41 protein-coding genes and 1 pseudogene (2 of these 42 only partly in view) are annotated in these 57,671 nt (G+C 48.9%); 7 read left to right on the forward strand and 35 right to left on the reverse strand.

All coding sequences use genetic code 11. The annotated features are described in order from the left end of the window. From DVH26_RS22885 to DVH26_RS22895, 3 genes are all read right to left on the reverse strand, one after another. On the reverse strand, positions 1-456 hold the 5' portion of the coding sequence (locus DVH26_RS22885; protein ID WP_239625782.1) for a vWA domain-containing protein. It extends 642 nt beyond the left edge of the window; 456 of the gene's 1,098 nt are visible here — the first part of the coding sequence; it begins with the start codon at positions 454-456; its stop codon lies off the left edge, out of view. An 11-nt stretch (positions 457-467) separates the two neighbouring features. Then, positions 468-1,571 carry an AAA family ATPase gene (locus DVH26_RS22890; protein WP_239625784.1) on the reverse strand — a complete coding sequence of 368 codons (1,104 nt, stop codon included), beginning with the start codon at positions 1,569-1,571 and terminating at the stop codon, positions 468-470. Positions 1,572-1,773: 202 nt separating this feature from the next. Then, on the reverse strand, positions 1,774-2,253 hold the full coding sequence (locus tag DVH26_RS22895) for a DUF6530 family protein (protein ID WP_239625786.1): 480 nt from the start codon (positions 2,251-2,253) through the stop codon (positions 1,774-1,776). A gap of 248 nt (positions 2,254-2,501) precedes the next feature. On the opposite strand from DVH26_RS22895, the gene cuyB reads away from it, so the two are divergent. Next, positions 2,502-3,218 (forward strand): cysteate racemase, encoded by a 717-nt coding sequence (gene cuyB / locus DVH26_RS22900; RefSeq protein ID WP_239625789.1) that lies wholly within the window; start codon positions 2,502-2,504, stop codon positions 3,216-3,218. Positions 3,219-3,264: 46 nt separating this feature from the next. On the opposite strand, the gene DVH26_RS37380 is transcribed toward cuyB, so the two are convergent. From DVH26_RS37380 to DVH26_RS22935, 8 genes are all read right to left on the reverse strand, one after another. Continuing rightward, positions 3,265-4,020: a YheC/YheD family protein gene (locus DVH26_RS37380; protein ID WP_481857539.1), complete on the reverse strand. Its 756-nt coding sequence runs from the start codon at positions 4,018-4,020 to the stop codon at positions 3,265-3,267. A gap of 227 nt (positions 4,021-4,247) precedes the next feature. Further along, positions 4,248-6,110, reverse strand: a complete 1,863-nt coding sequence (locus tag DVH26_RS22905; RefSeq protein ID WP_239625791.1) for a chondroitinase-B domain-containing protein — start codon at positions 6,108-6,110, stop codon at positions 4,248-4,250. A gap of 230 nt (positions 6,111-6,340) precedes the next feature. Continuing rightward, positions 6,341-7,219 carry a carbohydrate ABC transporter permease gene (locus DVH26_RS22910; protein ID WP_239625793.1) on the reverse strand — a complete coding sequence of 293 codons (879 nt, stop codon included), beginning with the start codon at positions 7,217-7,219 and terminating at the stop codon, positions 6,341-6,343. A 13-nt stretch (positions 7,220-7,232) separates the two neighbouring features. After that, the gene (locus DVH26_RS22915) at positions 7,233-8,189 is read right to left on the reverse strand and encodes an ABC transporter permease (RefSeq protein WP_379455862.1); all 957 of its coding nucleotides are present in this window, start codon (positions 8,187-8,189) and stop codon (positions 7,233-7,235) included. 84 nt (positions 8,190-8,273) lie between these two features. Then, complete coding sequence (locus DVH26_RS22920) at positions 8,274-9,896, reverse strand: extracellular solute-binding protein (RefSeq protein WP_239625795.1); 1,623 nt, start codon at positions 9,894-9,896, stop codon at positions 8,274-8,276. A 245-nt stretch (positions 9,897-10,141) separates the two neighbouring features. Next, positions 10,142-12,457 carry a helix-turn-helix domain-containing protein gene (locus DVH26_RS22925; protein WP_239625798.1) on the reverse strand — a complete coding sequence of 772 codons (2,316 nt, stop codon included), beginning with the start codon at positions 12,455-12,457 and terminating at the stop codon, positions 10,142-10,144. Positions 12,458-12,641: 184 nt separating this feature from the next. Continuing rightward, the gene (locus DVH26_RS22930) at positions 12,642-18,305 is read right to left on the reverse strand and encodes an S-layer homology domain-containing protein (RefSeq protein ID WP_239625800.1); all 5,664 of its coding nucleotides are present in this window, start codon (positions 18,303-18,305) and stop codon (positions 12,642-12,644) included. Positions 18,306-18,628: 323 nt separating this feature from the next. Next, complete coding sequence (locus tag DVH26_RS22935; protein WP_239625802.1) at positions 18,629-20,035, reverse strand: family 4 glycosyl hydrolase; 1,407 nt, start codon at positions 20,033-20,035, stop codon at positions 18,629-18,631. A 151-nt stretch (positions 20,036-20,186) separates the two neighbouring features. Here DVH26_RS22935 and DVH26_RS22940 point away from each other — a divergent pair, with 151 nt between their 5' ends. Next, complete coding sequence (locus DVH26_RS22940) at positions 20,187-21,023, forward strand: helix-turn-helix domain-containing protein (RefSeq protein WP_239625804.1); 837 nt, start codon at positions 20,187-20,189, stop codon at positions 21,021-21,023. 40 nt (positions 21,024-21,063) lie between these two features. Here DVH26_RS22940 and DVH26_RS22945 read toward each other — a convergent pair whose 3' ends face one another. The 7 genes from DVH26_RS22945 to DVH26_RS22975 form a co-directional block, all read right to left on the reverse strand. Continuing rightward, a complete protein-coding gene (locus tag DVH26_RS22945; protein ID WP_239625806.1) occupies positions 21,064-22,359 on the reverse strand; it encodes an ABC transporter substrate-binding protein in 1,296 nt (431 codons plus the stop codon). A 208-nt stretch (positions 22,360-22,567) separates the two neighbouring features. Next, positions 22,568-23,077, reverse strand: coding sequence for an ABC transporter substrate-binding protein (locus DVH26_RS22950; protein ID WP_481857616.1), 510 nt, complete (start codon positions 23,075-23,077; stop codon positions 22,568-22,570). Next, positions 23,059-25,380, reverse strand: a complete 2,322-nt coding sequence (locus DVH26_RS22955; protein WP_239625810.1) for a helix-turn-helix domain-containing protein — start codon at positions 25,378-25,380, stop codon at positions 23,059-23,061. Before DVH26_RS22955 ends, DVH26_RS22950 begins: the two co-directional genes overlap by 19 nt. A gap of 76 nt (positions 25,381-25,456) precedes the next feature. Then, a complete protein-coding gene (locus DVH26_RS22960; protein WP_239625812.1) occupies positions 25,457-26,335 on the reverse strand; it encodes a carbohydrate ABC transporter permease in 879 nt (292 codons plus the stop codon). 15 nt (positions 26,336-26,350) lie between these two features. Next, positions 26,351-27,316 (reverse strand): ABC transporter permease, encoded by a 966-nt coding sequence (locus DVH26_RS22965; RefSeq protein ID WP_239625815.1) that lies wholly within the window; start codon positions 27,314-27,316, stop codon positions 26,351-26,353. 82 nt (positions 27,317-27,398) lie between these two features. Next, positions 27,399-29,009 (reverse strand): extracellular solute-binding protein, encoded by a 1,611-nt coding sequence (locus DVH26_RS22970; RefSeq protein ID WP_239625818.1) that lies wholly within the window; start codon positions 29,007-29,009, stop codon positions 27,399-27,401. A gap of 283 nt (positions 29,010-29,292) precedes the next feature. Continuing rightward, complete coding sequence (locus DVH26_RS22975) at positions 29,293-30,084, reverse strand: helix-turn-helix domain-containing protein (RefSeq protein ID WP_239625820.1); 792 nt, start codon at positions 30,082-30,084, stop codon at positions 29,293-29,295. 289 nt (positions 30,085-30,373) lie between these two features. Here DVH26_RS22975 and DVH26_RS22980 point away from each other — a divergent pair, with 289 nt between their 5' ends. Together DVH26_RS22980 and DVH26_RS22985 are read left to right on the forward strand one after the other, a co-directional pair. Beyond that, positions 30,374-31,849 carry a sulfatase family protein gene (locus DVH26_RS22980; protein WP_239625822.1) on the forward strand — a complete coding sequence of 492 codons (1,476 nt, stop codon included), beginning with the start codon at positions 30,374-30,376 and terminating at the stop codon, positions 31,847-31,849. 356 nt (positions 31,850-32,205) lie between these two features. After that, positions 32,206-33,636, forward strand: a complete 1,431-nt coding sequence (locus DVH26_RS22985) for a serine hydrolase domain-containing protein (RefSeq protein ID WP_239625824.1) — start codon at positions 32,206-32,208, stop codon at positions 33,634-33,636. Between the two features lie 117 nt (positions 33,637-33,753). Here DVH26_RS22985 and DVH26_RS22990 read toward each other — a convergent pair whose 3' ends face one another. The 6 genes and pseudogenes from DVH26_RS22990 to DVH26_RS23015 form a co-directional block, all read right to left on the reverse strand. Then, on the reverse strand, positions 33,754-35,385 hold the full coding sequence (locus tag DVH26_RS22990) for a sensor domain-containing diguanylate cyclase (RefSeq protein ID WP_239625826.1): 1,632 nt from the start codon (positions 35,383-35,385) through the stop codon (positions 33,754-33,756). Between the two features lie 280 nt (positions 35,386-35,665). Beyond that, complete coding sequence (locus DVH26_RS22995) at positions 35,666-36,154, reverse strand: hypothetical protein (protein ID WP_239625828.1); 489 nt, start codon at positions 36,152-36,154, stop codon at positions 35,666-35,668. A 185-nt stretch (positions 36,155-36,339) separates the two neighbouring features. Beyond that, positions 36,340-36,711, reverse strand: a complete 372-nt coding sequence (locus DVH26_RS23000) for a type 2 periplasmic-binding domain-containing protein (RefSeq protein ID WP_239625830.1) — start codon at positions 36,709-36,711, stop codon at positions 36,340-36,342. Positions 36,712-36,897: 186 nt separating this feature from the next. After that, a pseudogene (locus tag DVH26_RS23005) lies at positions 36,898-37,113 on the reverse strand (carboxymuconolactone decarboxylase family protein); the annotation flags it as partial. 117 nt (positions 37,114-37,230) lie between these two features. Then, complete coding sequence (locus DVH26_RS23010) at positions 37,231-38,538, reverse strand: ABC transporter substrate-binding protein (RefSeq protein ID WP_239625832.1); 1,308 nt, start codon at positions 38,536-38,538, stop codon at positions 37,231-37,233. 64 nt (positions 38,539-38,602) lie between these two features. Continuing rightward, entirely contained in the window at positions 38,603-44,266 is a 5,664-nt protein-coding gene (locus tag DVH26_RS23015) for a pectinesterase family protein (RefSeq protein WP_239625834.1), read from the reverse strand. A 202-nt stretch (positions 44,267-44,468) separates the two neighbouring features. Here DVH26_RS23015 and DVH26_RS23020 point away from each other — a divergent pair, with 202 nt between their 5' ends. Further along, positions 44,469-45,281, forward strand: coding sequence for an AraC family transcriptional regulator (locus DVH26_RS23020; protein ID WP_239625837.1), 813 nt, complete (start codon positions 44,469-44,471; stop codon positions 45,279-45,281). Positions 45,282-45,479: 198 nt separating this feature from the next. Here the strand turns inward: DVH26_RS23020 and DVH26_RS23025 are convergent, their stop codons facing one another. Together DVH26_RS23025 and DVH26_RS23030 are read right to left on the reverse strand one after the other, a co-directional pair. Further along, the gene (locus DVH26_RS23025; RefSeq protein WP_345774011.1) at positions 45,480-45,695 is read right to left on the reverse strand and encodes a hypothetical protein; all 216 of its coding nucleotides are present in this window, start codon (positions 45,693-45,695) and stop codon (positions 45,480-45,482) included. Next, entirely contained in the window at positions 45,692-46,459 is a 768-nt protein-coding gene (locus tag DVH26_RS23030; protein WP_239625839.1) for a cyclase family protein, read from the reverse strand. The genes DVH26_RS23025 and DVH26_RS23030 overlap by 4 nt, the downstream gene beginning before the upstream one ends. Positions 46,460-46,613: 154 nt before the next feature. Here DVH26_RS23030 and DVH26_RS23035 point away from each other — a divergent pair, with 154 nt between their 5' ends. Next, positions 46,614-46,940 (forward strand): hypothetical protein, encoded by a 327-nt coding sequence (locus tag DVH26_RS23035; RefSeq protein ID WP_239625841.1) that lies wholly within the window; start codon positions 46,614-46,616, stop codon positions 46,938-46,940. Between the two features lie 400 nt (positions 46,941-47,340). Here DVH26_RS23035 and DVH26_RS23040 read toward each other — a convergent pair whose 3' ends face one another. The 7 genes from DVH26_RS23040 to DVH26_RS23070 all read right to left on the reverse strand — a co-directional run bounded on the left by DVH26_RS23040 (position 47,341) and on the right by DVH26_RS23070 (position 54,596). Then, positions 47,341-49,080: an ABC transporter ATP-binding protein gene (locus DVH26_RS23040; protein ID WP_239625843.1), complete on the reverse strand. Its 1,740-nt coding sequence runs from the start codon at positions 49,078-49,080 to the stop codon at positions 47,341-47,343. 310 nt (positions 49,081-49,390) lie between these two features. Further along, entirely contained in the window at positions 49,391-50,197 is an 807-nt protein-coding gene (locus tag DVH26_RS23045) for a LysM peptidoglycan-binding domain-containing protein (protein WP_239625845.1), read from the reverse strand. Between the two features lie 77 nt (positions 50,198-50,274). Further along, positions 50,275-51,252, reverse strand: a complete 978-nt coding sequence (locus tag DVH26_RS23050) for an aldo/keto reductase (protein ID WP_239625847.1) — start codon at positions 51,250-51,252, stop codon at positions 50,275-50,277. Between the two features lie 50 nt (positions 51,253-51,302). Next, a complete protein-coding gene (locus DVH26_RS23055; RefSeq protein WP_239625849.1) occupies positions 51,303-52,247 on the reverse strand; it encodes an aldo/keto reductase in 945 nt (314 codons plus the stop codon). A gap of 256 nt (positions 52,248-52,503) precedes the next feature. Continuing rightward, positions 52,504-52,977 carry a DeoR/GlpR family DNA-binding transcription regulator gene (locus DVH26_RS23060; protein WP_239625851.1) on the reverse strand — a complete coding sequence of 158 codons (474 nt, stop codon included), beginning with the start codon at positions 52,975-52,977 and terminating at the stop codon, positions 52,504-52,506. Between the two features lie 128 nt (positions 52,978-53,105). Beyond that, the gene (locus DVH26_RS23065; RefSeq protein ID WP_239625853.1) at positions 53,106-53,924 is read right to left on the reverse strand and encodes an aminoglycoside 3'-phosphotransferase; all 819 of its coding nucleotides are present in this window, start codon (positions 53,922-53,924) and stop codon (positions 53,106-53,108) included. Positions 53,925-53,930: 6 nt separating this feature from the next. Beyond that, positions 53,931-54,596 carry a VOC family protein gene (locus DVH26_RS23070; protein WP_239625855.1) on the reverse strand — a complete coding sequence of 222 codons (666 nt, stop codon included), beginning with the start codon at positions 54,594-54,596 and terminating at the stop codon, positions 53,931-53,933. Positions 54,597-54,628: 32 nt separating this feature from the next. On the opposite strand from DVH26_RS23070, the gene DVH26_RS23075 reads away from it, so the two are divergent. Next, positions 54,629-56,071, forward strand: coding sequence for a YobA family protein (locus DVH26_RS23075; RefSeq protein WP_239625857.1), 1,443 nt, complete (start codon positions 54,629-54,631; stop codon positions 56,069-56,071). A 74-nt stretch (positions 56,072-56,145) separates the two neighbouring features. Here DVH26_RS23075 and DVH26_RS23080 read toward each other — a convergent pair whose 3' ends face one another. Together DVH26_RS23080 and DVH26_RS23085 are read right to left on the reverse strand one after the other, a co-directional pair. Continuing rightward, positions 56,146-57,042, reverse strand: a complete 897-nt coding sequence (locus DVH26_RS23080) for a DUF4261 domain-containing protein (protein ID WP_239625859.1) — start codon at positions 57,040-57,042, stop codon at positions 56,146-56,148. Positions 57,043-57,091: 49 nt separating this feature from the next. Further along, positions 57,092-57,671: the 3' portion of a YwqG family protein gene (locus DVH26_RS23085; protein ID WP_239625861.1), read on the reverse strand. It continues 308 nt past the right edge of the window; the window shows 580 of its 888 coding nt (coding positions 309-888); the start codon falls outside the window, past its right edge — the gene reads right to left on this strand; its stop codon occupies positions 57,092-57,094.

Genomic DNA, 57,671 nt, shown 5'->3' on the forward strand with positions numbered 1-57,671 from the left:
ATAGTAATGACTTCCGGCAAACTCGGAGGAAATCTCATGCTCCAGCAGCGGCAGCGTTTTTCTAGCAATCTCCTGAACAACTGGCAGCAGCTCCTTGCTCAGGGCGATATATTCCTGCTGATGATCCGGAGTGTACTCCGGACGGTGAACGATGAGCTTCACATTCTTATGAATCGAATCGGCTGCAATATCCCGCGCTTCCCGATTAAGGCTTTTCCGGAACTCCCGTTCTTGCCGCTTCACATCCTCCGGCATAGGCTCGGGATTGGCTTGATGAACCTTCGGCAGACCCTTCTCCCCCTGCTCCGAGCTTTCCATTACATCGGAATCTTCGGGGCTGCGGTCACTGGAGCTCTCCTCACTATCCGCCGACTTCGTAAATGCGATGCCCATCTCGTCTTCATCATGATCAGAAGCATCCTCGTTCGATTCATCGATAGTTCCCCATATTTTCATTTCCGCCGTATCTAAAACTCGTTTTTTTTTACCCCGGCCTCCATCTCATCGATCTTATCCAACAAACCATGAGCTTTCAGCGCACCTTCGAGGATCTGGACTTCCTCTGAATCGGTCGTAATCTTGTAGATGACCTTGTAATATAGAGCTTCTGCAGCTGGAGCACCTCCTTCGAACGCATCCACCCAATAGAAGTAGGAACGCATGCCCGCCACGCCTTTGATTGCATGAGCCCGAGCTGTTTTGTCCAGAATGATAATAGCTTCTGCAAAAAGGTTCAAAACCAGCTCGTTTGTGCAGCCGGTCTTCGCCATTGCCCGTTCGATCCTGACCTCTTTGGCAGGAAGGTCCATCTTCTCCGAATGCTGAACCCTGTCACGCAGCGCTTCGTTCAGCGGCCTTGCCCCTGCATAGCTCCGGTTAGTCGTAATGACGGCTATGAAGTCCGGATGTCTGCGGATGATTTCTGTAGGAAGGTTGATGCTGCCGTCCAGCTCCATGGCCGAGTTCAGCGCCATTAACACCGCGGCATCGCGAATCACGTTAGGCTCCTGGATTTCCAGAAGATAACCGTTTTGAAAGGCTCTCACGATTTCGGACGGATAGAACCGGTACTCCACCGCATCACCTTCAGTAAGCTCCGCAGCCTTCTCCAGCAGCTGCTTCATCTTGAGAGCTGCAGCCTCCTGAGTGAGCCCAAGCACATCCATCAGGACTTCCCTTGCGCTCTGAAAGCCGTCGCTTTCATACAACGCTTGCAAAACGCTTCGGTCCGCTGAATCCAGCTTCTCTAATCTCTCGGTGGAAATAACCGGCAGAATAGCGCCGATAATATCCGATTTATCCATATCGGCAAAACAAGTCACTTTCGTATACGGAAGCCCGAAATTGGCGGACAACGCTTTGGCAAGCTGGGTTTTCCCGGATCCGGCGTCACCCTCCAGCAAAATGTTGGCGATTTTCATCTCACCGCGGTTCCAGTTTCTCTTTACTTCCTTGCTTATGCGTTGTTCTTCTTCACTAACCTTATGTGAGGCAGGCTTCTTCCAAATCTGGTCTTTTTCTGTATCCGTCCACTGCCTCGAAGGCGACAGTATATATTCCTTGGTATTCATGGTGTTCCTCCTTACAATATTCGATTGACCGAAATATCCCATTAGATCGCGTAATCGATTCAAAACTTGATAATTAGTAGTTTAGTAAATTAGTAATTTACTACGATCATAATATCTCATATCTCTTGAATAGTCAAACCATGCTTCTGTATAAAAGAAAAAAGAGACAGGAACTATCCCCGTCTCTTTTCGATTTTATAGCCTAATATCCCATTTCCTTTAAAATTCTTGATAACGTCCGCAGCCGCTCGCCGATCATCTCTCCATCATCGCTTAACGCCTGGCTGAACAGCTTGATATCTTCATTGATTTTGTCATTATCCGTACAAACGGCAACGGTCATGGCGTCCCCTTGCAATCCTATCCGGTCGATAACCGGCTTTTCCGTATCATATAAATGGTCGTATCGATAGGCTTCACGAAAATGCTCCATCGTCCTGCAGATTAGTATCGACAAATCGAGAACGCGATGCAGAGGCAGCTCCTCCGACTGTCTCGACCATTTCTCCCCTGTATATCTCCATACTTTGGCGGAAATATCCACCTTGCCTCTATCGTTCCATTGGGCTAACCCCAGCGACAGCCCTTTCGCATCCGAATTATTGGAAAACCTGCCGTCTACCTGCTCATAGTTTTCCGTGACGATAACAGGTTTATGTTTCAAGGTAGTAGGTATTTTCATGGGATCTCCTTCCTTATACTAATTTAGTCAACTACTAAATTAATTATTTGATGATATCTTATATTTTATCATTAGTCAAACCGTTGGACTCAGGTCATCCTTTACTGTCTTACGATGTCTTTGTAAGGAGCATCCGAGGCAAAAATGGACTAATTTCCCTCATAAAAATGCCGTCGAGAAACCACTCATTATTTAATATGTATATTATAAATGGGTTAATAACTCCAAAGCGAGAGCGAGTGTAACGGATGAATGAGATTTTAGGCATTGTTGGGGGTATGGGTTCACATGCAACGGCATCCATGTTTCAACAATTAATAAATAAATCCTCCGTCAAAAAAGATCAAGAGTATATAGAGATTCTAATTCATAATAATACTCGTATTCCCGATCGGACAGAAGCCATATTAAATCAAGGCGAAGATCCGCTTCCCGAATTGGCACGATCCGTAAAATTACTTGAACGTTGTGGAGCTGCCGTAATTGTCCTTGCTTGCGTAACCGCGCATCATTTTTACGATAAACTTGGAGAAACGCTGCAGCACGCCCAATTATTTAACATCATTAAAGAAACGGCGGACTTTACATGTTCTATGTATCCGAATACTAGAACTATCGGGATTCTGGCCACCGAAGGTACCTGTAAATCAGGTCTTTGGCAAAAAGAATTCAATAAAAGGAAAATGAGCACGGTTATCCTTTCCGATCCACATCAGGAAACGTATTTTAACAGCGTCGTTTATGGACCGAAAGGAATTAAAGCTGGGTACACGAATGAAGAGCTGAAATTGAAGTTGTTAGAGGGCTGCAATAAACTTAGGGATATGGGGGCTGAAGCAATCATCGGCGCATGCTCAGAGCTGCCTATACTGATTTCGAAAGAAGATTTGCAACTGCCGTATATTGATTCCCTAGAAGTGACTGTAGAGAAGTTGATTGGCCGATATTACGGCAAATCTGTATAAAGAAACCGGCTATCCCTATTGAAGGAGGGATCAGCCGGTTCTTTTTTTACTTTCTGCCATAATTCAGGCGAATCAACTGCCTTATCCTCTTGAGCATCTGTCGGTTACCTAGATTGATGAAAGGAGTAACGGCCGGGTTGGTATTAACCTCTAGAATCCATGGTTTCAATTGTCGGCTCACTGCGATGTCAATGCCGAGATTCAGAACTCCCGGATACACGGAATGAAGCTGCTCCCCGATATTCCTGCTCAAACGATATAAAGAATTCAAGTATGGCTTGACTTTGGAGCGGTTCATATTTGCCATTAGCAATCTCTTTGCCGATAGGCACTTTCCTCCCTGACTGCGATTCGTCACAATCTTCTTTGGCGGTGCTACCCGACCGACTATTCCGGAAACTTCCCATTTGCTACTCTCATTCTTCTGTAGCATGATGCGAAAATCAAACGATCGGCCTTGAAATAAAAGAGTCCGAATCCCTCGCTGGACCAGATAAGGCTTCCGAGCCATTCTGCGAACGGATTTATATAGGGCTTTAGCATTCTTGAACACAATGGACGAAGTGCCCTTCCTGAGCTTGTATCTCCTCTTCTTTTTTTCCACCCGCATAATGCCTCTGCCTTTGGATCCGTTTACGGGTTTTAGATAGACCATCTTATGGCGCCTTAGCATCTTGATCAAGGTCTTCTTGTTCAAGCGCTTAGTACGGGGTATATGAGAAGCAAGCCGTTTGTTCTTTTGTAGTGCTTTGGTTTTTTTGAGCTTGCTGCCGACTAGGTGTCGCTTGGATGATATTCTCAAGCATTATCACTTCCGTTTTCATTGTAGGTTAGTTCATATCATTATACGAAAAGCAGGCGAGTATCGATTGGTTCATTTGCCCATATGGCCGTTAGATTGATGAATGGTTATTATAATGTTCTTATTCCGATAAAATTAAAAAACCGTAATTTACGCTGGTATAATTTAGCCAGCGTAAATTACGGAAAATGCAGAAAATGCCTGAAGCTTTAGCTGCTTCTTTTCATTTATGGTATATTCGATCCGACATCAGCAGCGGTGAGCGGACGATTCGTAAAAGTCGTCGCATTGGAGCGTTCGTCCGCTCCCGTATCGTTCACGGAACGAGATTCCCCGTCCATGTCCGTAGTTACGAAGGAATAAGTGCCTTTGGAATAATTGATCGCCGGACTTGTAGCCGACAGCTTTTGCAGCCCTCCTACCGTCGTAAACAACGGATTCGTATTCCAAATTTCTGCGGTTGTCCGCGATTTGTTGTTCACGGTGCTGCCAAACCCGATATTGCCTTCGAACAACGTGTTAGTAGCAGCCGCTTCATTATATAACGTCCCCGTCGTATTTCGCACGATATTGTTAGCGACTATGCTGTCCTGAGGCGCATACGTTTTGCCCGAGCCTACAATAATGCCCGTTGCGCTGTCCACAATCGTATTGTTGACCACCTGCGCACGATAAATTTTCCATTGAGCCGTCAAATCGCTAGGTGAAGGGTTAGGCGGGTATCCGCTCGTTCCGCCGTCAAAGTCCCCGCTGTCCAGCAGGATCGCCTTGCCGGTCAGCTTCTCCATGTAGTTATTATAAATCTTATGGTCATTACCATAAATGCGGATACCGTCCTGAGCCGATTCTACGCCATCGCCCAGGAAGAAGTTTCCATAGAAGCTGTTAGAGTGGCCATGTCTCGAGGTCAGCGCTCCCTTGGACGTTTTGAACGTATTGTACCTTACCGTGTTATTGCTGCTCTTGACGGAGACGATCTCCGGCTCGCCATCGGTATTTTCGAACAGGTTGTACTGAATCGTATTAAATCCGTCGGACAAGGAAACGCCGGACAACCCTAGACGTATCGTCTCTTTGCCGTTCGCTACCCAAGGCCCCACATCGTGGAAATAGTTGTACTCGATGACATCGTGCTGCGAAATATTTCCGTTCCCATCCCCTTGGTAGGCGATTAACGGGCCGGTGTCAGTCTTGTTGCCGAAGTCATTGCGGTCGATCGTGTTATGGTGGCTGTTGACCCCGCTGACCTGAAGCCAGAAGAGCTCGGTCCCGGTAGCCCCGAGTGCAAATTGATTTCTCGTTACCCGGACATTATTAGAGCCGTTTAATAAAACCGCAGTTTTACCGGTATTCGTAAACTTCAGCCCTTCAATGGTAATATACGCACCATTATTGACATTTAAGGCAGCGCCTCCGGAGATGATCGCTTGGCCCCGATTCGCCGCTTTAATAGTAATAGGGCTGCCGGAGGTTCCCTGCTTGCCGTTGATTTCGAAAGCATTGCTTTGTGAGTACGTGCCATTGGCAAGTACGATATTGGTGCCAGCTGCGATATCGCTGCTCAGCACGGACTGAAGCTGATCCGACGTTGCGACAGGAATGACGCCGCTCGGGCTGCTGCCGTACAGTTCAATTTCCGTATAGCTGTTCCAGGCAGTAGCTGAATTGCCGTGTCCGACGAGACGAATGTAACGCACTGCGTTGACGTCGGGGAAATCGAACGTCTGCAGGCTGTTGTTCAAGCTGCTTACTACATTACTTTGTACCGTTGTAAAATTAACGTTGTCCGTTGAAGTCTGAATATCGAAACGGAACGTTCTCGCCACTCCATTCTGGAAGGCCACCTTAATATAGCCTAAGGAATGATAGCTCCCCAGATCAAGCTTGATCCACTGTCCGTCGCCGCTAGCCGACCAGCGTGTAGCCAAATCTCCATCAACAGTGTTCGCCGGCACATTGCCGTCATCGGTGCTTGCCGTTACCCCGGACGGAAGTACCGTCAATTTGGTATCGGCCGCCAAGCCCTTAACCGGTATCAGAGCTACGAGCATTGCAAAGCATACCATCAACAAAAAGCTTGTTTTTTTCATGAACGCCGCACATCCTTTACAGAAATGAAATTGCTGTCGAGCCAATTTACCCTTTTCTGCATAACACCTTGTTTTAAAGCGTTTTCATAAAATAGAGTGCGCACTCCGATTTATTTATAGCCCATCTGCGACAGAATTGAAATCATCAAAATCACGAAACGGTCTTCAAAAATAGAAAAACAAGCCATTCCGTCCATGTTTGATTAGAAGGAATGGCCTTTTTCTGTTGACTAACCCTTGATTGCACCGATCAAGGCGCCTTTGACGAAGTATTTTTGCAGGAATGGGTACACCAGCAAAATCGGCACCGTCGCTACGATAATCGTCGCATACTTCAACGTAACGGACAGCATGGCCACATCCGAATCGGAAGCTCCGACAGCCATCGCGCTCGCCTCCCCTTGCAGCAGGATTTCACGTAAAATTAGCTGAAGCGGATACATAGAGCGATCCTGCAGGAAGATCAGGGCGTGGAACCAGGAATTCCAATGGCTTACGCCGTAATAGAGCAGCATAACCGCTATAACGGGCATCGACAACGGAAGAATTATCCGGAACAGAATGACGAAATCGTTCGCCCCGTCCATCTTGGCCGATTCCTCCAGCGCGTCCGGGATGGATTCGAATGCCGTTTTCATAAGGATAAGGTTAAACGTATTAATCGCCTGCGGAATAATGAGCGCCCACAGCGTGTTGGCCAATCCGACGCCTTTTACAGTCAAATAGAACGGGATCAGCCCTCCGCTGAAGAACATGGTGAACACGATGAACAGCATGATGGGCTTTCGGTAGCCCAAGCTTTTGCGGGACAGCGAATAGGCGCCGAGCGACGTCAGCAGGATGTTGAACATTAGCCCGACAACGACGACAAAAAACGTATTGAAATATCCTTTTAAAATGTTCGGGTTCGCAAACACGCTCGAATAAGCATCGAACGACAAGCCGAGAGGCTTCCACAAAATGCCGTTGAACGCCATCAGTTGTCCGGCATCGCTCACGGAGGCAAAGGCTACATAGATGATCGGATAAATGGTTAATAGCATCAATGCGGTCAAAAACAACCCGTTGACCATATCAAAGCAGCGTTCCGGAAATGTCGGCCGGTTCATCTGCATCTCCTCCTTACCACAAGCTCGTGTCGTTCAATCTCCGGCTAAGCCAGTTGGAGAAGACGAGCAGCGTGAAATTGACGGCGGAATTGAACAAGCCAACCGCCGAGCTGAAGCTGTAATTGAAATCCTGCAGGCCCACGCGGTACACGTAAGAAGAAACGACGTCAGCAGTTTCATAAGTGCTTGGGTTATACAGCAAAATGATTTTCTCAAAACCTACATTCATCATCCGTCCCATTTCAAGAATAAGCAGAATGACGATGGTCGGCATGATGCCGGGAATCGTAACATGAAGCATCTGCTTCCAACGTCCTGCCCCGTCCATCCGCGCCGCCTCATACTGCTCCGGATCGATACCGGTCAAGGCCGCCAGGTAGATGATGGTTCCCCATCCGATGTGCTGCCATATCCCAGACGACACATATACGGAACGGAATAGCTCCGGCTCCAAAAGGAAGGTAGAGCGCTCGCCGCCGAACCAGGCAATCACGTCGTTGATAAGCCCTTCACTGGATGTAAAATCCTTGACAATCCCGCAGATGACGACAAGCGAGATGAAATGCGGCATATAGGTTACGGTTTGAACCGTACGCTTGAATATGGAATTTTTTATTTCATTTAGCAGTAAAGCAAGAATGATCGGAGCCGGGAAGCCGAAGATCAATTCATACAAGCTGATGAGCACTGTGTTCTTTATCGTCCGCCAAAAGTACGGTCCGGTAAAAAAGTCTTTAAAATGGGCAAAGCCTACCCAATCGCTCCCCCAAATTCCGAGCCGGGGAGAAAAATCCTTGAAGGCAATCATCGCCCCATACATAGGCGCATAATGAAATACAACGTAATACAGCAATACCGGAAGCAGCATGACGTACAGCAGCTTATTCTTCCGGATATCCAGCAGCAGGCCCGCTTTCATCCGCTTTTTCTCTATAAAGGCCGGTGTCGTTTCCTGATTGACGGCGGTCATTCTTGTCCACTCCATTCTTCCGCTGCTTTTTATGGAGAACGTGCCAGCCATTGGCGGACACGTCCCATACAAGCATCCATTGTTTTACCGTTTGTTGTAACGATCGTATGCATCCTGGTAAATTTTGGTAACTTTATCACTGCCCATTTCTTTAATCCGTTTCACGTACTCATCGAATTTCTCGATCGGCTCCTTGCCCATGACGAATTTCACGAACATTTCTTCTTTGTAGCTGGCAATAGCGGTGCTGATTTTGGCCACTTCCTTGCTTTCTTCCACCGTCGGAGTAATAAACAGCGGCATCACATGCTTGGCCGCGTCCGTTTCACTCCAGATGCCGACTGCCTCATCCTGCTCCTTGAACGTATTGAAGCTTTTGCGGGAATCGCCCGGGAACGGACCGTTCGGCTTCGTATATTGGGAGACCATTTGCTGCAAGTTGTATTTCGGATCCTTAGTAATTTTGTCGGTAAATGTCGGAACGCCGTTCTTCATCGTATAGCTTTCCCCTTCGATCCCGAAGTTGAACAGCAGGCTTCCTTTCTCGCTGTAGGCGTAATCGAGCCATTTTACGGCCAATTCAGGATTTTTGGCGGCATCGGTCACCGCTTTGCTGGCGGCAGGGTTGTACTTGAAATCGCGCTGGCCTATAAAAGCCCGCTCGCCTTTCTTCAAGGTCGGATAGGGTGCCGCTACCAATTGGAATTTCGGGTCCTGCTTCTTCCCTGTCTCCATCCAGCGACCCATACCGCCGCTCAACAAGCCTACGGTTGCGCCCGAAGCGTTGCCCAATATTTTGTTATCCAGCGCCTTCGAATCGGTATTGAGCGCGAAATCCTTGTCGATCAGCCCTTCCGAGTACCATTTGCGCAGCAGCTGTAAAGCATCTTTAAATTGCGGATCGATTGGCCCGTACTTCACTTTGCCTTGATCGTCGATGTAATAACGGTTCGCCGTTCGGAATGCGCCAATGAAGGCATCCTGCACATTGAATTCGTTACTGTACTGGGCGGTAAACGGAGCGGTAGCACCTTTCTTTTCCTTAAACGCTTTCAACACCGTATACCATTCGTCGATAGTGGTCGGGACTTGCAAATTCAACTCGTCCAGCCAGTCCTTACGGATCATCGGTCCGCGGAATACGAGCCCGTTATCAGGACGAATCATAGGGAAGACATAATATTTCCCGCTGTCGGTCTTCAGCATTTTATCCAGCTCTTTATCCTGCTGCAGCATTTTCTTCAAGTTCGGAGCATGCTTGTCGATTAGTTCGTTTAACGGGAGAATCACCTTGTCTCCTATCGCTTTTTCCGGTCCGCCCGGATAGGCGTTGTTCCAGTCGTACTCAATTACATCCGGTAAATTGTTGGACGCAATGAGAAGGTTAAATTGTTCCTTCGACTGGCCATCCGCCGGATGGGAATATTTGACCTTAATGCCGGTATCCTTCTCCAGCTGCTTGCCGAACGGCGAATCGGCCAGGTTAGGAACGAACGTGGTCAAATTGCCGTTGATTTGCTCCCAGGATGTTATGGTCTCTCCTGTTGTGACCGGATACTTGCCTGCATCCGCTGCCGGCGCTGCCGGAGGCTTGGCTGCGTCCGTGCCTCCTTGTTTGGTGTCCGAGCAGGCTGCGAGCATACTGGTGGACGCCAATACGATAGAAACGGCGACACCTATCGACTTTTTCTTGGAATGCTTATTCATGTCAATCCCCCTCATCAATATGTGGTTCATCGTTGTGAGCCCTAGCGTTATTATCGAATGGAACAGGCCTGTTGAACATCATCAAAATACGAAAACCGTCTGTAAAATCGAGAATCCATGTAGGGCAAAAGCCGTACCGGACCTGTAAAATCGGGAAAAGCCGCACAAAGCGGCTTCGGAGGCAACACTATAACTCCACATAGTGGAATTTTCTTCTGCATCAGCTGAGCATTAACAAATGATTACTACATCAGACCCTTATACTTGCCTGGGGTAATTCCCTCGTACTTTTTAAAAATGCGGTTGAACGTATTGATATCCGTGTAGCCTACCTTTCTTGCAATTTCTCCGATAGCGTAGGATGATTCCGATAACAGCCTCTTGGCCTCCTCGAGACGCGTCTTGTTAATAAACTCCAGCAGCGCTTCACCCGTTTGGGCTTTAAATTGCTTGGACAAGTAAGACGGCGTCAGCTTGAACACTTCCCCGATCATCGTAATATTCAAATTCTCCGAGCTGTAATTGTCCTGGACATAGGCGATGACCTGCTGGCTGAGCTGATTTTGGTCCTGCTTGCGATCTTCCTCGATCGATTGGCACGCCTCATTCAGCACTTCGCCGATCTGCGTTCTCATTTCCTTGATCGTTTCACATGCGGTCAGCCGTTCCACCGGATTGACATGATCCATAAATTCCCGCTTGCCGGCGGCGCCGATTTCATCCATCGTTTTGAGCATCGTACTGATGAGATCGAACATTAGGCATTTGGCGAGAGGCACGGACGGCGAAGCGCCGGACACGTTAATTTCTATAATCTCATCAACTAGTGCTTTCGATTTCTCATAATCGCCTGTCTTTACAAAATTGATCAGCTGCTGCTCTATATGCAGCGGATAATAATAACCTGTCGATGCCCGGCCTGATCCGGCCGAAGGCAATTCCCGATAACGGATGACCTCCCCGCTGCCCATCACGAGCCGGTATTCCAGAGCAGCCAGAGATTCCTGGTAAGCGCGAGAGATTCCTTCTACCTCCTGATGAATGGAGCTGACGGCAACGGTCAGATGGACATGGAAATGATCCAGCACAAAGGCTTTGACCTGCTCTGCGATTCGGCCTAATGCTTCCTCCTCAGGCTTGTCGTCCAAGAAATGGATGATGCAAACCTGCATGTCGTCAAGCTCCGTCGTAAGCGCCTGATAACGGCTTCCCGCGATCTCTTCCGCGACGTTCATGAGGATGAATTGGACCAGCTTCACCTTCTGCGGATCGACGAAGCCGTTAACCTCGAATTTGCCGTAATGTTCGACATGGAACAACAGGACGGCGAAATGCGGAGTGGAGAGCCGGATATTGTGGGCTGCGAGCGATTCGTGAACCGGTACATCGGTATCCGGGCGTCCTTTCAGCAGTCCTTGCAAAAAATGAGAACGGATCGCATCGCGATGCTGCTCGAGCCGTTGTCCGATTTTCTCTTTTTCAGCAAAGGTATCGTTCAGTGCTGTCTGCAAGTACCCGTATTCATTAGAGCCCTCCTCGAACGAGATGCCGGATCTCGAGGATAGATTGCGAATGAGCGAGCTGATAGGGTTGTAGTTTCTTTTCATAAACCATACCGTAACGACGCCCCCGATCAATAAACTCAGACCCAGGCTAAGATAGATCAGTTTTTTGACATATTGCATCTTCTCATCGAATAGCTCGGCGGGCATCATCGATACGTATTTCCATCCCGTATTTTCGGATGTAGTATACGACACCGCCACCTCCTGCCCTTCGCTTTCCCCGTAGATAAGCCCGTTATTGCCGGGCAACCGGTCGTTGGCAAGAAAGCCCGGCTTGTGCTCAAGCCCGCCCGAAGCGATCAGCCGGTCTTGTTTGTCCAGTACCGCTACAGAAGAACGGTTTGCGGGACTGCTGTTTTCCAGCAGCTTGGAGTCCTTAATGATAAACAGAATCACCGCTCCCGGCTGTTCCGGATTGTCCAGCAGCACGGATTTGGCGTACATAACGGCTTTGATAGCCTGTCCGTCATCCCTCAACGTTATGGGGGCATACTCTTGTATGTACCTTCTGTCGAAAAAAGACTTCCATTCCTCATAGCTCATGTCATCGCGTTCACGGATCGTATTGTATAAGGCCCGGCTGTCGATATGATCGCGAGTCGATATGACGGTATCGCTGTTTTTGTAATATACGTACACCTGTTCTATGTAATCGTTAGCCATCTTGTACAGCCGTAAATCGGCGGCGATGCTGACAACTTCATAATAATCGTTGTCCGTCAACGGCTTGGTCGTGGGAATGAATCCCGCAAGCCGCTTGCTAAGCGCCATTTCCACACTTAAACGTTCAATTCCGCTAAGATTGCTGTCTATCGCCTGCTCCATCTGCTGAAGGAGCGATTCATTAGCCCGGTTTACCTCGGATTCCACAACGTGCCAGGTTGCCGTGTAGATGATGCCGCTAATCATGATCGGGACAAGCAGTACGGATAGATAGGAGACAAGCCAGTTGACAACAACGCTGCGTGATTTGATACGGATTTTTCGTAAAGCCATTCTGCTGCCTCCGAACATTGAATTTGAAAACCCTTTCTCCAATTATACACAAAAGCCGGACGATGAACAGTGTCCTTCATCCGGTTCATCTTAGTCGCAAAAGACCGCCTGCCGCATCGGCGGGCAGGCGGTAAAGCTTAAACAGAGCCGGCTGTTGTTCAGACAGCAGCCAGCTCTGTTCGTATTAATGCTGCGAGCGTTCCAGCATCCGCAGCAGTACGGTCACCGACTCCGCTCGGGTCGCTGTATCGTTCGGGGCAAACCGGTTGTCCTCTTTCCCTTGGACAATACCGGCGGCAGCCGCTTGGGATACGGCGGATTGAGCCCATTGCGGGATGTCTTCCATATCGACGAAGGTCAGTGCTTGAACCGCACCGCTCTCCTTATCAGGCTGTTGTGCCCGCAGCAGCATCGTGATCATTTCCGCGCGATTTATCACTTGATTAGGGCGCAGCGTTTGATCTTCGTAGCCTTGCAAAATACCGGCTTGGACGGCTGCTGCGATCTCGCCTGCAGCCCAGCCGGGGATATCCGACTGGTCTGCGAACGTAACTGCCGCCGTTGTGGCTTTGAGCTTCAGCGAGCGTACGAGCATAGCCGCAAACTGCAGTCTGGTCATCGGATCATCAGGACGGAAGCTTCCGTCCTGGAAGCCGTTGACGATACCGAGCCGGGCGGCTTGGGCGATCGTATCCGCCGCCCAATGCTTCCCTGTATCCGTAAAAGCAGGAGGCTGACCCGATGGAAGCGGCGGTACCGGGTTGGATGAGTCCGGTCCGGACGGAGCCGGTATTGGCGTGCGCGGCGTTTCAGGGGCTGGCCCTCCCGTGCTCGGAGATTGCGAAGCCGGCTTGGATGAGCTTCCGCCGCTATCGCTATCGTCGTCGCTGTCGTCACTGTCGCCGCTGCCGCCCGAGTCTCCTCCGCCAGGCGGGTTCGTCGAGCCTTGTTTCCGCTTCACGATGAGCGTATACACTTTATTGCTGCCGGAGGGCAGCGACACCTCGATCACAATCACGCGGCTGTCTTGTGCAAGCTCCAGTACGACCGGCATGCCGCTGACAGCCGTATACTGCCTGGAATCGTCGACGTTCACAGTAATAACGGATCCGGATGCCAAGGCCGTCGGAACCAGCGTCAAGCGGTTCTGTTCCGCAGGCACAGTCAGATGATACATCGTCTTCCGGGTATCAAAGCCCGGCTTCAGCTCCGTACCGGAGTCCAAGCCAAGTGCGAGCAGCCCTGCGGCGGCTTCCGGCGTATCATCGTTTACTACGACCGAAGCCGTTGCATAGTAGTTCTGATACACGGCGGCAACGACGGTAGTCCCTTTTCCCCTTCCCGTCAGTATGCCATTCTCGTCTACCGTTGCGATTTCAGGGTAAGCCGTGAAAAGCTTCACTCCCTGAAGCGGCTTCACGCTGCCCTGATATACTGCCTGTACCACCGTCTGCATGGTGGTATTGATTTTCATACTGTATTTGTCTTGAGCAAAAGCAATGCGGTCCAGCGGCATGTCCGTACCTGGAGCAGGTGTGGTCTCCCGCTTCACGGCTATCGTATACGTTCGCGATTTCCCCGATGGAAGCGACACTTCAACCGTAACGATGCTGACGTCTTGCGCCAGGACGATTGGCTCGCTCCATTGTCCGTCGGCAACAATATGACGGTTCATGCCGTTTGTACTCACCGCAATCACAGCATTGCCGCCAGCCGCATCAGGTGCAACTCTCACGCTGGATACATCGCTCGGGACGGTAACGCCGTAATAGGTTACATCGGGATGAAACCCCGGGATGGACTCCCCGTTCGGCTGAATCGAGAGCGCGGTTAACTTTGGCGCCTCGTCCTCGACGGATAGTCCGGCATTCGGTCCCACGTCCGCAGCCGTCAACGGCCTGCTCGACGGAGCATCCATCCGGTTATATTCGTCCGCACCCGCATCCGGCATGCTGTAGCGGGTTTGCCCGTCCATATCCTCCCGCGGCAAGAACGGCGCCTTCGAAGCGTCGATAGCCGGGCTATTCGCCGACAAGCGGATGAGCCCGTCCGTGCTGCGAACAAGCTGCAGCGGCTTTTTGTCAATCGCGCCGGAAGGTATTCTCGCCGAATTCGTAATATTCGTCGGGTTGGCGATTCCTTCCACCATGTTGCCGACATAGATCTGACGCTCGTTCTCCGGCACATTCTGTGCCGCCGATGTTTCGTTAAATACGGTGCCGGCGTTGCTGAATACGACGTTGTTATACACTTTGGTTCCTACGGGCTGGTATACTCTGCCGCCAAAGCTGAAGGAAGACGTGTTGTTCCCCACATTCACTATCGTGTTATTGAAAATTTCGACGTTGTACTGTCTCCAATGGCCGCGGAGCACCTCCGTCTGCTTATCCGGCGGCAGCGTATTCAATACGGCCGTCTGCTCGGAAGCCCCTTCCATCCAGCGCACCGTCGGATTGACGCCCCCGTCCGGTCCGGCGTCATGGGTCCCTCCGTCTAGCCGGATGACGTTGGTGGTAAGCCCTTCCATATAATTGTTATAGATTTTATGATCGCTGCCGTAAATTCGGAAGCCACTGAGTCCAGGCGTTTTCCCGTCCCCGATGATAAAATTGCCGTAAAAGCTGTTGCGGTGTCCGTGCCGGGCTACGATGCCACCGTAAGAATTCCGTATCGTATTGTAGCGCACGATATTATCGCTGCTTTTGACCGAAATGATCTCATCCTCGGCGTTAAGCCCTTCGAACAAATTATGCTGAATGGTTACATAACCGGAAGCAAGTGATAACCCGGACAGCCCGAGGCGGATCACTTCCAGACCGTTCGTAACTCTTGGACCGATGTCATGGAAGTAGTTGTACTCAATCGTATCGTACTGGGAGACCGTTCCGCCTTCTTTGCCGTTGTAGGTTATCGTAGCGCCGAAGCCCTTCTTGGGACCGATGTCGTTATAAGCGATCCGGTTATGGCTGCTCTCGCCTTCCACCCGTATGAAGTGTCGGTGAGTACCGTTGTCCGTAACAAGCGACGGGTTCGTATGAGGAGTATCGCCGCTGTACACCGGCCTGTCGGCTATATAATGGTCTCCGCCGCCGATTCGGCAGCTGCCTTCGATATTCGTCAGACACCACACTTGACCTGTTCCGTCCGGGGCGTTAAAGCGGTAAGGCTGGCCTGTCTCGTCTAGCGCGAACCGGTTTTTCAATATGGAAATATTGCTGGAATTGTTCAATTCCACTCCGGGATGGACCTGTTCGTTCGGGAATTGTCGTTTGGGCACCGTCGCGGATGACGAATCCTCCGCCTTCAGCACCGCCGCGAGGGCAGGATCGACGCCACGGTAATCCAGTCCCGGCGTACCGATGCCGCTGTTGAAAACGAGCCCGGAAACTTCCACATGCTTGGCATTTTCAATATGCAGATAGCTGTTGCCTTTGATTACGGCTTTGCCTTGTTCCTTCGCCTTGATCCGGATCGGGAGAGCGGCCGTTCCCTGTTTATCCTTAATGACGAACGGGCCGTTCTGCTCATAGGAGCCGTTGTTCAAGCGGATTTCGATTCCCGGGCGCGCCTGGTCCAACGCCGTTTGCAGCTCTGCTGCGCTGCTAACTTCAATGATCTCGAGCACCGGCTCCGGCCCTTCCGGAGTATCCCCCGCTTGAGGAGGTCCTGTCGGCTCCTCCGGCTCTACTATCACTGGCGGCGTCCCCGTGTACAGGGCGATTTCCGTCAGACTGTTCCAATTCCCCGAGCTGCCTGACGCGCTGTTCCCATACCCGATTAGCCGCACATATCGTGCAGAAGCCGGCTTATCAAGCACGTATGGCTGCAGGATGCTGTCGGTCGGAAGCAGCGACCTGCTTTTTCTTTTGGCAAGAAGCACGGTGCTTGTTGCAAAATCAGGATCGTTCGATTCCACGATTTCAAAGGTAGATAGCCGCTCTCGCGCATTCAAGAATGCGATCTGCAAGTACGTCACCGACTGCGGCTGCCCCAGATCGAACTGCAGCCATTGTCCTTGCCCTGAAGCGGACCAGCGGCTTTCGGGATCCTCCCAATTGCCGTCCACTACTTTGGCAGGCACGTAGCTGGTATTGGGCTGATACGAGCTGGCACTAACGGAGCCTGCGTTAAGCCCGATCTTGCCGTCCGAACCGACCGCCAGCCGGCGAATGATGTCTACACTGTAAGCGTTGCTGGAGCTTCCGTTCGACAGCTCGACCCGCAGCTTGTTCACTCCCGGAACGAGCGCTACGTGATCCGGGTCCGTAATCGGTACGTCTGCCTGCAAATAATTGCTTATCGTCATCGCAACGGTGATCCCGACGGACGCCGGTGCAAGTACTTTTACCTGTTCCGCTTCATTAGGAACGACGGCCGTATACCCGCTTGTCCGGCCGGGCTGAAAGCCGTCCAGCGTATTGTGCCCGCCGCTTACGATTTCCAGCGCGTTCAGCTGAACGTCAGGCACCTTCTCCGCGAAGGTGAAATAAGTACCGTCGGCAAGCGAGATATCGGCGGCAAAGTATTGTCCGCCACGGATCATTGCCGGGGTCAAAGCCGTCGCTGCCGCATGGCTGAAGCTGCTGTCGGAGCTGGTTAACAGCACGCCGCCAAGCGGAATGACGCTCGCAGGGATGGCAGCTTGTACAGGACCGGTGTTTCCCGTATTCTGCACCTTCCAAGTGCGTGCGAGACGCTTGTAGCCGGATCCGAACGGGATAGCCGGCTCTGTGCTGCCATTATCTCCCCACAGCAAGTATTGCCGGTCCGTCAAAGCTTGCTTGGCGGTTACAATGATTTGCTCCGCTGCTACTCCCTGGCTGCTTCGGCTTTGCGGCTGGTCGAGCGCTCCGGCCCTGTCTAGAGCGATGCCCGCAATATTGTGGCTGTATACGCTCTGAGCCGATGCGTTCCATACGACCTGCGGGGCTGGGCCGGCGGATACATAGTCGCCTTCCTTGAGCGTTATGCCGTACTTAACGGCAAGATACGTCTCCACCTGGCGCTTTTGGATAGAGGTCAGCGGATTCGTAAACAAGATCATCTCGCCCATGCTCCCGTCATACCCTGAACCTCCCCCTGCTGCGGAGCCTAACGAAGCGGCAGCTCCCGCCTTGCCGATCAGCGGAGAACGCGCTTGGGTAGTTTGGGCTTCCACTTTACCGTCACGCGAAATGGACTGATAAACGTTAGAACCGACGGTGGCTGCAGGATTTGCATCGAAATGCATCCCCCAAACGTTATAATCGATAGGCGTTACGACATTGGACGCAGTTAGGCGAGTCGCCGTCGTTCCGACATCCCACAGTACATTTCCTTTCCCGGCTGCCGCGCCGGACGTATGAGGGATGTGCGCTCCCATGCTGCCGGACACCAAGGGCTGATTAAATATGGAGGAGTTCGCCATCGAAGGCGCGCCACCGGTAATCGTGAACAGGCTGGCGCCGTTCACGGCTTCTCCATCCGCCAGCAGGCCGTCCGCATCCTGCAAAATGCTCCCCCCGCTGCGCACGAACTTCACCGTGGGCTGGAAATTCAACGCTTCGTTCACAGGCACGAAGCTTGGCTTTGGACGCGACGCTATGGCGGCTACCGTCCCGTCGTTACTAAAATGATTCCCGTTCGGGCTGCTGTCCCTCCACTGCGTAACGGCTTGATCCGTCACGGTAACGCTGGACGGGTCGGCTTTCAGCCATAGCCGCAAACCGGAGGCATCGACGCCCCCCGGCGTTCCGTCCGCTGCTTGGGCAGGAGGAGGCGCTGCGGGCACTCCGCTCAGCAGTAAGGCAAACACGAGTCCGATACGAATCGTTTGAGACCACTGCTTCTTCTTCCTGATTGATTTCAAACCCCTTCTCACCTCTGCATTCAACTCCCTATGCATCCTTAAATTTCAAGCAACCTTAATGAAGCGTTTTCAAATAAGCCAAATCCAGGCTCATCCCTTTTTGTTATATAGGAAGCGGCGGTAGAAAGATATCGTCAAAAGCTAAAAATCGCCTTGAATTTAACTAACCGGATATCATCGATTTGTGAAATCGATCCTCATTTTCGAAACTAAGCTCATTCCGGGCTTAGAGACAGCCTCGTTCATCCCATAAACGACGAAGGTTTTGTCCAAAATAACAAAAAAGCCGCCCCCGAAAGTGCAGGACGACTTTGCTATACAGCTTAGGCCAAACTTTTAGCATACCAATGATCGGGAATGACATCCTTCTCCAGCTCTAGCAGTTCAGTGATGATTTGATCGGCATCGGCAATCGAGTTGACCAACGGATCCGTCAGCATGGCTCTTCTAAGCTTCTCGCGGCTTCCTTCGATTACGGCTTCAGCCGTCAATTCATGGGTATCGAGCACAAGCTCCTGCATCCCCCGGATACCTCGAGGCATAGCGCCAACGGGGAACGGTTTCACACCGTCCATCGTGACCTCACACAACAGCTCCAGGAACGCATCGTCGTTCATATTGGTTACCGCACCCTGGTTGAACGTATTGATGAAGAACGGCTTTCCTAATCCCGCTACCATGTTCTCAATAATATCTGTAGCATGGTCCGGACCGAAGGAAGTCATATATTGCTCGATTGGCGTCTCCCCGCTAAGGAAACTATCCACCTGCTTCCACATATCCGCATGGCGCTTATACCTGTCTTCCGTTTCCCAGATCGAAAGAGGCGGGATGGCATCCTTGAGTTTCCCCAATCCTTGCCAATAAGGGAGATACTCTTTCGTATGGGCGGTACAAGTCGGGACATAGCCGAAAATGTCGTACAGCTGGTAGCTGATCGCATCGTTATACAGAGCCTTGGCTCCGGTGTCGCCCCCTACCGTCTCCTTCTCCGCCGATCGCTTCATCGACTCGGCAATATCGGCAAGCACGTCCTTGCCTTCATACTCTGCCTTTAACAGCCAAGTGAAATGGTTCACTCCGGCAATACGCGCATCGAACTTGCGGTCCATCTCTTCGGTATACTCGCTTTTATGGCTGATAATCCCTGCACGCTGCGCATAGATGATCTTCTTATGCGGCATATGGTGCGAATCGCACAAGGCGAAGCTTTTGAGATTAGGAGCATATCGCTTCAAGGCGATTCCATGTACAGCGGACGGATTGATATAGTTAATGACCCATGCATCAGGGCAAATGGCCTCGATATCCTTGGCGCAATCCATAATCACGGGCAGCTCCCTCATCGCACGGAATATCCCTCCGGGACCAATGGTGTCTCCTGAGCACATTCTAATTCCATATTTCTCGGAGATCGCGCAGTCGATCCCTCTGTATTTTACGGTATCCTCCGCAAAGCTGAGCACTACGAAGTCCGCGTCCTTCAGCACCTGCTTCCGGTCTACCGAGCCTTCAATCTTGAGCTCTACTTTATTGGCTTCAGCCACCATTCTTGCGAGCCTCACCAGCTTGTTCAATCGCTCTTCATTGGTATCAACCAACGCCAGAGTGCCTTTGTTTAAATGCTCGGAATGAACCATCTGCCAAATAGCTTGTCTGCCAAAAAACAAGCTGCCCGCTCCCAGCACGACTACCTTCGGTTTGTGACTACTCATGTTTATCTCCTCCATTCATATTTTTATTATAGGAGAATGGCATGATTGCGGAATGCCTCTCGGTACTAACATCATGTCATTTAGTAAGGTTTTCATATCCTGCTAGTTCCTTATGATATAATGGATTTATCATTACTATGTATTAAAGTACGGGGAGGGTATTGCCATGAGCAGCTTGAATATTTTCAATGAGCTGGCAGAGCATGTCATGCTCCACATTTTCGCCAGCCGGGAAGTCATTCACCCCCTAGGATGGGTAGAGAACAAGCAGCATGTGGATTACGACCTATGGTACCTCCACGAAGGGAAGATTGAAATCGTTATTCACGATCAGGTCCACTTGGCTTCGGGAGGAGATCTGGTTCTGTTCAGTCCCAAGGTGGCTTATACGGCAAGAAACTTGGACGCCAGCTGCAGGTTCACTTATACTCACTTTGATTTCGGGCTCGGGAATCATCATCGAATTCTAGAGCATTTTGAGCTGGCGGGAGTTATTGGGAGCTCGCTAGTCCAAGAGGAAATCCGCTTGTTCCTGGAAACTTATGAGCAATACAAACGGGAAGCTCCCATGTCCGGAATCCGATTGAAGGGCTGCCTCACGATCCTCATTGCCAAGATCATAGAATGCTACGGGCATGGAGAATATCGAGGGGGCTTTACGAGTCATGCGCCCCGCCGCAAGCGGAGTGCGAATCTGGAGACGCTTCAGCCTGTATTCGATTTTATCCATGAGCGTCTGCATCAACCGCTGCGCATTGGTGAGCTGGCCGAGCTGGCAGGCATGTCGGAGAAGTATTTCATTAACTATTTCAAACAAGCTCTTGGCGTTACGCCGGGTCTGTACATCTACCAGTTGAAAATGAACCATGCCCGCGAGCTGCTGTACAGTAAACGATACACGATCCAGCAGATCGCGGGCATGCTCGGTTACCCTGATCCCTTCAGCTTTTCAAAGTCGTTTAAGAAATATTACAAGGTACCGCCTTCTCAGTTCGTCTTGTAATGCGCTTGGTAAGGCTGCGATTAACGTCCCTAGGGTATTGCTACTGAGCCATTTTTTCATCAAGCATTTTGTTGATTTTCTCATCGAGCACCCTCAATGCGGTGTTGACATCTTTTTGTCCGGACAATACCTCGGCATATTCGGCATCCAGAAGCTTGCGGGCATCCGCGTAATATCGGTGGAAGGCAATGCCGGGAGCGGGGCGGCTTTTAAAGATCGATTGTACATTGACATCCTTCAGATACTCTGCGCCGAATTGTTTTTGCAGCTCCGGATCCTTAAGCGGCGATAAGCGGGCATAATGTTTCGCCGCCTTCATCTGTACTTCGTCGGAGATCATCACTTCGATTACCTTCATAGCCGCATCCTTGTTTCGGCTTGTCTTCGGCACAAGCACGACGTGCTCATCGACCATGCCATACTTGTCGGGCAGCTCCTTGTAGCTTGGATATTGCGCTACCCCCACCCGAAATATCTGCCCTTCGACCGATTTCTTAATATTTTGGAAGGCATCGCCAACCATAGCGAACATGGCTACTTCGCCTTTGTAAAAATCTTTGTTAGGGAAGTTACCCGGAATCGTCTGAATACGGTAGCCTAAATTGAATATTTCCTTCCAGGTATCGTTATTCACATTGGCTCTGTCTTTTTGAGTGGCTTTGTCCTTCTCGATTAGAGTAGGTGACCATGGAAATGAGATGCGGGTAATTTTCTCGATATTCAGTCCTTGGTATTGCTGGCCGTTGTCCATCCGTGTCATGATTCTGCCGAGCTCCGTCGCTTCTTCCCATGTCATTCCGTCCTTGGGGTAGGGGACGCCGAACTTGTCAAACAAATCTTTGTTGTAGAACAAAGCGTAAGTTTGTGCGAAATACGGAAGCGCATACAATTCTCCTTTATCAGACATCACACGTAATGCATCCAGATACGCCGGATCGAAGCGGCCTAAGTCGACATTGTGTTTCTTGAGAAGAGGCGTCATATCTTCGATTAAATCCAGATTTTTTAATGACGGTACGTTATTGAGCACGTAGGTCAGCACATCCGGAGGGTCTCCTGCGGTGATCAAATCTTCCAGTTTGCCGTTTTGCAGTTCAATCGTAATATTCGGATATTTTTGGGCCATAGGTTCGACAATCAAAGTCTGGAATAGGTCATCGCTCAGGGAAGCACCGCGAAAAACCTTGAGAGTGACAGGTCGGGAAACATCAACTAACGAATCTTTGACTTCCGCGTTCTTGGAATCCGTGACTTCAAGCGAAGTCGCGGGTCCGCAACCGGCGAATACAAGGCATGTCATGAAGATTGAGATCATTCCAGCTCCAAGTCGAATCATCGGAAATTTGTCCTCCATTCACTTTGAAAGCGCTTTTAATTCAATTATAGGAGGAAAAGCTAAAAGAAGAATATTCCATGGTTAGAATTTCATGTCAAATAGTACTATTTTGCTCCCAACAAATAAAAAAACGGATCAAGTCTGTATAATGACACAGACCAGATCCGATTCTTGTAACAATTCATGTTTGTTACTATCTCATTGCAGTCTATTCTTTGCCCAAAAAGCCTTTTTTGAAAATACCCAGTAAATACTCTAGCGTTATCGGATCGCTATAGCTGGATGCTTTGGTCTCAATCTCAATGACACGTTGATTCTTGACAGCCGGGATGTTCTTCCAGATCGCTGAATCCTTGAAAGCGGCATCGGCATCCAAATTTCTGCTAAGAACAATGTAGTCTCCGGCATATTGCGGCAGAACCTCTTGAGAAAGCTTGTAGAAGCCGGGTCCAAGCGCGTCGCTCTTGATTTTATCCGGCATTGACAGCCCCATCGCCTGATACAGAATCTCGGTGCCGCGAGCCCATTTGTCGCCGAATACATAGAAGTCTTTCGTGTTCGTCTCGAACACCGACACGGTGACGTTATCGCCGAGCTTGGCTTTAATTTCTTTGCCGGCCGCTTCATTTTTCTCAGGGATTCGATTAGACGCACCTCGACGGTTCTCCTCCGCAGCAGAAACGGTGAACCGCGATTTCGTTACAGCGATTCGCGGTATTTGCCCGGCGTCGTTCCCTCATACTTTTTAAAGACCCGAATAAACCCGATATCGTTGGCATATCCCACTTTATTGGCGATTTGCGTGAACGTCAGCTTCTTGTCCTGCATTAATTTCTTCGCCTCGTCGATCCGTACTCTTGTCAAATAATCGGTCAAGTTCACTCCTGTTTGTTTCTTGAAGAAGGCGGACAAATATTGCGGGGTTAATTCGAATTGATCGGCAATGGCCGTCAAACTGAGCATGTCGTCGCCGTAGTGCTGCTCGATGTACCGGATAATCCGTTCGGACAGCTGTCGTCCGTGATTGCTGCGCCCCGCGTTCAAATAATGGGAGAGGGTGAGAAACCAGTCGCTGATCTTGACCTTCATCTCTTCTACCGTCGGACACCCGGACAGCTCCTTCAGCGGATCGAACCCTTCCCCGAATACCTCATTGTATAATGGATCCATCGGGTTCATGATCTTCCAAAGCGTGCTCACCATATTGGTAAACAAGCTTCGTCCCAATTCCGGGGTCATCCGCCGTTCTCTGAAATGCGCGTGAAACAGGTTGCCGATGAGCCTATCGACATTGTCCGCATCTCCGCTCTTGGTGAAGTTGATCAGCTGAATTTCCGTTTCAATGGGATAAAAATAATGGCGGTCCGATACCGCTATTTCACAGTAACGAATAATGCTGCTGTGCCCTCTGTACATTTTGTAATCCAGTGCTTGAAGCGCTTCGAAATACGATTCGCACGCCCGCTCCACCCCTGCGTAGATCCCCCCGATAGCAAGAGTTACATAGGTCTTGAAGCGCTCCTCCACCATATGCTTGAGCTGAACGGCAATAATACTAAGCTCCTGATCCGCTTCCTCAAGCTGTTCTCCGGCGATGTTGACAAGAAGGGCTACCCGGTTCTGATCCAGCTCTATCGCATATCCCCATTGGCGCTCGCGAATCAATTCATTGCCGATATTGGAAATGACAAACCGAATCAAAGCCCACTGCCGTTCGGATTGATCGGCGCTGAACCGGCTGAAATCGGCAATGTCGATTAGAATCACGGCGAACCGGTCGGAGATCAGCCGGATATCCATAAACTGCAGCGATTCATCGGTCAACCGTGACGCATCTACATGACCGCGGATGAGGCGCGACAGAAAGCTTGCCTGAATAACCGGAGCTTGACGGGATAAGATCCCCCGGAGCTCCCGCTCTTCGTGCATCGTCATTTGAATCGCTTCCCGGATAAATTCGTACTCATTGGACGGGAGTACCGCGCGCATCGGCTTCTTATTTTGCAGAACGCGCACCACACCCTGCAGCGGAGCGTAATTGCGATGCACCCAAAAGGCGATCGCCGCTCCCCCGCCGACCAAGCAAATCAAAAGCAGCGTGATCATCCAGTTTTTCAGCGTATAGACCCGCTCCAAGTAGACTTGCTTCGGCATAATATGAATGTACTTCCAGCCGTTCTGATCGGATACGGTATAGGACAGCATCATGTCCTTGCCTTGATCCCGATATTCGTAGGGAATGCCCTTGGTCTGCACGTCTTGACCGATCTGATCCCACGGGAGAGACAGGCCTCCATCGCCGTCGCCGGCAATCAGGCGGTCTTTCCGGTCCAGAATATAGACGGAGCTCTGGTAGGCGGATTCGATTTTAGCGAGCATGCTGCGAACTTGATTCATATCAAGCATAATCACAAGCGCACCGCGGATATCGGTCGTTTCCCCCAAAGGCAGGGTCTGCATGTAGGTTATCGTATCCAGCTTGCCGTTCGGCGTCTCGTAGCTGACGGGAACATAATCCTGATAATGAGGACTGCTTAGCAGTTGGCCCCGCCAAGCATCGAAGCTGGTTCCAACCGGATGGTACAAACGCTCATAGAGTACTTCCGGCGTTGTTTTGGCTGTCGGCATCAGCACCGTATTGCTCGAGCTGAAATACACGTAATAGCCTTGTATGAGATCGCTTACATTTTGGTAGCGAGACATATGGTCCGACACAAATTCAACGAACTTGTAAGCATCGGCGGAATTCGTCGTATCCGTGTTGTTCATTAGCCACTGCATACGGGGATTCAACGCTATTTGCTGCGACATCTGCTGGACATCCTTAAGCTTGCTGTCCATTACTTGACGGAGCTGCTCGAGCATGGCCAAGTTCGCCCGGTTCGCATTATCGGTCATAATCGTAACGGTCTTCGTATACAGAATCGATCCGAGAACAATAGGAAGCAGGAAGACGGCCAGATAAGACAGAACAAGCGTTGTGAAGGCACTTCCAAGAGGTTTGCTTTTGATTCGCACCATCTCTCACCTCTTACGAGTTCGTTCTTCATAACAACTTATTCTGGAAGTCTGTCCCGTTTTCCTGCTTCTTTGTCATTTATTCCTTCAACGCTCCGATCATGACGCCCTTAACAAAATATTTTTGCAGGAACGGATACAGCACCAGGATCGGAAGGGTAGCAACCATAATCGTCGCGTACTTGATCGCTTCCCCTATCGGCATTTTATCTACACCGGAAGCATTCGTCGTCATGTTGTCCGTGCTGTTCGTAATGAGAATCTCCCGCAATATCAGCTGCAGCGGATATAACTCTCTATCGCGCAAATAAATCATCGCATTGAACCAGGCATTCCAGTGGGCTACGGCGTAGAACAACACCATAACGGCCATAACCGGGATCGACAGCGGAAGAATAATCCGCCACATGACGGTCCATTCGCTCGCCCCGTCCATCTTCGCCGATTCCTCCAGACTTATCGGAACAGCCTGGAACGAGGTGCGCATAATAATCAGATTCCATGTGTTAATCGCTCCGGGTATAATCATGGCCCATGGCGTATCAACAAGCCCCAGGTTGCTGACCAGAAGGTACGTAGGGATGAGTCCGCCCTGGAAGAACATCGTGACGACGATCATGAACATAATCGCATTTTTGAAGAAGACGTTCCGCCTGGAGAGAAAATAAGCCCCAAGCGCGGTCATCAGCAGATTAAATGCGGTCCCGACAACCACATAGAACAGCGTATTGCCATAACCGCTCAATATGTTCGGATTGGCAAAGACCGCTTTGTAAGCATCCAGGCTAAAGCCGTAAGGCTTCCAGAGCAAGCCGCGATGCTGCGCCAGCAGCCCCGGATCGCTCAAGGATGAAAAGGCTACGTACAAAAACGGGTACAGCGTCAAGAAGCAAAGAACGATCATAAAAACCGTGTTAAGCACATCAAAAGTTTTTTCGCCCAAAGTCGGTTTATCCATCCAGCTGCCCCCCCATCACCATAGTTTAGTCTCGCTTACCCGCTTGCTTATGCTGTTCGAGAGGATAAGCAGGGAAAAAGCAATCACGGCGTTAAATAAACCTACGGCGGTCGTATAGCTGTAGCTTGCTTCCAGAATCCCTTTGCGGTATACGAAGGTAGAAATGACGTCAGCCGTATCGTAGGTGAGCGGATTGTACATGAGCAATATTTTCTCGCTGCCCACGGACATCATCGACCCCATTTTCAAAATTAATAAAATAATGATGGTGGGCATAATTCCCGGGATCGTAATATGCACCATTTGCTTCCACCGGCCTGCTCCATCGACTTTTGCCGCCTCATACAAGGTAGGATCGATATTCGACAGCGCCGCCAAATAAATAATGGATCCCCATCCGACCTGCTGCCAAATGCCTGAAGACACATAAATAAAACGAAACCAGTCCGGCTCGGATAAATACGACTTTGATGCTATGCCGAACGCGGAGAGCAATTGATTCACAACCCCGTCCCTGGCCAAAAAGTCTACCAGCATCCCGACGATGACGACAACCGAGATGAAGTGCGGCAAATACGTGACTGTCTGAACAATTCTTTTGAAATATTGCCGGCGCAATTCATTCAGCAGCAGCGCCAGAATGATCGGTGCCGGAAATCCGAAAATCAGCTCATATACATTGAGCAGAAGCGTGTTGCGGATAAGTCTCCAAAAATAATAGCTGTTAAAAAATTCAACAAAATGCTCGAAGCCAACCCAACGGCTGTTCCAGATGCCGTCTCCCAGACTGAAGTCTTTAAATGCGATTTGCAGTCCGTACATCGGTCCGTAGTCAAAGATCAGATAATACGCGATAACGGGCAGCACCATCAGATACAACAGCTTGTTGCGCTTTAAATCGCGGCCGATCGTTACCCACAGGCTCTGCCCGGAACGGCTCGACTTGACGACTCTCCCTTCTGCGGCTTTGATTGTCTCCATACGGCATCCCTCCTTCTCTTGGTATAAGACAGGGGGATGAACGGGTCATCTCCCCTGTATATGGTCGGTCCACCAGCTATAGTTACCGTTTTTTGTATCTTTCCAGTGCAGCCTGTTGAATCTTAACAGCTTCTTGTATTCCCATGCCCTCGATCGTTTTGACGTATTTATCGAAATTATCGAGAGGCTCCGCCCCCATGATAAACTTGTTGAACATTTCGTCCTTGAACGTGTTCACATCGTTCATGATCGAAGCGAATTTGCTGCTCTCATCCGATGTCGGTGTGACAGGCGGGAGCTTTCTTTCGTCGGTCGGCTCTCCCCAGATTTTGATCGAATCCTTCTGCTCCGGCAAAGCGGCGTATTGCTCCATATACCGTTTGTCTTGCACGAACGGACCGTTGAAGTTGGAACGTACATGGCGGGCCATGGCCTGAGCCACCGACATATCCTTCGGATTCATGATATCGTCGGTAAACGTCGGGTAGCCGCTGACCATTTTGTAGGAAACGCCGTCCACCCCAAAGTTAAACAGCATTTTGCCTTCATCACTGTAGGCGTAGTCAAGCCATTTGGCTGTTGCTTCCGGGTTCTTATTTGAGGTCGAGATCGCTGCAGCCACCCCGCCGGAGAAGTTGTAGCTTCTTGCGCTCCACAGCTTCTTGTCGCCTTTGTTTACGACAGGAAACGGTGCGGCTACGAGCTTGAAGTCGGCAATTTTGTTTTTCACGAGCGACGTATAGTTGCCGATCCCTGAGCCCGTACTCATTACGGTCGCGAACAGCTGATTCCCTGTTACCTTCGCATCCTTCAGCTTGCTGTCGGTCACGGCGAAGTCCGGATCCAGCAGACCTTCCTTGTACCATCGGTTCATGACTGTGAGGAACTGCTTATATTCGGGCTGAATCGGTCCGTAGCTGACTTTGCCGTTCACATGGTAGAAATCGTAGTTGACGCCGAACGAGCCAAGGAAGGCCACAGATCCACCCATGTCTCCTTTGCTTATCAAGAGCGGAATCTCATCCGGCTTGCCATTCCCGTTGATATCGCTTTTCTTGATTGCGGTCAATGTGTTATACCAGTCATCGACTGTTTCCGGCATTTTCAGATTCAGCTTATCCAGCCAGTCTTTTCGGAGCGCGATACCGTTACTGACCAGCAGGTAATCGTCGCCGCGCAGGAATGGAAATCCGTAAATGCTGCCTTCATCCGTCATGACCTGCCGTTTCCAATCCGGATTGGCATCCAATATCTTCTTCAAATTAGGAGCATTCTTATCGATAATATCGTTCAGCTTAATAATCTTTTTATCCTTGATCGCCTTTTCCGGGCCGCCGGGATAACCCGTCCAGCCGTATTCAATGACATCGGGAAGATCCTTGCCGGTAATCATGAGATTGAACTGATCCTTCTCCTGGCCGACAGGCGGGTGCTGGAAGCTTACATTGACGCCGGTCTTCTTTTGCAGCTCCTGATACACCGTCATATCGCCAAAGCTTTTTAAGGTAGCGGCGACATTGCTTGCAAGACTCACCCAATAGGTAAGCGCTTGCAATTTCGGAGGCTCTTGGCCTTCCTTCTTTTCGGCCCCTTGATTTGGCGGGCTCGAGCTGCTGCATCCTGCAACGACCGAGAGAGACAGTACTGCGGAAGCCCCTGCGGCTGCCCACTTTTTCCGACTGACTTTTTTCATATACCCCTTTTACCTCCTTCAAATAGGACAGAAGTTTGGCGAAGCGTCCGGTTCTTATGAGGTGGCACAAAGCGATCAAGGATGAGTCGGACAAGGCTGCTGTAGATCGCATGCTGCCGGCAATTTCGCTCATCCCCTATTCTGGCAAACAATTCGTAACATGGAAATCACTCAATTTAACCAATGATAATCCGGCTTTAAGATTCGCCGTTATCCGATATTAAGATGGGCTATCCTGAATTAACATTCGCGGAATGGGCTGGTTAAATTCAGCATATAGGGATCAATTTATATCCCCTTTTGCCAAGAAGGCTGTTGGCGACATGGAAGTAAACTTCTTGAACATTTTAAAAAAATAAGACGTATCGTAGTATCCTAAATAGTGGGAAATATCCGAAATACTCATGCTGGAATTTACAAGTAAGTTGCGTGCCTCCATCATTCGCAGCTGGTGCATGTACTGAATCGGGGATTGCCCGTTCACCTCTTTAAACAAGGAGATGGTGTAGTTAGGGGAACGCTGGATCATATCCGCCAGCTGTTCGATCTGGATAGACGAGCGGTAGTTTTCCAAAATATATTGCTGTATCGTCTTGGCAAGCTTTACTTTGATCGGTGAGATGTTGAGCACATCCGCCTCCCGCCCGATGATCGCCAGCAGCTCTTGCAGGATACTAAGACTGATTAATTCGTAGAAGGGCTTTTTTTCCAAGCCTTCACGATACAATTGCATGATACGCTGCTTAATATGCTCAAAACCGCGTATTTTCAAATGGATAATGCGCCCGTTCATCAAATAAGGAATGTCATTTTCCCCCAACAGGTTTGGATAAACAAAGTGGAACAACACCGTATATTTCTGATGCGGCTCCTCGTTGCCGTTCTCCGCCATCCTGCTCGTTCCCTTAGGAATAAGCAGCAAATCCCCTTCCTCCACCATTCGACGCTCCCCGTTTAACGTGTATAGCACTTTCCCGCGCACAACCAATACCAATATATGGTGTTTTATGACATCCAGCTGGTTACGCCAATTGGGAATTAGATTATCGAAAAAAGCGGAATAGATCGTAAGCATAAGGATAGTCATTCCTCCTTGAGCAAAGTCTCATAGGAATATATGGGACCCATAATATTGTACACCTCAGTATGGCATGGGTAATGCGTTTTTTGAAGCTGTCTCGCATTAAATACAATAGTTTTATACATCTAATCTTTGAATCATACATAGACGTACCAGGGAGCGTATACCTATAATTTACGTTATCAGCAGGAAATGAAAGCAATTTACTTTGTCGACGGCATGGCCGGCGCGATAAAAGGATAAACCACTACTTTACCTTATACCTTACAAAGGAGAGTGTCGAATGAAAACTAACAAAACTAGAGTACTGCTGCTGGATTTGGATTCTACCCGCCCGGATCATCTGGGCTGCTACGGTTATCACCGTAACACCTCCCCTAACATTGACTCCATCGCCAAGGAAGGAGTCCGGTTTACGAACTACTATACTTCCGATGCTCCATGCTTTCCCTCTCGTACCGCGCTCATGACGGGCCGCTTCGGCATTCATAACGGAGTGGTCGGCCACGGCGGAACGGCAGCGGACGTGCGGCACGAAGGAATCGATAGGGCGTTCCGCGACCGAATCGGCAAAGATTGCCTGCCGGCGATATTCCGTCATGCCGGAATGAAAACCGCCCTGATCAGCCCGTTTGCGGAGCGGCATTCTTCCTGGACGTTCTATGCAGGCTTTAATGAAATGCACAACACCGGCAAAGGCGGGATGGAATCTGCGGAAGAAGTCACCCCGGTGGCATTGGATTGGATTCGCCGGAACGCTCAAGAGGATAACTGGTTTTTGTATGTCAATTATTGGGACCCTCATACCCCTTATAGGACACCGGAGAAGTTCTCCAATCCGTTCGAGGACGATCCCCTTCCAGACTGGATCACCGATGAGGTGCTGGAAGGGCACAAAAACAAGATTGGCCCGCACAGCGCAAGCGAAATCAATATGTACGACAATCGGACATTACCGCAGTATCCGCGTCATCCGGGAGAAATTACGGACAGAGACGGGCTGAGGCGAATGATTGACGGCTACGACATGGGAATCCGCTATATGGATGAGCATATCGGCCTTCTGTTCCAAGAGCTGAGTGCTCAAGGCGTGATGGATGACCTGATCGTTATCATTACCGCTGATCATGGCGAAAATATGGGCGAGCTGGGCATCTACGGAGAGCATGGGACCGCCGATCAAGGCACCTGCCGCATCCCGATGATCATCCGTTGGCCAGGACTTCAGTCGGATCATGTCTACGACGGGCTCCATTACCACCTGGATTTGGTTCCGACGTTGGCAGAATTGCTCGGCGCCCCTTCCTCTTCCAGCTGGGACGGGCAAAGCTATGCGGCTGCGCTTAGGACAGGCGAATCGTGCGGAAGAGACTACTTAGTCGTCTCCCAATGTGCTCATGTATGTCAACGCAGCGTACGATTCGGTGACTGGCTTTATGTCCGAACGTATCATGACGGCTATCATCTATTCGATAAGGAAATGTTGTTCCAGCTTCGCGAGGACCCTTACGAACAGCACAATGCGGCTGGCGAACGCCGCGACATTTGCAAGGATGCCGTCTATTATTTAAACGAGTGGCACGATCAAATGATGCAATCGATGCCGCACGACGTCGACCCGCTATGGACGGTTATTAAGGAAGGCGGACCTTATCACGCCAAGGGCTTCCTCAAAAACTATGTGAACCGTCTGGAGGAAACAGGTCGAGCTTACGGAATCGAGGAGCTTAAGCTCCGGCATCCGCGCGAATTCGCTTAAATTGAACAAACCCACGGGTTTTTAAGCTCGTGGGTTTTTCGTTGAAACAAATTTATCAATGTCAAGGGACGGCAACAGTGGCAAGCATTAATGGTTAACAATCCCAACCTGATACTCGTCTTCATAGATAAGAACGCCTGGAAGTTCTATGGAAACTGACTTTATTATGTCGACATCATGCTTCTTTGCAATATATAAAAGAGGCTCCAATCGTATTATCATTTCTTGTGCCAAGCCTTCAATCGACTTCAATTGATTATTATTATTTTGTCTCTTGATCCATAAAATGGAACTGGTACAATGGAATGTAAGCGCTAATTATCCTTGTATTCCATTGTAAAAAAGGAGCGATTGACATGCTGCAAACGAATGCCTTGCCCCGCATCAGGCCCGAAGAAGCCGGTGTATCTCCATCCGCGATTTCATCCTTCTTGAAGGAAGCTCAATCCAGTAACATAGGACTGCACAGCTTCCTGCTGCTTCGTCATGGCCATGTGGCTGCTGAAGCGTGCTGGGCACCTTACAATCCGGATTATCCGCGTATGATGTTCTCGTTAAGCAAAAGCTTTACTTCGACGGCCGTCGGATTTGCGGTGGCGGAAGGCCTGTTGTCGGTAGACGATCCCGTTATCTCCTTTTTTCCGGATAAGCATCCAATTGATGACGAACATTTGAAAGCTATGCGCGTACGGCATTTGCTCACCATGTCGACAGGGCATGCCAAAGATACGACGGGACAATTACATAAGCATCCTGACAAAGACTGGGTACAGGCATTCTTGGAATTACCGGTTGAGCATAAGCCGGGTACGCACTTCGTGTATAACAGCGGCGCCACCTATATGCTGTCGGCGATCGTTCAAACAATTACTGGGCAAACACTTGTGGATTACTTGCAGCCAAGATTGTTCGAGCCTTTAGGCATTCAAGGCGCCAAATGGGATTCTTGCCCCCGTAACATCAACACCGGAGGATGGGGCTTGAAAATAAAACCCGCCGATATTGCCCTCTTCGGCCAAATGTATCTTCAAAAAGGCATGTGGAACGGAACCCAGGTGGTGCCTGAAGCATGGGTGGACGAAGCCACCTCCTTCCAGGTATCTAATGGAGAGGACCCGGGCAGCGATTGGAAGCAAGGTTACGGCTACCAATTTTGGCGGTGCCGTCATGGAGCCTATAGAGGAGACGGCGCATTCGGTCAGTTCTGCCTTGTGATGCCGGAACAAGATACCGTTATTGCAATCACATCCGGGGTCAAAAACATGCAGTCCGTGCTGAACCTGGTCTGGGAGCATTTACTGCCAGGAATATCGGAACAGCCGCTTCCGTTAGATGAAGTACAGTACGATGAGCTGCAGGATGCTATAGCCTCACTCGGGTATGCGCCGCTTGCTGCTGAATTCACTTCCTCCGAAGCTGAAAGCATCACCGGCAACCGGTATATTATGGAGGATAATGAACTGAAGCTGCAATCGGCCTCCTTCCGGTTTGAAGAAGCTGTATGTACGTTCGATTTTCAATTGGAGCCACTTGGGAACGGCCAAATTCAATGTGGAATCGGCTCTTGGATCGAGAGTACAACGATACCGATTGGAGGAATGTCGGGAGTTGCCGCCAGCGGGAAGTGGAGTGACGATTCAACCTTTGTTATGGAATGGCGGTTTGTGGAGACTCCGTTCTACTATACTTTAACATGCCGATTCGAAGAAAACAGTGTGAAAATGGAGATCATCAGCCATATCGGCGGCTCCAACGAGCCTCTGCATCTTATCGGACAGTCGGAATAATAGACTCGGAAAATGAAAGGCCATCCTTAACCGGGATGGCCTTCCTGTTTTAGTTCGATGGACCAATAACCGCTCTCTTTTATTGAAGAAGCGAAACAGCCTGTAGTTCCAGAGCTTTTACAATAACATCTGCTGATTATCCAGTAATTTTTTATCCTCATTATAAACTACGCTTTGATTCCTGCCATTCCTTTTCGCTTCATATAAAGCTTGATCAGCAAAACTCAGCAGTTCGGCTGGTTCGTTCGTTTGAGTGGGATAGTGGGCCAGCCCTATAGATAAGGTGCAAGTCCTGCCGATCGGATTCTCGTCTGTCTCAAATGCACAGCGAATGCGTTCAGATGTTGCGTAAGCTTCAGATAACGGCGTTCTTTTAAGCAGTACAACAAACTCTTCTCCGCCATACCGGCAGCATACGTCTTCATCAAGCACATTCCTCTGCAAAAGCCTTGCAAGATGATTCAACATCACATCCCCGGTTGGATGACCGTATGTATCGTTAATTGTCTTAAATCGATCGATGTCCATAATCAGGAGCGTGTACTCTTCGGTCTCAAGCATCCACTGATTCATTATTTTTTCCATGCCTCTACGGTTCACTAAACCTGTCAGCGGATCGATCATGGCTTCGCGGGACAATTGATCGGTGTGTTCTTCAATATGCTTTAGAAAACGGCCTATCGTCTTGGCCAATAAATCGGCCTCTCGATTCCAGTAGCTGCTGACTTCTGCGTCACGGCTTTGTCCTTGTTCATAATGGCTGATTAATCGTGCCAGGGCAACGAAAGGTTGTGCCAACCGTCGTGAGAGCCATATTGCAATGATTAAAAGCAAAAGAATAGCTGGAACAAAGTAGACAAGAATCCCTTGGATAAATTGATGCAGAAGATTATCGACCGCTTGGCCGGGTGACACGACAACAATTCCCCAGCCCGTCGAAGGGACTATGGAATAGCCGGCAAGCTGAACAATTCCGCGCGAATTCACCACCTGCCGTTTTCCGCTGTGTCCCTGTGTCAACTCATTAACGACGGGATTTTCTATTACATTCTCCCCGACCCGCTTAATATCAGGATGATATAGCAGATGCCCCTCCGAGCTAACCACATAGTAGTACGAGCCATTCTCATCTATCGAAGTGCTGCCGAATACTTGGCTGATCACATTAGGCTCTTGAAGATAGATCGTCCCTACGATGTAACCAAGGTATGTGCCCTGCTTGTCAAATATCGGTTCGCTCATCGAAACGATCATTCTTTTTGTAGTAGGTGTTAAGTATGGCTTGGATAAGTACGGCGCTTTCAGCCTCAATGTTTCCTTGGCTACCTCGGAAGCAACCACGGTTCCTTCCAACCCGCTTAGTGACGCCGGCGACGCAGCATGGATTTGTCCTGTTTCCTTCACAATGGCGATGGAATTGAAGAAGTGACTGCTTTTTCGCAACAGCTCCAGCTTCCCATAAGCTTCTTGCGATGTCATATCCGGATAGTTGTGTAAAATCTCTACAGAATATTTTAAACTTTCTCTCATGGATGTAAATAACCTGTCCATAGACAGACTCATTTTTTTGGAATTCGACGAATTTAAGGAAAGCGCAGTATCTATCAGAGATTGTTTCTTAAAATGGAAGGATAGAATAAGAAGAATCGTAGCCGTAATGAAGATAGTTAGACAGACAAGACCTATTACAAGCATTGTTACACTAACTTTTTGTTTCGGTTTGAGCTGAATGTCATGAAAGATTACCATCTACCCCTCACCTGTAGTTATGTTTAGCAGAAAGACGACTAATCCATATTATACTACAAAAGAGCATTAGGTATATGTGCCTATTTATCGACATAAAATAGTTCTTTCGACTTATTAATATGAGATATTATTTCAATCTCTGGTGCAGCCAACCGCTAACCACTGGTAGCTCAATCGATTATTGCTTCTAATCGGGTCGTAGAGCTCCGTCTGGATCCATGTAAAAGAAAACCAGTGATCCACGGTTGGCTCTCTTGATTACCATCACAGAAGAAACGGGTTACTTTTTAAGAAGCTCATCCACCTTCGCTTTCATGGCTCGTATCGTCGTTTTCTTATATTGAATGCCGAGGCGGAGCACCTTAAGCTGCTCCCGGCGGGTTAGCTTTTTCATTCGAGGGTCCTGTTGTAAGAATGAACGAATAATAGACCAGCTATTACCTGCGATCTGATCCGTATTAATGTAAGGAAGCTCGTAGGGCATCTTGCGTTTTCGGATACGGTTCATGAGCAGGGTCAAGGCTGAAGAAAGTTTGCCTTCATCGACCAGACAAGGCACCACACTCTTTTTCGCATACCTCCTGTAGTGCTCGTAATAATTGATTCCGTTTACAATGACATATCCGCCGGCTTTTCGGTTTTTCCTCACGATCAACAGCTGCATGCAATCCTGTGCGACTTTACGAAGCTCCTTGCTTCGTCTAGTTGTTTTGACGTACAATTCAGGCTTTATTTTGTCTAGAGGTATATATTGCACCGTATATCTCATCCGGCAGCACCCCTTGATATATCGTTAGTGTAGTGTATGTCGTCCCGAATCAAACGTACCTGATTGCTGCAGCGCCTAGGTTACATGACAAAGCTCCCCTTACCGAAGCAGGTTCTTATCCTGTAACCTGTCTAGCGTAAAAGGAGCCGCTCTCGCTCTAGATCACACATGGTTTATTTACTTATCTACTTTCCATTGTACGTTCTCTTATATGCGGTATTGTACATGGAAATAATCTCGTCTAGGCCCAGTTTCTTTGCTTGGTCCGTGAACTGTTTAATCGTATCGTCATTAATAGGAGTTTTGCCGACGACGAATTCCGCCATTTTTTGTTCCATATATTTGTTCAGATTGGTGAGCTTCGATTTTTCCAGCTCCTGCTCCTCTTTCGTCTTAACATAAGATCTCGGCGAAGGCAGGATAATCGGTTCATATGCTGCATTGATTTTTTTCGTCTTCTCGTCCAATGCGCTTTCCCATGCTAATCTTGCGATGGCAAAATCCGAGCCTATCCCCGGATACCACACGCCATAATCGCGGCGCAGCGTCCAAATCATACTGCTTGTTGCCGCTTGCGGTACGCGCCTTACCGATTAATGCATCAATGTCCGCCTTCCAGAAGAAAGTGACGAACGACTTGTTCGAGATGAGCCGCTCATCGAATTGTGTTTATTTTCCCCCTATTTGAAAAAGCCAATCCCCGTAAATAATCTGATGTACAGGGATTCTCCTGAAAAAGTTTATTATTTATGTGCCGCTGGCTGATAATCTCCAGGTACCATCCCCGTTGATATTGCCATTCGATTCCAGGTGTTGATCGCATTAATCGCCATTATCAAATTGACAGATTGGCCCTCGTCAAAGTGTTTGCGGACATGCTCATACAATTCCTGAGGCACGCCGGCATTCGAGATTTGGGTCACAGCTTCTGTTAATGCTAGTGCGGCCCTCTCTTCTTCCCCATTCCAATAGTAGCGATTCTTATGTGGCGAAAAATAAAAAACGGTAAGAAACCTGTAATAGATTTCTTGCCGTTTTGTGCGCCTTCGTATTGTTCTAATCCAAATGAGTTAACGTTATTTTCTAAGCTCCGCCTCGATCACTTTATTGGCCGCATCTTCCGCTTGGCGCAATACCGTGTTCGTATCCGAATTCCCCATAATGTAATTAGGAATAGCATCCGTTAGCGGCTTCTCCCCGATCGAATCGAATTTTCCTTTCTTCGGCACTACCGGGAACTTGTTATAAAACAAGGCATTCCAGTTCAGTTTCTTCGAATAATCTCCTCCCATTGACTTGCGGATCGTTTCATCCTTGAGCGGCGAGATGTACCCCAGCTTGGCGCGCGCTGTCTGATATTCCTCGGAGACCAAATATTTAATGATTTCCATGGCCGCCTCTTTATGCTTCGATGAGGAGGATAGGTTTACATACGTTGGATACGGCTGGAAACTAACCCCGGGCAGCTCCTTGAACGTCGGAGCGGACACCATATCGAAGTTCACACCAGGAGCCGAGCCGTCCGAGACCATGTCTGAGAAATAAACGTACATCGCCAAATTTTTCTTTTTCAAGAAGTCATCCTTGGCCGGCACCTTATTGTTGTTGCCTTTCATGTATTCTATGAACAGAGGGTCCGTAGACTCACCTTTAAAAATCGTGTCCATCACGATCTTCCACTTCTCATTGGCATAAGTCGACTTGTTGGAATCTGCATCAACATAAGGCACGGAGAACGGATTCAGCTTCAGCACATGCCCGGTGGAAGCCGCCAAACCGATATACGTTACACCGTCCTCCGTCCGTGTCAGCTTCTTGCCAAGCTCGATCGTTTCGTCCCAAGTCATGCCGTCCTTCGGGTAAGCGATTCCGAATTTATCGAAGATATCCTTATTATAAAAGGTGACGAGGCCCATCATACTGATCGGAAGTCCGTACATCCCGCCATTCGCAAGTGATTTCATGGCATCGATGGAAACCGGCTCGAATTTGCTCAAATCGATATTGTTCTTTTTGATAAGCTCGGAAATATCGGACTGCAGTCCAGGGACAATCAATCCGTCTATGACACCGGTTTGCGCTTCGAATATCAGATCTATAGCGGTACCGGCGGTAACGAGCTCCTGGATCGACGAACCGGCAGTCTTTTGAATATAGTTGAATTTCCAATTAGGGAACTTCTTTTGCAGATAGCTTGTAATACCCGCGTTAAAGCTGTCGGAAGCGGTACCGGCACTGGAAGTCATCGTAATCTCGAGCGGTGCGTTAAAATCGACGGCGTTAGCTGGCTCCGCCGCCTTGTTATTCCCCTGCGTCCCGCTGCAGCCTGCCGCAACGAAGGTGCACATTGCCAAACTAATTGCACTACACAAACTTTTTTTCATTGGAATCCCCACTCTCTCTTTATTCATTCAATAGAAGGGGGCCGCTAGGCGGCCCTTAAGGTTGTTACGGATTGCCTGAATCGTGAGGAACGGTCACTGTTTCAGAAACCGTATTGATGTTGCCGGCTTGATCGGCAGCGGTGTAGGTTATGGTATACACGCGACCGGAGCCTTTACCTTCTCTTTCTGCACGAAGCATAAAAGTAGTGTCATACGTACCGTATGAGGCTTCTTGAATATCAGGTTGTTGGTCTTTTCCGGCGTCGTTATCGTTCTCATTACTGGTGATTGAAGTTAGGACGACCGAGTCCAGATGGGATAGTGCGTCTTCTGCATAAACGGATGCGGTGACGGTTACCATTTTATGATTCGCAGGCCATAGCACCTTTTTATCCAAAGTTACCTTAAGGCTTGGCGCTGTTTTGTCGATTCGGACGGCAGCCGTACGCTTCGCCTCTACATTGCCCGCTTTATCGACACTCCAGTAAGTGAGCGTATGCACGCCTTCTGTCGTAACGGTTACGGAGCTTCCTTCTTGTTGGGCACCTCCGTCGATGCTGTAGTAGGTTGAGGCAATTCCGCTACCCGAATCACTTGCTGTCAGCGTTACCGTCACATCCTTGTTGCTCCAATTCTCCGGTGCATCGTCTTTCGTGGTTGGCGCTGTAATATCCATATGATTTCGGCTTGCAATCAGGGTTGGATCCCATCCGTCCGAACCGGCCATCATCAGCTGAACGGTATACTCGTTCGCTTCCTCCGGCTTCAGTTGTTTGGACCAAGGAGCCCTGCCCTTCGGCTCGGCACTTGAACCGGTATTGTTGTACTCGTAATATCGGGCCGTTGCTTCGTTCTCGACTCTGCCCCAGTTATTCCATCCGGCAGGATGTACAATATCACCCAAATCCGTGTTCATAAAGACAGTGTGCGCGAACGGTCTCCAAGGTCGGCCCAAGTACATGTTGTTCACTCCGGGCTCGGCTGTAAACTTGCTGTTGATGAACAAATACCCGTATTTCTGGTTCTCCGGTGTACTCGCTGCCGTAACATAACCGCCGGAGCGTACATTGTGAATCGTACTGTTTTTGAAGACAGCGATCGACGGCCCGTAAATGAAGTCAACAGCACCTTCAATATAGCTGTCCGTTACATAGAGCCGTTTGCCGGTAGCATTCGTGAACAATGTATCTTGAAAGCCGATCAGCCTCACGTTGTTCAGATAAGCACGGTCACCTCTAAGGTCAAGCGCAACAGCCACACCGGCCGTGCCAGCACCGTTAGCGAACGTAATATTCTCCGCTATAAAATCATTCGATTCAACGGCGGTCGCTCTCTCGTTAAATCCTGTCCCGGTTATCCCTGTATAAGTGATAACCGTGTTTTCTTTGTCTTCTCCAATGAAGCTGACGGCATGCTTGGTAGCAGGAATCGTTACTTGCTCCTCGTAAGTACCGCTGCGAATATAGATGACGGTTCTGGCTGTGTTCCCCGCCGGTATCGAATCAACGGCATCCTGAACCTTCGTAAACGCCCCGCCCCCGTTTTTGTCAACAACAATAACAGCTGCCGGTACCGCTTCTTGCGGAAAGGAAGCAATGCCTTCCGTCTTGTCGTTGACAGAGCTGATAGCGTAGTAATACGTTGTACCGTTTGTGACCGCCGTATCTCTGAACGCGAGTTCATTAACAGCAGCAATGGTCGTAAAGGGACCGTTCATTGAGAGTGCCCGTTTTACATGATAGAAACTGGCTCCGGGGACGGCTGTCCATTCGATATTTACCATTTGACTGCCTGCCAATAGACGAATATCGGACGGTGCTTTCAAAGTGTTGGCTGGAACCGGAATGACACGTATCGAATCAGAGTTCGCACTAGCTGTGGTACCGTTCGCTGCGGACACCACATAATAATAAGCGGTACCGTTGGCCAAAGCTTTATCTTCAAACTGAGTGCCGGATAGGTTCTCGGCAATGACGGTATAAGGGCCGCCGTTAACGGTGCTTCGTTTCACTGCATAAGTCGCTGCCCCTTCGGAGGCATTCCATGAAATTGTACTTCGGGTGTCTCCGGCAATCGCGGTCAATCCCTTGGGCGACTGCAGAGGTGCAACCGGACGTACCGATTGGACGGCCGAGTTCTCGCTCTCGCCGGCAACGTTGGTTGCAGATACAACGTAATAGTACATTTTCCCGTTATCTAGGCCAGTATCGCGGAAAAACGGATCCATAACATTATTTTTCACCACTTGAAACGGCCCTTCTGCATTATCACTTCGCTTGATTGAATACGCAGCGGCATTTTGAACGGGCTGCCAGGAAAGATCGGCTTGCGTATTTCTTGCATCCGTCTTCAGTGCAGCCGGAGCTTCAGGCTTAATCGCGGATTCCGAAGGCGTTACGGTAACTTCATTGGAGTTGCCGCTATCCCCTGATTCTCCATGTGCTATTACCACATAATAGTACGTGGTGTTATTCGACACTGTAGAATCCGTAAAGGTAGTTGCCGTAACATTCGGTCCGACGATTTCGTACGGACCACCTTTTGTTGTACTTCTTTTCACGGAGTAGGAAAGTGCGCCGTTAGTAAGCGTCCAATCCAATTGAACCTTGCCATTGCCCGGTATCGCAGCTAAGCCTTGGGGAGAAGCAACCGGCTCGACATAAATTTTGAAATTATCAAAGTACATGGTCCCTTTTCCGGTTCCCGGAGTTCTTCCGATAATGCTACTGCCCAATCCCAGAGTTCTCATATCGTCTTTCAAATCGATATCCTTAGCTGCAAGCACGTTATCAATATAAATATCCATCTTGTTCGCTGCTACATTGGCTACAATTTTGATATTGTACCAGCGGTTGTTAGCCAGCTCCATGAGCTTCACGTCTTGACTGTTTTTATTCTTATACGTCAGCATGTACTTATCTTCCGGAACCGGTAAGACCGGCTTCCGAAGCTCGATGGAGATCGGAGTCTTCGTTGCTTTCTCGTCCTTAACCTGAAGCACAATGGATGTACCAGGGTGGGATGGAGACATATAGTCCGTTTCAAAAATTACCGTGCTGGTCTGTTTAGGGAAATTCCTTACGATTTGCGTACTGCCCGGTGCATTATCGTATACTTTGAGAGCTTGGCTTGATGAGTTTCCGATCGAATCTTCCGGGACCGGTTGAACCGTCACGGTATGGTCGGCATCCTGCGGATTTGGTGTCACTGCATATCCGTCCGGCGTTGAGCCGATAGCCGACTCTTCAAAATCGTCATTCGCGTGGTACACGGTTCCCGGTGTGCCGGTTGGAACTGCACTGACCACATCGGAAGGAATGCTTTCCCCATTCGCGTTAACAGAAGTTATGACATAGTAGTAAGTCATTCCAGGAGTAAGTCCGGTTTGCGTAAACACTGGCTCGGTTAAACCGGCGGCAACTTGCGTAAAAGGCCCTTCCGGCAGTTGGCTGCGCTTCACGTTATAGCTCTTCGCATATTCAGCGGGATCCCATGTAAGAGTAATCTGCTCATTGCCTGGGGTCGCTGCAACATGGACAGGTGCCGTCGGTAATTCCGTAGGCAGCGCCGTAATGGTTACATTCGAAAAGCTGGATGTATTGTATTTATCCACACGGTTATTAGCTTTGGATGCATCGGCAGCCAGACCTGCATATATCTCGTTAGGCAGCGATACATTGGTAGTACCTACCAGCGTCCAATTCACTCCGTCAGGAGATACGAACGACGTGAACTGGTCTCCTGAACGGACCAATTTGGCCCAATAAGGCAGCTGAAATTCGCTGTCCGGAACAATTTGCGATATCTCCGCGCCCTTCGCCGTCCGGCTTAACGTTACGCCCCGCTTCCCTGTTTTCATATAAGGAAACACGAGGGATACAAAGGCGGACGATGCGTCCAGGCTCTCGCGGAACATAAGACCTGCTTCCGCTCCTTCGTCGGTAGGCGTAATGCTGTCTATTTGGGCAACGATTTCCATATTGCCGCTCATTTGTTGATAAGCGAAATGGAATGCGTCTTGAGTCCCCTCGATATCCCCCGCCGATTTCACCGTAATGACGCTGCCGTCGGAACCACTAAGCTGCGTATGTCCGGGTATGCCGGGTGCTCCAACATCTGCTGCCGTCCAAGGCGCAATGCTCCCTAGTTGGTTCGCGTGGATTGTAACATTCGTTGAATACGTTGCCGTCCCTGTATTATCAATTGCCTTTGCAATCAAATAGTGCGTTCCATCCGGAACGTTGTTCCAATCCAAGGTGAACGGAGCCGACAAATCCTCTCCCAGCTTCACTCCGTCACTGTAAAATTCCACTTTCTCAACGGTACCGTCACTATCGGAAACCGTTGTAGTAACAGCCACATCCGAGCCTGTTGGAACGATGGCATTGTTTTGCGGCGCGGTAATCGCGACGTTCGGATTATGGGAACCATTCGTCGTGATCGAGTTCAGATAGATTTCGAGGTTTGTATATCCCTCTGAATTTACCAAACGTCCGTCAGCCGCTTCGTTCGGATTCAAGCCATGCTGCAGCTCCCAGTTGTTGGGCATCCCGTCGCCGTCATCGTCTACCGCATTGGATACTACGGTTTCATACTCAGGGTAGCCGCCGACTTCATTTTGGGAGTTCAAATGTTTACCCGTGCCGTTGATTACATCGTTAATAATTCTTGCATCGACGGGGTCTCTCTTCGGCAATTTGGCTCCAGCCCCTTCAAGAACTGCAGTATAAGCATCCTGAGCGGATTGAGACGGTAAAGGGTTAAGAGCAAACGAAACCGGCGTGTCCAGTTGTTTGTAATCCGGGTACTTATATACGCCCGACCAGTTATCTGCCGTTAAATCAGGGTAGCCTTCCATAACATTACCGCTAATGTAATAGCTTCCCTTGGTTTCTGCATTCAGAAAGCGTATATTCTCCGTATCGGGACCGGGCTTGTAATAGTTGTTGATTAAATTGGTGGAAGCCTCTTTCCCGCCGTAAGATGCGAAATAGCCCCAGTTATACACCACGTTGTTCTGAAAATCGTGATAATTGCCTGCCGTACTGTCAAAAGCCGGGTTGCGGCTCGAATTGTGCGCAATCAGATTATGATGGTAGCTTGTGTTCTTGCCTCCCCAAATCCCGCCATAGCCGTGCTTGCCTTTTACATGACGGCTCAGATGCATCGCCTCGGAGATGACGGACCATTGAACCGTCACATTTTCGTTCCCATAGTTACTCATGACTTCATCCACCGACCAGCTGAAAGAACAGTGATCAATAATGATATTCTTCTGGTATCGTCCCCCGAATGCGTCCGCCTCAGTAGGCATTTTATCCCCCATTCGAACCCTTAAGTAGCGGATGATGAGGTTGCTGGCTTCAAAAGTCATCGGGTAATCGGAAATCGTGATTCCGTCACCCGGAGCGGTCTGACCGGCGATGGTCAGATTGGACCCTGTTATTTTCAACGGAGATTGGAGATGAATGTTGCCCCCTACTTTGAAAATGATCATACGGTTGCTGCCGCTTACTGCGTCGCGTAACGATCCCGGACCGGAGTCGGCAAGCGTATTGACCACATACACCTCCCCTCCGCGCCCGCCAGTAGTGAATTTCCCGCCGCCTTCAGCTCCGGGGAATGCAAGCGGTACCTGGCTCTGTACAGGTTCAGCCGCAGCATTAGCAGGCAAGCAGCCGGATGAAAGCAATGCGGCTACTAACATTTGAGAAAGCCATTTTTTCATTAGCAATCCTCCTCAGGTTTCAATATTGAACTTCATGTACCGGTAGCAATCTTATCTCGGCTTCTATCAAAGAATCCCCCCTTTCAATAAACTGCAGTCAATTATTGGATTTTACATGCTTGCATTTTTGAAAGTTGTTTGTTATTTTTGCTATGGCAGCGGTTACAGTGAACTTATTAGCAATCAAAGGAGTCGGGACCCCATGGAAGAAGACTTTCAAATCAATTTTGCCAGGGCGGATAATGTGGCTATGCCCCGGCTTCACTATCACAACCACTTTGAAATTTACTATTTATTTGCAGGCGAAAGATATTACTATATTGAAAACCGCACTTACTATGTAAAAAAGGGCTCCATGATTTTTGTTAATAAGAACCATATTCACAAAACGTTGGATGGCGGCAAGCTTCATGAACGCGCGGTCGTTTATTTTAATGACACGTTTCTTGAGCAAAATCATGGGAGAGATTTGGATTTGCTGCTATCCCCTTTTTTGAATTCAAACCGGATCGTAGAATTGAATAATATGGAACAAAATTATGTGGAAAATCTGTTGTTTCAGATGAAAAATGAGTACAATGACCGTAACCGCCAAGGTCGCAGTATATTTTTCCAGTCACTACTTGTTCAATTGCTTCTGCTGACGGCCCGAAAGAATGCAGAGATGGCTGATGTAACCTACGTTCCTATGAATAAAAAGATTTACGAGGCTATCGACTATTGCAACGCCCATTTCATGAAACCGCTTACGATGGAAGGTGTCTCTGCGAACTTTTATATAAGTTCATTTCACTTCAGCCGGTTATTTAAGCGCTACACGGGCTTTAACTTTACCGAATATGTGAACATGCTGAGAATTCGTGAAGCACAGAGATTGCTAAGAGAAACCTCCTGCAAAGTAATCGAAATCGCAGAGCAAGTCGGTTACGTCAATATCACGCATTTCAATCGTAAGTTTAAGGAGATCACTATGATGTCGCCTATGGAATACAAGAAGCTGATCAAATCCAAATAAACGGCTGCAGCTTAACCGGCACTCTTCGAGTGTAATGAATAATAACCCTCCCCTCTACATCCATTTTTGTTCGCTTAATCAAACTTTGCTATTTTTGCACATTCTTCTAAGCCCATGTTAAACGCAAACAAGGCTACCGTTTCACGGTAGCCCTGTCATGCGATTCCATACTATGCAGCTGTTTATCCGACGTCGGTATCACAAAGTCTGTTTATCTGAGGCAGGATCGTCCGGTTTGGAATCCATCTTTTTTAATATTTTTTGCAGGGTAGAGTTGATATTCAATAAGGCCATGAATACAAATCCAAGCATAATAAAAGTCACAATCTCTCCAGTGAAGACAGATACGGCTGCTAATAAAACGGCATAGAGGCCATTCAGATATCCATTATTTAAAAATTTCAGGATGATCACTCCGTTCCATCTTCCACGATGGCAACAGGACGAGCCCAGCCGGCACTTGCTTTTTCCACTTTAATTGGAAAACAGCAAATTTTAAACCCGAACGGCTTTGGAAGCTTATCCAAATTAGCCAGCTTCTCAATCTGGCAGTATTCTCGGTCCTTCCCCACATAATGAGCCGCCCACAGAACACCCGGTCTTGGCTGTGCTTTGTAAGCTTCAGCCTGAAGATTAAGCGGAATATCCCAGCCCCAGCCGTCGGTTCCTACTACCTTAATGCCTTGATCCAGCAGCCATAGTGTAGCTTCTGAAGAAACCCCGGCATGAAGGAAGGCATAATGGTCTTGATACAGCTTCTTGTCTGCATCGCTTCGGATCAAGACAATATCAAAGGGCTTCAGCGTATACTGAATCCGGTCAAGCTCGGCAATCAAATCTGCCGCACTAATCTCATATCCCGGCGGCTTCATGCTGAAATCAAGCACGACACCGTCGGAATAAAACCATTCGAGCGGCAGCTCGTCGATCGTTCTGGCTTGCTTCCCTTCCGAAGTCGGCCAGTAGTGCCAAGGCGCATCGATATGCGTTCCGGCATGCGTATTCAGCGTCACCGTTTCCGTAGCCCATGCCTTACCCTCCGGGAAATCTTCCGGCTCAAGACCAAGCACCGCTGCGGCTTGCAGCGCCCCATCCTCATGTGTAGCATATTCGATCTTTGCAGGAAGCGGCTCGCGGATTCGCGGGCTGACCGGCACACTTAAGTCAATAAACTTCATCTAAGCTATCCCTCCTCTACTTTTCCGATTCCCATTTTACCATTCATTGGACTTTCGCTGCTAATTCATTCTGCATGAAGAATAATGAACCCTAGACTAGGCATCCGCATATTGTGAAAAGAAATCATTTTGGAACCTTACGGAGGTTATGATAATGAGTATGCAATACCCGGCAATGCAGCAGCAAGTTCTATATCAAGCCGATCCTAACGTTGCAACCACCTTAAGATCGGTTCGAGATCGCATGCATCATATTTTCAGTACAAATGTAAATAGGCTAGTTCGAGTTCAAACCTTGGACGGGAATACCTACGAAGGCGTTATTGTTCATACAGACAAGAATCATGTTTACCTAAGGGCTTCCCACACCCCGGGACATCGCGGTTTTTTTGGACCTGGTCCGTTCTTTGGCGGCCCAAGCGATGAGGCTATCCTTACCTTGGTGCTCTTCGAGCTGCTTGTCATTGTTTTGCTGGCGTAAGGTCAGCAAGAACGAACCGGCGTTTATCCACTATAATTATGATCTTAAGGAGTGATTATCCATGGCCTATTTGCTACCATCAGGATCACCCGCAGAAGCGCTGCCTCCTCCTCCCGATTTCACACCTCCGTTTACAGGCGAATCATACCTCATAGATTGCTTGTATAATTATACTTATGTATGGTTATGGAACGGAGAAAGCTTCTGGTATTATCCAACCAGTGTTGAGTACGGAGAAGTGTCAGGCTATCGCTGGAGCGGATCGTTCTGGTATTACTACGGGATTGATCCTCGATTCATACGTGCTGTTTCCTGTCCGCCAATTCCTACACTGTACTAAGAGCAGTTGGTAATTTTAGTTAAATCGAACAGGCGCCTGCCGTAAGGCAAGCGCTTTTGTTCATTTGCAACCTCTGTAAGACAGTGCTATCGAATCGGATTCATTTCGCAGCTCTTTATGCCATAATTCTTGAAAGTAGGCGCTGTTCCGGATTAAATCATCGAAGTCACCGTCACCGACGATCTCCCCGTCTTTTACCAGCAGTATCTTATCCACCTCTTGGATGAATTGAAGCCTATGCGCGACTATGATAAGCGTCTTGCCGCTAAACATGGTCAAGATGCCGTCCATGATCCCCTTCTCCGTAATGTTATCCAAGGCTGAGACCGGTTCATCAAGCATAACCACATTCCTTTGCTGTGCAATGATTCGGCCGAAGGCCAACCGCTGCCTCTCGCCTCCGGAGAGCTTCATTCCTCTCTCACCGACGGTAGTATTCAGTCCATCAGGAAAGCTCAACACTTTTTCCTTCAAATGAACCAGATCCAGAATTTCATATACACGTTCGTCCGGAACCTCGTTATCAAAGACAATATTTTCCCGTAACGTCGTGTCAAAGATAGGCGCTTCTTGGGAAATATACGATACATGATCGTATAGACTGTTCAGCTTAAGCTCATCCATTTCAATGCCATCCCACGTAATGCTGCCGGCTTTCTTCTTCAACAGCCCCAGCATTAATTTGACTATCGTCGATTTACCGCTTCCGCTTAGCCCGACAATGGCGACGGAGCTCCCCTGCTTAATGGAAAAAGTAATTCCGCTTAGCAATTTGGAATCCCCATAATCAAAAGCTACATTTCTAAACTCGATGCTTCCTTTAAGCGCCTTCACTTCTCTTCCTGCTTCAAGGTTATGGTCTTCCCGGGCATTTACAAACTCCTCGAGCCGGGTGTAGGTTACCCGATTCAGCTTGTAATCCACGTAAAGCACATTAAAAATGGCGACAGGAGTGTACACTTGATCAATAAACAGGATTAGCGCGATAATGACGCCTATGGAGGACTCACCCGACGTAATCTGCCGGATCCCATAAATCAAAACGACAACCTTAATCATATGGACTAACAGCGCGAATATGGCAAAAAACGATTCATGGATCATTTTAATCTGCGTACTTTTCATGACGATATCACCCGCAGTATTGTGAAGCCGCTCGATTTCCTTCTCATACCTCTTGTTGATCCTGAAGACAACTAGCTCCATGAATCCGCGGATAGCGAATTTGCCCATTTGCTCTTGACTTGTAAGCAGCGAGGATTTGATCCGGTACAGCCATCGGAGAAGGATATGATTGATAAAGAAGATCACTACGTAACCGGCTGCAATGACCAGCATGATGTTCCTGTTATACAGGCTTATGAACACTAAGCTAAAGACGAGGGTCGGGAGCAGCTCATGAAATATTCTCAAGTAAAACGAATGAATGATACTCGTTCCGGCCGATGCGCCGTTTTCGATGATTTTAATCATTTCACCTGTGCCTATACGCTGGTAGGTGGAATAATCCATCCTGGACACTTTGGCGAGTGCCATGATCTTTACCTTTTCCGCTATGCTATTGGATAAATACGTATCGGGATAATTCGTCAAATAATGGAGTGCCGCAGCCCCTGCCAGCAAAGCGCCGTATAGCATGACAAGGGAAGCAACCTCATTCAAATCGTTGGCTGCAGGCACTTTATCTACAATCTCTTGAAATAATTTAATTCCATAAGTGGTGCAAAATTGCGCCAAAAATCCCATCACAACATATAAAAATATCATCCGTTTATATAGGAAAAAGCATTGTTTTAACATGGTAATTCTGCCTCCAAAGAGATAATAAAAAAGCCAAGGATTACGCCAGTTATGGCTAAACAGAACCAATGGGAAGTCCCACTAATCCTTGCTCAGACAAACCAGTGTCCTTGGCTTTATCGAGATGAATGCCGAACGACACCGTTCAAAGGTATAGCTTTCGTATGCTCAACAGGGCAGAGAACCCCCTTGATAGCCGGTACGCGTTGTACCCCGGCCCGAAAACTAGTTACTTCGAACGATTCGGATTAGCATCCATTTCACCTCATTTTGAAGGATATTCCAATTGTATCTGTATTAGATGCAACAATCAATAGAAAATGATGGGCACCTCCACCAAATCCTGAATGCTGCCGTCTTTAGCACTGCGAGTGTAAACCATCAATATCCCTGTTTGAGTGGAGGGAGATTGATCGAAGGTGAGCTGCACATCGAATAATCCGAAAGCCGGAGCGCCTTGTGAAGCCGTCGCCGCACGTTCATGAGTGACGATACGCTCCATCGCGTCGCGAATTTGGTAATTTATCGTCGCTTCGAAGGCACGGGCACTTCCCGTCAAATGCTGTCCGGATGCAACCCTCGTTCCGGGGTACGGCTGGTACACTACAATATTCGCCGAAGACGGCAGCGGGATGACCAAGTGGAACCCGTGATAAATGACATCGGGCGACAGTCCCGTACGGTTTCGGTTCGCTTGCAGCAGCTCGTTCATCGAAACTCCAAATCGTCGGGAAATCCGGTACAGTGTATCTCCCTGCACTACCTCGTAAACGAATGAGGCAACATTTAGCAATTGAGCTACTCGGATAATATCCTGCTGCTGAATGTCGTTGAGTCCGGCCAACATATCAACACTTAACGAGAAGCGTCCGGCGATCGAATACAGCGTATCTCCGGGCTGAACCTGATACAAGACAGAGCTCTGTTCTGCCATTCCCGGCAATCTCGCGAGCAGTACTTGACCGGGAAAAATTCGATTGGGATCTGCGACGGGCGGATACAGCGCATTGCTCTGTATTAGCGCCTGAACATTGGTACCCAATTGATTGGCGATCGAAGACAAGGTGTCCCCCTGGTGAACGGTATACAGCAAATGGGTGCCTGGTGAGATTGGCATGGAAATGCAGCTCCTCTACAGGTAGGTATATCCCCATGATATGCCGCAATCGTCCACTAACATGATAGATATTCCAATTACTTTCTGTTTCGGCTGATTTGGTCTACCGCCTTCAGCTCTTCCACCGTCAATCGCTCAGGCAAATGCTGCAATGCGTCGACGATTTGTTCCGGCCGGGATACCCCCATAATCGCTGAGGTAATAACCGGATTGCTCAGCACCCAAGCAAGGGCGAATTGAGCCAATGTCCAGCCTCGTTCGTCAGCCAGCTTCTGAAGGCTGGATATGATATCGAATGTACCTTCCTCTTCCATAAGCAGCTGCAGCCGCTTCTCTCCTTGTTCTCCGCGCGAGCCTTCAGGGGGCTTTTCGCCCGGACGGTACTTCCCTGTTAGCAACCCGCGTCCTAGCGGACTGTAGACAATTACGCCGACTTTTTCACTTGCACAAAAAGGAAGCAGCTCATTCTCGATTTCACGGGCCAATATGCTGTACTGCGGCTGCACGCTTTCAAAACGGCGAAGCTTGTTCTGCGCACTTACCCCATGGGCCTTGGCGATTTGCCACGCAGCATAGTTGGAACAGCCGATGTACCGGACTTTCCCTTGGTGGACCAGATCGTTCAACGCATCAAGCGTTTCTTCCAGCGGTGTATTCTCGTCAAAGCGATGGACCTGATACAGGTCGATATGATCGGTCTGTAATCGGCGCAAAGAGCTCTCTACTGCCTTCATGATATGATACCGGCTTTGACCGCCGTCGTTGATGTCCGTCCCTACTCTGCCATGGACTTTGGTAGCGAGGATAATGCGATCCCGCTTCCCCTTCAACCATTCCCCGATAATAGCCTCGGATTCCCCGGATTGGGTTGGATCGCCGTTGTCCATCCCACGACCGTACACATCTGCCGTATCGAATAAAGTCATGCCCTGCTCCAATGCCATATCCATAACCCGAAAGGATTGGTCCTTATCGATCCATCTTCCGAAGGCCATGCATCCCAAGCTGACCTCCGGCACCTTCAAGCCTGTGTTGCCAAGCACCCGGTATTGCATCTACTCTCACCTCTTCACGAGAATCATATTTGCTCTATGCGATTGGTTTCTTAAACCGGTTTCGTTTCTTTCCACGCGGACGGGTGATCCTCACTTACCAAATCAAGATCCGCCGCAGCGGCATTGGCTATGACCTGCTCAGGGCTTTTGCAGCCGGGAATTACGCTGGTAACAGCCTGATGCTTAAGACACCATGCGAGCGCCCATGTGGCCATATTGACGCCGGCCGGCAGCTCGTGATTCTGAATTTCCAGAACCTTTTGCAGTTTGATGGCCGTTTGCTCTTTGTCATGCCTCGAACGGACGTCATTGTCCGCAAATTCAGCGCCGGGCTTATATTTGCCGGATAAGTATCCGCTAGCCAGAGGGACGCGGGCAAGAACGCCGAGGTCCTGACGCTCACAAGAAGGGAATACCCGGTTTTCCGGCGTTTGATCAAGACGGTTATAGACAACTTGAATCGCTTTGGCATTCACTTTGGAGGCCGCATCCGTTTGGTGCAGATTATCATTGCTGCCGATAGAAATACCGAGATTTCTAATTTTACCGGCTTGAACTTGCTTGTCCAGCATCGTCCACAAATCATCGTTATCGAATACTTCATCCGGGCCTGAATGGAATTGATATAAGTCAATATAATCGGTTTTCAAAGAGTTGAGCGATGCTTCCAGCTGAAGAAGCACCTCTTCGGCCGACCAATAATTCTTAGCTGCATTGTTCCGGTCCGCATGGTTATGCCCGAACTTCGTAGCAAGCACCCAATTCGCTCTGCTGTTTCTGCGGGCTATATAATCGCCGATAAAGCTTTCCGAGAGATGATGACCGTAGCACTCTGCCGTATCGATAAGATTAATGCCGACCTCGGAAGCCGTATCCAGAATGGCATCCACTTCATCCTGCGTAAAATCCTTACCCCAAGCTCCGCCAAATTGCCATGTGCCTACTCCAACTACGGAAACTTTCATCTCTGTTTTTCCCAGTCTGCGATATTTCATTAGTGGCATTCTCCTTCGTATCGAGGTTTGGATGACTCTACTTCATTATACGGGTGTACTGCAGGCCCAACAAGAAATGAAAAAAAGGTACGCTAGTTTCCAAAACGTAACCGATAGCTGCTCCATGCGAAACTCGTACTCTATACATTCCTTGCTGCTAGAGGCTCTCTGTTGGAGACAAAATCAAATCTCGTCGGATTCATCCCTCGCTTCGGTCTTGCAAATAATCAGGCGGCGAATCGCATCCCGCAGGCTGTCACGAAGATCGGGCGGAGTATCTTCGTCCGTTACAAGCGTATGAATCCGGTTCAGCGATGCCTTCCGGACCGAATCCCATACAGGAGAAAATCGCTTTGTCAAAGCGATATTGACGGAGCTCACAGTGTAATTTATATCCGAACGTCATGCCGTCCTCATCCACTTCTCCCCCGACCATATAGACCTTGATCTTCCCTTTCTTCTGGATCAGGTTTAATGTGACCAATGAGGAATTCGTAACGATAGTAAGGTTCTTATCAACAGGTATATATCTGGAGAGCACGAGCCCCGACGTATTTCCGTCGATGAAGACACTGTCGCCCTCCTCCAGAAGAAGCACCGCTTCACGCGCGATAGCTTCCTTCCGCTCCAAGTTAAGCTGCATTCTGTCATAAAACGGCATATCCCAAGTGGTTTGCTCTCTTTTGACGGCACCGCCATTATTATTACCGTTGTTTACACAATACAGCATGGTTTTATGTAAAACCGGTCACAGTCAGTGGAAGAACAGTAATCCTTACGCTGGTTGTTCGATTTTGGATGGCAATAAAAAAAGCCGGCTTAGATAAGCCGACACCGTTACGTATTCAATTCAACTAGCTATTGTGGCAGTGAATAATAATCCATTCCTCTATAGCCATTGAAGGCAGATAGAAGTCCGCAAAGACGAAGCCTCTCATGATCAATCCATTGTTTTCCATAGGATTGAAGGAATGTTTCGGCATAGCTGCCGCATTTTAAATTAAATTCCAGTGACCAAAGACCCCAAAAAATATCATAATGGCGATCACCTATACCACCATACCCCACATCAATAAATCCGCTTAATCGAAAATCATGCAAAATGACATTCGGCAAGCAATAATCGCCATGGATGATTGTATTATCTTCACTGGCATTATTGAATAAAGAAACCAAATCCGCGTAAGCGGCTTCAATATTCGTATAGCCCACATATTGAAGAAGACTGCTTTCCACTCTACCCTTGCGATAATTTCCCTCTGCGCGCATAACCATTTTCTCAAGATCGTTACTAATCGGACAATCCGAATACCGGACATGATGGAAATGGGCAAGACTTTCGGCAAATACTCTGACTAATCGATCCGGCTGTGCAAGATACTCATCACTTGTTGCATCGCTGCCTGTAACTCGCTCTGTAAGTAAATAATCCTTTGAATCATCGGAAATGTAAAGTATTACTGTTGGACAGATCCCATATTGATGCAAATATTCCGTCATCAGGACCTCATTTTGCAAATGTCCCTTAGGCGTAATCTTCAGATAACAATGGTAGTCATTCTTTTCAATGAGATATACCGATGCCCTGACTTTGTTCTTAATGACTGTCACTGCCGCTTCTCTTGCATAGGTTTGTACCTCTATAGGTAAGGAGTCGTAAAAAGCCGTTGTAGCCATCCATCGCTACCTCGTACCATACCATGGAACATCCGGCGGGTCTTGAATGAAGCCCAGCATATTCCCCCAAGGATCATAAAACTTCAAAAATCTCCAGTGCCCTTTAGGATCCTCCTTTGCGGGAACAAATTTGACGATTCTGGCTCCTTCTTCCAGCAGCTTCTCATGAATGGAGTCAATTTGAAACGTTTTAAACATAATAACAGGCATTTCTTCCTCATTCTTCATGAAATTGGCTTTTGATGTGACATCGTTTGTTTTCCATAGCATGATGTTCCCTCGGCCCACACCGGCAAACCATGCATCCGCTTCCAATTTAGGCAGCTTACCCTCGACGCCAAGGATCTTCTTATACCACTCAGCTGCTTCAAGGAGATTGCCTGCTATCGGTATTTGTACGTGATCGATCGAAAAAATCGGTTTCTCCAAAGCTGCAGCAAGTACTTGTTCTGTTTGTTCCGTTGACATATTGCCACCCTCCAAACATGATTGATGATTGCTCATTAATAATACCGTACATATGTTCTTTTGTAAATATTTTCCTTTGCTGCGATCCGGTAAGTAATCCTGCCCGAATTCATACGGCCAACCAGTTCTTCCTTCCATAAACAACGCAACTTTTTCTTCTGTCAGGTGTCTAATGGATTGGAAAGGAGTGGTAATTGTTGCCAAAATCTAATGCATTCATGCAGCCCTATTGCATTATGATGACAATGTTTATTGCTGTTTTGATCATGTCCATTGTTTACAATACAGAAGCACAAGCAGACGGGAGTTGGAGCGAACAGCAAGGCAAGCTGACCTTGCTGGCCGATACTCCTTTTTATGATGAAAAGACCGAAGACAACAAGCCTGCTGCCGTTATATCGGCGTTTCAATCCGTTCAAGTAGTTACACCAAGCGAGGGGCAGTTGCTCTCAATGAATCCCTCCGATAAGGAGTGGTATCTCGTAAAAACCTGGCTAGGCTACAAATGGATACGAAACGGGCCTTCCGTCGTAAAACAGGAGTATCATCCCGTCTTTTTTGAAGTTATTTTTAACGAGATAGAAGACCTTTACAATTTCCCGGCAGAGGATCAAACCACCGGAGGAAAGCTCTCTCCACAGAAAGTAACGGCTATCGGCCAGCTTTTTACTTGCAATAAGGTACAATCGGATCCCGCCCAAGCAGCTACAGATCATTGCCGAATGTGGTACCTCATACAAACCTACCTGGGGGACAAATGGATTTCCCCGACTGAAGCAGCTGAGCATTACGAGAGTAAGGATGCCGTTGCGGCTTTTACGCCCTCAGCTTCGATCCTTCAGAACAAACTCAGTTCCAGCATACGTGATCTTGAGCCTATACTTGCCAGGGGTTCATTGGAGCCCGTTTCATTTCATATCGAAAATGGGATCGCCCGATTTGAAGTGCGCAAGCTTTACCGGCACCGCGATGAATTGAACGATCAGGAAACGGAAGCGCTGAAGAACGAAATATTCAAAGAGCTCGGAGGCTCTTTCCCCCTTTCAATTACAACGTATGCCCTTGCTGACAAGGCGGATCTAAGAGGAAACATTGTCTCGATTGATGCAGCGGGAAACCGTGTGCTGGTAGTTAATTACGATAAAAGGACCGGATTGGAAATTTCTTCTCCTAAGGCTAGCTGGATTCGGCTTGTCGCCGATACGAGCGTCCACAGAACCGGGCATGATTCGCAGCTCAGCTTGCATGATCTTAAGACGGGTCAGACCGTAGAAGTTTGGACTGCGAAGTTTACATTGTTAACTTATCCAGGACAGACAACCGGTTACGAGATCGCTATTGTTGATGAAGCAAAGCCTGGCGAAGAAGGAATCCCCTTGGGCACCATACTGGATGTTGACTTAGCCCGCATCGATACAATAGAATTGGAATTTAAAGTAGGAAAGCCACTCGTTATTCATGATCCTAGTATCATCCAAGCCATCGCCGAAAGAATGCAGCGTATCCGTTTGCTAGCAGCAGATCTATATCCGTTATCGGACAATCAGCCGTACATCATGACGCTGCATCAAGCCGATAAGAAAGCCGTCTATAACGCGCATCTTGTCCTTCAGCAGCTTCCTTACAGCCCCAACTCTCTAACCGCCGATCTGGATGACTACATACTAAAGCTGAGATAAGGCTCATGCAGCACAAAAAAGGAACAACGGGATCACCCGTTGTTCCTTTTTTATAGCATCCTGCCCATTCTCGCTTATCCTTGTTTTCCTGCGTAATTAAGCTCACCCGGATCGATATCGATCACAACGCGGCGCGGAGCCGCCAATGCGTATTGATGCTCGCAGCGCCAACGCATATCTTCTGTAAATCCGACGGTCTCGCCATCAGCGATCACATCCCCTTGTCGGAACAAATAGTAAGCGATATCCGTTAATGGTCCGACCATCTCGTTAGGCTCAAGATCATAGAAATGACACTGGACGTCCGGTATGCCGAGTGCCGCGAGCCCGATGGAATCCATTAAGCCTTCCCGCCGGCCGCTTCCCGTTCCTTCGACATTATAGAAACGGACGTTCATGGCACCATACAGGATAGCCCCTTCATCGATTTGAGCCAAATACTCTTTAGGCTCGACCAGCTTATCGCTCTCCCGAAAATAGATTGCATCGCACGGAGCTGCCTCCAGAACCGCCCGAAGCGCGCCGGTGAACAACTGCAATCTGGATTGCGGCTCAAGCCCTGAAGCCATCATGTCGACTAACAGCAGCGAATGGCTGCACTCATTCAACGTCTCCTCCGCTTCCTGCCAATGCCAGGCTTGCTGAATTGCTGTACCATACTCACTAGCCTGACGATGCTCGATGTTCATTAAGCTGGTTTGTGCGGGCATTTCTCCTTCCGCATAGGTTACCATATAATTCAAATGAAAGAAGTGCAGCAGATTATCCTGATCCGCGTCATTGGACTCCCATACCGCAAGTCCCGCTTCATCAACTTGCCGCTCTTCCTGCTTCCCTAGTTTCCCTGTGTACAGCTCCATCTTTTGATACAAGGCATTCCGATCGAGCTGCGGCTGCTGCCTATATTTCAATTCGACGGCATACACTCTTGCAAAGCCGAAATCTTTTTCTTCCTGAAGCAATTCCTCCATGTCTCTCCAAGCTCCTCATCTGCTCTTATCCTAATCTGCCTGCTCACGCTCAGCTTGAGTAAAGCGAGCAATATGTGCGGTCAAACCGTCCTGCCAGCAAATCCTCCTTGCGAATGAAAAATTGCAGTACCCCGGCATCCCACCAGCAAAACCCTATCTCCTGATCCGACTCAAGCTCCAGAAGCATCAGTGTATCTTGAATTTCTTGTTTGGCTTTAGTCTCATCTCCGGCAAAATGAGCGATGAGATGTTTCAGCGCCTCGGTTTTGCTATAGCTGTAGTTGGCGCCTGTCAATAGCATCAGGGCCGCCTCGTATTCACTATCGTCATGTTGACCCATAGGATAACCGAATAATCGGGCAACCTCACCTTTTCCGGCTCCGCTGATCGCAAAGCTCAAATCCTCGTACTCTTCGTAGCCCACCGTCTCATTCTCGATCTGTTCATAATCGACATAAGCATAGTTAGGCGGTTCAAGTGAAGGACTGGCGATAACCCTGAATCCGTTATACGAACCCTCCAAGGCCGTCACTTCCGGTGAAATCCGCCGCTCGGCAGAACCGAGCTGATCCTCAGGCACAACTAACACACGGTGTTCGATATTGTAAGCCGGCTCGTCTATTCCTACA

Origin of the sequence: Paenibacillus sp. H1-7 (assembly GCF_022354825.1) — a bacterium.
GTDB lineage: Bacteria > Bacillota > Bacilli > Paenibacillales > NBRC-103111 > Paenibacillus_S.

Bases quoted from the DNA above. Each gene is read 5' to 3' on its own strand.
- DVH26_RS22890 (WP_239625784.1), bottom strand. From the start codon at position 1,571: ATGAATACCAAGGAATATATACTGTCGCCTTCGAGGCAGTGGACGGAT.
- DVH26_RS22895 (WP_239625786.1), bottom strand. From the start codon at position 2,253: ATGAAAATACCTACTACCTTGAAACATAAACCTGTTATCGTCACGGAA.
- cuyB (WP_239625789.1), top strand. From the start codon at position 2,502: ATGAATGAGATTTTAGGCATTGTTGGGGGTATGGGTTCACATGCAACG.
- DVH26_RS22905 (WP_239625791.1), bottom strand. From the start codon at position 6,110: ATGAAAAAAACAAGCTTTTTGTTGATGGTATGCTTTGCAATGCTCGTA.
- DVH26_RS22910 (WP_239625793.1), bottom strand. From the start codon at position 7,219: ATGAACCGGCCGACATTTCCGGAACGCTGCTTTGATATGGTCAACGGG.
- DVH26_RS22915 (WP_379455862.1), bottom strand. From the start codon at position 8,189: ATGACCGCCGTCAATCAGGAAACGACACCGGCCTTTATAGAGAAAAAG.
- DVH26_RS22920 (WP_239625795.1), bottom strand. From the start codon at position 9,896: ATGAATAAGCATTCCAAGAAAAAGTCGATAGGTGTCGCCGTTTCTATC.
- DVH26_RS22925 (WP_239625798.1), bottom strand. From the start codon at position 12,457: ATGGCTTTACGAAAAATCCGTATCAAATCACGCAGCGTTGTTGTCAAC.
- DVH26_RS22935 (WP_239625802.1), bottom strand. From the start codon at position 20,035: ATGGAGGAGATAAACATGAGTAGTCACAAACCGAAGGTAGTCGTGCTG.
- DVH26_RS22940 (WP_239625804.1), top strand. From the start codon at position 20,187: ATGAGCAGCTTGAATATTTTCAATGAGCTGGCAGAGCATGTCATGCTC.
- DVH26_RS22945 (WP_239625806.1), bottom strand. From the start codon at position 22,359: ATGATTCGACTTGGAGCTGGAATGATCTCAATCTTCATGACATGCCTT.
- DVH26_RS22955 (WP_239625810.1), bottom strand. From the start codon at position 25,380: ATGGTGCGAATCAAAAGCAAACCTCTTGGAAGTGCCTTCACAACGCTT.
- DVH26_RS22960 (WP_239625812.1), bottom strand. From the start codon at position 26,335: ATGGATAAACCGACTTTGGGCGAAAAAACTTTTGATGTGCTTAACACG.
- DVH26_RS22965 (WP_239625815.1), bottom strand. From the start codon at position 27,316: ATGGAGACAATCAAAGCCGCAGAAGGGAGAGTCGTCAAGTCGAGCCGT.
- DVH26_RS22970 (WP_239625818.1), bottom strand. From the start codon at position 29,009: ATGAAAAAAGTCAGTCGGAAAAAGTGGGCAGCCGCAGGGGCTTCCGCA.
- DVH26_RS22975 (WP_239625820.1), bottom strand. From the start codon at position 30,084: ATGCTTACGATCTATTCCGCTTTTTTCGATAATCTAATTCCCAATTGG.
- DVH26_RS22980 (WP_239625822.1), top strand. From the start codon at position 30,374: ATGAAAACTAACAAAACTAGAGTACTGCTGCTGGATTTGGATTCTACC.
- DVH26_RS22985 (WP_239625824.1), top strand. From the start codon at position 32,206: ATGCTGCAAACGAATGCCTTGCCCCGCATCAGGCCCGAAGAAGCCGGT.
- DVH26_RS22990 (WP_239625826.1), bottom strand. From the start codon at position 35,385: ATGGTAATCTTTCATGACATTCAGCTCAAACCGAAACAAAAAGTTAGT.
- DVH26_RS22995 (WP_239625828.1), bottom strand. From the start codon at position 36,154: ATGAGATATACGGTGCAATATATACCTCTAGACAAAATAAAGCCTGAA.
- DVH26_RS23000 (WP_239625830.1), bottom strand. From the start codon at position 36,711: ATGATTTGGACGCTGCGCCGCGATTATGGCGTGTGGTATCCGGGGATA.
- DVH26_RS23010 (WP_239625832.1), bottom strand. From the start codon at position 38,538: ATGAAAAAAAGTTTGTGTAGTGCAATTAGTTTGGCAATGTGCACCTTC.
- DVH26_RS23015 (WP_239625834.1), bottom strand. From the start codon at position 44,266: ATGAAAAAATGGCTTTCTCAAATGTTAGTAGCCGCATTGCTTTCATCC.
- DVH26_RS23020 (WP_239625837.1), top strand. From the start codon at position 44,469: ATGGAAGAAGACTTTCAAATCAATTTTGCCAGGGCGGATAATGTGGCT.
- DVH26_RS23030 (WP_239625839.1), bottom strand. From the start codon at position 46,459: ATGAAGTTTATTGACTTAAGTGTGCCGGTCAGCCCGCGAATCCGCGAG.
- DVH26_RS23035 (WP_239625841.1), top strand. From the start codon at position 46,614: ATGAGTATGCAATACCCGGCAATGCAGCAGCAAGTTCTATATCAAGCC.
- DVH26_RS23040 (WP_239625843.1), bottom strand. From the start codon at position 49,080: ATGTTAAAACAATGCTTTTTCCTATATAAACGGATGATATTTTTATAT.
- DVH26_RS23045 (WP_239625845.1), bottom strand. From the start codon at position 50,197: ATGCCAATCTCACCAGGCACCCATTTGCTGTATACCGTTCACCAGGGG.
- DVH26_RS23050 (WP_239625847.1), bottom strand. From the start codon at position 51,252: ATGCAATACCGGGTGCTTGGCAACACAGGCTTGAAGGTGCCGGAGGTC.
- DVH26_RS23055 (WP_239625849.1), bottom strand. From the start codon at position 52,247: ATGAAATATCGCAGACTGGGAAAAACAGAGATGAAAGTTTCCGTAGTT.
- DVH26_RS23060 (WP_239625851.1), bottom strand. From the start codon at position 52,977: ATGCTGTATTGTGTAAACAACGGTAATAATAATGGCGGTGCCGTCAAA.
- DVH26_RS23065 (WP_239625853.1), bottom strand. From the start codon at position 53,924: ATGGCTACAACGGCTTTTTACGACTCCTTACCTATAGAGGTACAAACC.
- DVH26_RS23075 (WP_239625857.1), top strand. From the start codon at position 54,629: ATGATGACAATGTTTATTGCTGTTTTGATCATGTCCATTGTTTACAAT.
- DVH26_RS23080 (WP_239625859.1), bottom strand. From the start codon at position 57,042: ATGGAGGAATTGCTTCAGGAAGAAAAAGATTTCGGCTTTGCAAGAGTG.